Here is a 57,671-nt window from a genome sequence, read left to right as displayed (position 1 = left end):
AGAAGTAGACGGTGTTTCAAGTATGAGAGGTAACTTTGCATCTGGTATGGTTGAAAGATTAGGTAAGAAAAACCATGGTAAAGGTGTTCGCGTAGACCTCTCAGATGATGCAATTAAGGTTGATGTATTTATTCTTGTGAAATTTGGTGTGGCAATTCCAAAAGTTGCACAAAATGTTCAAGACAACATTCGTCAAGCCCTATTAACAATGACAGGTTTACAACTAAGTGAAGTAAATGTACATGTTGTAGGTGTACAGTTTGATTCAAAACCTGAACAAGAATTTCCTGCAGATCATTAATGTAAGTAAAAGAAGCTTAAATTATGCTTATCGTATAATTTAAGCTTCTTTTTTTTGCCCTTTTTAAGAGAGTTGCTTTTAGGAATTGTAATTTAAAAGACAGAAGTTGATTGGAACGGAAGGATGCTCGACTCCTGTGGGGAATGCGGGAAGGCTGAGACCCCGCAGGAGCGTATGCGACGAGGAGGCTCAGCTCACGCCCCTAGGAAAGCGAGCATCCTGGAGTGGAAATCAACTTATACATACTAAAATAGCATCAATGTATAAGGAAACTGCCTTTTTATTTATATATTTTTTATAATGTTCGTTTTTTAATGGTATAACTAAAGCAGAAATAGAGAAAAATTGAAAAAAATGATTAAAATACAAACTTTTTAGTGGAAATCAAAGAATAATATTAGTAAAATGAATAAAAAGAAGATGTTGAGTGTAAGTTCTTGCTTAGAAAATAAAAGATTACATAGCATAAGAAAAAGGGGATTTATGTTAGTTAGCCGTTGGAACATCGTAAAAAAAGTGGTAAAATAACATGTTAATAAATTAGTTACCACTTTATAGATAGAATTTTTGATTGAAATTAGGTTAAAAGGAGTTATATAAGAATGAAACGCAGAAAAGCTAGAGAACTTGCATTACAAACATTATTTCAAATAGATTTAGGTGAGGCAAATCCAACTGATGCATTACAACATGTATTAGAAGAAGCTGAAGAAAAGGAAGACTCTTTCTTGTCATTAATTGTGACTAATTATGTAGAAAACAAGGAAGCAATTGACAAGACACTAGCCTCTAATATCGAAAGCTGGACAATTGATCGATTAGCTAATGTTGACAGAAATATTCTTCGCATTGCATTAGTTGAAATAAATTATTTAGAAGATGCACCAAAGAGTGTAGTAATTAATGAAGCAATTGAAATTGCGAAAATTTACGGAGATGATGACTCCAGTAAGTTTATTAATGCAGTTCTATCTAAATTTTAAATAGATAAAGAAAAGCAATAATATATCAGGGGGAATTAAAATGGTAGCTAATTTAATTAATGGAAAAGAAATTTCAAGTCAGATGAAAGAAACTTTAAAAGGAAATGTCGCTGAATTAATTCAGCAAGGTGTTACACCTGGATTAGCAGTAGTTCTCGTAGGGGATAATTCTGCATCACGTACATACGTAAATTCCAAACATAAAGCATGCAATGAAATTGGAGTTTATTCAGAAGTAATTGAATTACCGGAAAGTGTAACTGAAGAGAAACTTTTAGAAATTGTTAATCAGTTAAATCATGACGACAAAATTCACGGTATTTTAGTTCAATTACCGTTACCTAAGCATATTTCAGAAAAAAAAGTTATTGAAACAATTTCTCCATTAAAAGATGTTGATGGATTCCATCCAATTAACATAGGGCGAATGATGACTGGTCAAGATGCTCTACTACCATGTACACCCTTTGGTATATTAAAAATGATTCAAACAACTGGTATTTCGATTAGTGGCAAACATGTTGTTGTCATAGGAAGAAGTAACATTGTTGGGAAACCAGTAGGTCAATTATTCTTAAATGAAAATGCAACAGTAACATATACACACTCTCGTTCAAAAAATATAACAGAGCTAACAAAACAAGCAGATATTCTAATTGTCGCAATAGGAGTTGCAAAATTCGTTACAGCAGAGTATGTAAAAGATGGTGCAATTGTTATTGATGTTGGAATGAACAGAGATGAAAATGGAAAGCTTTGTGGTGATGTGAATTTTGACGAAGTAAAAGAAGTTGCTGGATACATCACACCAGTACCAGGTGGAGTAGGTCCAATGACAATTACTATGTTACTGCATAATACAGTAAAAGCAGCTAAAGTAATTGAAAACATATCTAGTACAATGTAATTAAGACTAAAGTGTATTATTGACTTATTATTCAAAGGGTTTTCTATTATTTTTAGGATTATTTCTAAAAGATTTTTGTTTTAAAAAGATTTTGTAATAGGTTTGTTGATAAATAAGTTGATTGGAACGGAAGGTGCGAGACTCCTGTGGGAGCAGCGGGACAGGTGAGACCCCGCAGGAGCGATAGCGACGAGGAGGCTCACCGCCCGCCCCTAGGAAAGCGAGCAACCTGGAGTTCCAATCAACTTAACGCATTCTAAAATAGCAACAAAGGTAGTTGGGCCAATTTTAAAATGCAATAGAAAGATACTAATTAAATTGTATAGTAATAATAATTGAAATGAGGAATATTTATGGCAGAGCAGTTACCAATCACAGTATCTGCATTGAATAAATACTTGCGTGCAAAATTTCAAGCTGACCGTAACTTACAAAGTATTCTTCTTCGTGGTGAAATTTCAAATTTTAAACGTCATTCATCAAGTGGCCATTTTTACTTTACTTTAAAAGATGATAATGGGAGAATATCAGCAGTAATGTTTCGACAGCACAATGTTAATATAGCATTTGAGCCACAAGATGGAATGCAAGTTATTGTTCAAGGCGAAGTAACAGTGTACCCACAAAGCGGTAGCTATCAAATTTATGTTAACAATATGCAACCTGATGGTATCGGTAGTCTTTATATTGCATTTGAACAATTAAAGAAAAAATTACACGAAGAAGGACTCTTTGATCAGCGGTATAAAAAGAAGATTCCTTCTTTTCCTTCTGTTATCGGAGTAGTCACTTCTCCGACAGGTGCAGCTATTCGAGATATCATTACAACGATTCAAAGAAGATATCCAATAGGAAAGATAATTGTAATACCTACACTTGTTCAAGGTCAGCAAGCTCCCGATTCAATTGTAAAATCAATTGATATTGCAAATAACATTCCAGAAATTGATGTATTAATTGTTGGTCGTGGTGGTGGTTCGATTGAAGAGTTATGGGCATTTAACGAAGAGATAGTAGCTAGAGCTATTTTTAACTCTCGAATTCCAATTATTTCGGCAGTAGGACACGAAACAGATACAACAATTTCAGATTTTGTAGCTGATTTAAGAGCTGCGACACCAACTGCTGCAGCAGAACAAGTGTCTATTAGCCAACGAGAGCTACAAGAACAAATTAGTACATTAGATAATCGTTTGGCCAAGGCAATGAATACAGTCATAGAACGAAAACAAGTTATATTAAATAATGTACAAGAATCTTATATTTTTCGTAATCCGCAATCATTTCTAAATCCTAAACAAGAACGGTATGATCGTACATATGACGATTTAATAGGATCATTTAAACAAATATTGTCTGATAAAGGGTTACAAATTAGAGAACTTTCATCTACTTTATTTGTCCAGCATCCTAAAAATCGAATACAGTTAGAAAAACAAAAGTACGGGCAACTTTCATCCTCTTTAACAAAAGAATTAATGTCAATAATGATGAAAAAACAATACAACATGGAAAAAGTAATCCATCAACTCGATGCGCTGAGTCCTTTAAAGGTAATGTCAAGAGGATACTCATTAGCTTATAAAAATGGTGAAGAACTTATTAAAAATGTTGGTCAAGTGGAAAAAGGAGATTCATTTGATTTACAAGTTACAGATGGGACAATTCTTTGTGAAGTAATTGGAAAAAAGGAGAGTTAAAAAATGGAAGAACAAACATTATCATTTGAAGAAGCTATAAAACAAATTGAGGAAATTGTTCAAAAGCTAGAGCAAGGTGATGTTCCACTTGAAAAAGCTATTGCTTACTTTCAAGAAGGCGTTATGCTCTCACAGATTTGTAAAGAAAAACTAAATACTGTTGAGAAACAAATGGCAACAATATTGAATGAGCAAGGAGAACAACGGCCGTTCGTCATCGAGGGGGAGTAATTCATGTTAACGTTTAAACAATTTATGGAACAATCAAGTAAGATTGTCAATGATGAAATGGGGGGACTTGTTTCTTCATTACGTGCCCCTGAAAAGTTAAAAGAATCTATGATTTACTCTTTACAGGGTGGAGGAAAAAGAATTAGACCTCTTCTTTTATTTGCTACCCTTCATGCATTTAATAAAGAAATAAATATTGGTGTAAGGCCAGCGTGTGCTGTTGAAATGATACATACTTACTCACTAATTCACGACGATCTACCTTGTATGGATGATGACGATTTACGACGTGGTCAACCAACAAATCACAAAGTGTATGGAGAAGATATGGCTGTTTTAGCTGGGGATGCTCTATTAACTTATGCTTTTCAAATTATCTCAGAAATGAATGAGGTAGTAGTATCAGATGCTATAAAAATTCAATTAATACGTGAACTTTCAATCGCAGCGGGACCAGAGGGAATGGTTGCAGGTCAGGTTGCTGATATGGAAGGAGAAAGAAAAAGTTTATCTGGTGAAGAATTACAATCAATTCATGAACGAAAAACAGGTAAGATGTTAATGTTTCCAGTAATCGCTGGTGCAATTCTTTCGAATGCCACAAGCGAACATCTTTCTCATTTAACACAATTTGCATGGAAATTAGGAATCGCGTTTCAAATTCAAGATGATATATTAGATGTAATAGGAAATGTCGATTTAATTGGAAAACCAGTCGGTAGTGATATAGAAAATGATAAAACAACATATGTAAAATTATATGGAGTGACAGGAGCAAAAGAAAAACTTCAACAATTTATTAGTGAAGCAAAACAGCATATTGTTTCATGTGGCTTGCGTGATGATATGCTCCTTTCTATCTGTGATTTCGTGGGAAATAGAAACTTTTAACATGTAATTGATAAATTATGCAATAAATAAGTATTGTTCATTGATACAAAGAGTACAATTATGTATAATGATACTACTTATACATAATTAGAAAATTATCATTTAAAGTGAAACTTCCGTCAGTGGTATGTCTAGAGCCCTACTGATCGTTAGTTGAACCAATTGGATTAATACGGGCAGTTATCCTTTATCAATCATCATCGCTTTTCCCGATTATGAGATGGTAAGTCTAACTGCCTGTTAATGCGGGGTTATGAAGATGTGTGCCGTTATCACATATGTGTTAGCGGCTATTTTTAAATATAAATTGAAGGTTTTTTGATACATAGGGTTAAATTTCTTGAGAAACAGTTATCCTTTAATTAACACTATTTATGAAGAAATCTCCAATTAGAATGAAATTTCGTTTATGATTATAGAATTATTTTCTTATTAACATCTAGGAAGGTGAGTGATCCAAAATGGATCTTACGTCAATTCAGAATCCGAGTTTTTTAAAAAATAAATCGATAAAGCAATTAGAGCAACTTAGTAAGGAAATTAGAGAATTTTTAATTCAACAGCTTTCGGAAACAGGGGGGCATATTGCGCCTAATTTAGGAGTGGTTGAGTTAACGATCGCTTTACATAAAGTTTTTAATTCCCCTAAAGATAAATTTTTATGGGATGTTGGTCACCAATCATATGTACATAAAATCTTAACGGGTAGAGCAAAAGAATTTCCGACCTTAAGACAATATAAAGGGTTATGTGGTTTCCCAAAGAGAAATGAAAGTGAACATGATGTTTGGGAAACGGGACATAGCTCAACATCCCTTTCAGCTGCAATGGGAATGGCAATTGCTAGAGATCTGAAAAAAACAAAAGAATGTATTATTCCAATTATTGGTGATGGAGCATTGACCGGTGGTATGGCTTTAGAGGCTTTAAATCATATTGGTCACGAAAAAAAGGATATCATCGTTATTTTAAATGATAATGAAATGTCAATCGCTCCAAATGTTGGGGCCCTTCATAATGTGTTAGGCCGCTTACGTACTACAGGACATTACCGGTGGGCAAAAGGTGAAGTAGAGAGCATGATTAAAAAGATTCCTGGAATAGGTGAAAAGCTTTCTTCAACCTCTAAAAAACTAAAAGATGGCTTGAAGTATGTTGTTTCCAGTGGAATGTTTTTTGAAGAATTGGGATTCACTTATTTTGGTCCAGTAGATGGCCATGATTTTGAAAGTTTATTTGAAAATTTAGAGTATGCTAAGAAGACAAAAGGTCCTGTCTTAATACATGTTCTAACGAAAAAGGGGAAAGGTTATAATCCAGCTGAGTCTGATGAAATTGGTACTTGGCATGGAACTGGTCCATATAAAGTAGAATCAGGGAAAATGATTAAGCCAGTAAATTCTCCTCCTGCATGGAGTAAATTAGTAAGTGATACAGTTTTAAGATTAGCAGAAAAAGATGAGCGCATAGTAGCAATTACACCAGCGATGCCAGTTGGTTCAAAATTAGAAAATTTCCAAGAGAAATTACCTGATCGTATTTTTGACGTTGGTATCGCAGAACAACATGCTACAACTATGGCTGCCGGACTTGCTACGCAAGGAATGAAGCCTTTTTTAGCGATCTACTCAACATTTTTACAAAGAGCTTATGATCAAGTTGTTCATGACGTTTGTCGTCAAAATTTAGATGTATTTATTGGAATTGATCGAGCGGGCTTAGTTGGAGCAGATGGAGAAACTCACCAAGGAGTATTTGATATTGCGTTTTTAAGACATATTCCTAATTTAGTGTTGATGATGCCAAAAGATGAAAATGAAGGTCAACACATGGTTAATACAGCATTCAAACATTCTGGTCCAATTGCAATGCGTTTCCCACGAGGAAATGGATATGGAGTCCCAATGGATCCTGAGTTAAAAGAACTACCAATCGGATCATGGGAAGTATTAAAAAACGGATCTGATGCTGTGATATTAACTTTTGGTACAACAATTCCAATGGCTTTAGAAGCAGCTAACATATTAGAGCAAGAAGGAAAATCAATTAGAGTTGTCAATGCAAGATTTATTAAACCGATGGATACAGCAATGCTTCATGATCTATTTAAAGAAGGGATTCCTATTCTTACAATAGAAGAGGCTGTTTTACAAGGCGGATTTGGAAGTGCAGTTTTAGAATTTGCAAGTACAAATGAATATGAAAATGTTAAAGTTAGAAGAATGGGTATTCCCGATGAATATATTGAGCATGGAGAAGTGGATAAGCTTCTTGAAGAAATTGGCTTAACGAAGGAAGAAATTATTTCTAACCTTCGTAAAATGGTCGCACAAACAGCTAAGAGGATGTAATAATATGGCAAAAAAAGAACGAGTTGATGTTCTTCTTGTAGAACGAGGTCTAATAGAAACAAGAGAAAAAGCAAAAAGAGCCATAATGGCAGGTCTTGTATATACAAATGAAGAACGATTAGATAAACCAGGTGAAAAAATAGAGATAGATTCCCATCTTCAAATAAAAGGAGAATTAATGCCTTATGTGAGTAGAGGTGGGTTTAAGCTTGAAAAAGCTTTAAAAGTATTTGACGTTTCTGTTCAAGACAAAATTATGATTGATATCGGATCTTCTACAGGGGGCTTTACAGATTGTGCTTTACAAAATGGAGCCAAACTTTCATATGCATTAGACGTTGGATATAACCAATTAGCATGGAAACTTCGTCAAGATGAACGAGTTGTTGTAATGGAGAGAACAAATTTTCGTTACGTAAAACCAGAAGATTTAATTAAAGGGTTACCACAATTTGCTTCAATTGACGTTTCGTTTATTTCACTCCGTCTAATTTTGCCAGTACTTAAAACGTTACTAGTGCAAGAGAGTGATGTATGTGCGCTTATTAAGCCTCAATTTGAAGCTGGTAGAGATCAAGTTGGAAAAAAAGGAATCGTTCGTGATAAAAAGGTTCACGAAAGTGTTATTGATTATATTGTTGAGTTTTCATTAAAAGAAGGTTATGATGTCAAAAATCTAACTTTTTCTCCTATTACAGGTGGAGATGGGAATATTGAATTTTTGATTCACTTACACTGGAGCGGAGAAAAAGAATTAGGAAGTAATTTGTTTTCTCTTTCTTCAAAAGAAATCGTTGATCAAGCTCATGGTGAATTGAAAAGCCAAAGTTAAGGGAATCCACCATAATGGATTCTCTTTATTTTTTTAGGTTCTTTTCAAAAGGATTGTTGTTATTTAAAAGGTTTTGTTAAAGCAAACTGTTACTAGTGAGGTTAGTCGGAGCGGAACTACGAAATCCTTAAATTGCAATAATGTTTAAGAAAGGCTCTTTTCTAAAAGATTGTTGCTTTGAGATTTTTAATTTTAAGATAGAAGTTTATTACAACGGAAGGTGCGATACTCCTGTGGGAATAGCGGGAAGGCTGAGACCCCGCAGGAGCGATAGCGACGAGGAGGCTCAGCTCACGCCCCACGGAAAGGGAGCAACCTGGAGTTGTAATAAACTAACGAATTCTAAAGAAGCAACAATGTATACGAAAACAGTTTTTTAAAACAGGAATCGTAAGTAAATACATAAAAAGAAGTCAATTTTAAAAATATAATTAAAAGATAACTATATAACATTTCAATTCAGTGAAAACGGTTAAAAATATATATACAATGTCTTAGTTATTGGTTAAGATTAGGGTAGAAAGCGGTAGAAATTTGTCGTATTATACAAGAGGTGTACTATGAATAAAGGTCAACGTCATATAAAAATTAGAGAAATTATTGCTAAAAATGAAATAGAAACACAAGACGAATTGGTTCAAGCACTACGTGATTTAGGTTTTAAAGTAACTCAAGCAACTATTTCTAGGGATATAAAGGAGCTTGCATTAGTTAAGGTACCTTTATCTGATGGGAGATACAAATATAGTTTACCAGCAGATCAACGATTCAATCCTCTTCAAAAACTAAAGAGATTGTTAGTTGAATCATTTATTAAAATAGATAGTGCAAGTCATTTAATCGTAATGAAAACTTTACCTGGTAACGCAAACTCAGTTGGTGTACTAATTGATCATTTAGACTGGCCAGAAATTATGGGGACAATTTGCGGTGATGATACAATTCTTATTATTTGCAAATCACCAGATGAATCGGACTCCTTAAAAGAACGTTTCCTTGATATGCTACAATAAATATAACAATATGGCTATTTTTTAAAGATTGTTGTTTTGGTTTTTATAAAAATGACAGAAGTTGATTGGAATGGAAGGGTGCCCAGGCTCCTGTGGGAGATGCGGGAAGGCTGAGACCCCACAGGAGCGTATGCGACGAGGAGGCTCAGCTCACGCCCCTAGGAAAGCGAGCATCCTGGAGTGGAAATTAACTTACACATACTGAAATAGCAACAATGTATACAAAAACAGCCAACAATATAAAAGTTTTCAAAAAGCTTATTTAATTCAGGTGATTCAGTATTACAACCTGTTTTTAAGTATAGAACAATAAATAGAATTGGTTTAAAAACTAATTAGAGAGGAGCAATTCTTTGTTATCTGAACTAATTATAAAGAATTTCGCAATTATTGAAGAAGTATCAATTTCATTTGAAAAGGGGTTAACTGTTTTAAGTGGGGAAACTGGAGCAGGTAAATCCATTATTATAGATGCCATTGGTCTACTGTTAGGTGGACGTGGTTCGGCTGAATTTGTTCGTTATGAAACGGAAAAAGCAGAAATAGAAGGGTTATTTTATATAGAGGACGAAAATCACCCAATTTATACTAAATGTGAAGAACTTGGTTTTGAGATGGAAGATGAGATGATCATCTTAAAACGTGATATTACAAATGCAGGTAAAAGTGTTTGTCGAATTAATGGGAAATTAGTAACGACTTCAACATTAAAAGAAATTGGTGGTCTTTTAGTTGATATTCATGGTCAACATGAAAGTCAAGATTTGATGAACCAGGAACATCATTTATCGATGTTACAGCATTTTGATAGTCATTCTATAGAGCCACTATTAAAAACGTATCAAGAAAGCTTTACAACATATACAACTCTTAAGAAAAAATTGAAAAATTTAACTGAAAATGAACAACAAATGGCACATAGACTTGATTTGATTCAATTTCAGTTAAGTGAAATCCAAAATGCAAATTTAAAAGAAAATGAAGATGAAAAATTGTTAGAAGAAAAAATGAAAATTTCTAACTTTGAACGAATTTATAAATCATTAGTTGAAGCATATCAAAGCTTATCTCATGACGGGAATGGCCTTGATTCAGTGCGTACAAGTATGTATGCATTAGAAAATGTAGCAACAATTGACGAAGATATTAAAGATTTACATGAGGGTGTAAGTAATAGTTACTACATATTAGAGGATATTTCTTATCGTTTGAGAGATTCAATTGAACAAATGGAGTATGATCCAAAACGTCTAGATGATATTGAATCGAGATTAAGTGAAATATCTATGTTGAAAAAGAAATACGGTAACAGTGTAACTGAAATTTTAAATTATGCTGAAAAAATTGAGCAAGAGCTAGATACGATTCAACATAAGGATCAACATATCGAACAAATAATAAAAGAACTTGATCAAGCATCAATTACTGTTATAAAACATGCACAAATACTTTCTGATAAGAGAAAGGAATTAGCTAATAAATTAATCGATGCTGTTCATCAAGAATTGAAAGAATTATACATGGAAAAAACGACTTTTGATATCGTTTTTACTTTTGAAAATGGAACTGAAAATGACCCGATTTTAAATGGAGAACATGTCAAACTAAATAAAGATGGATTTGATGTTGTAGAATTTTACATTTCAACAAATCCTGGTGAACCTTTAAAACCTTTAGCAAAAGTTGCTTCAGGTGGAGAGTTATCAAGGATGTTTTTAGCTCTTAAGAGCATTTTTACAACACACCAAGGAATCACTTCAATTATTTTTGATGAAGTTGATACTGGGGTAAGTGGAAGGGTTGCACAAGCAATTGCTGAGAAAATTCACAAAGTGTCAGTTAACTCGCAAGTATTATGTATAACGCATCTTCCACAGGTAGCATCTATGGCAGACACACATCTTTATATTCAAAAAGAAATTGTTGGAAATCGAACGAAAACGGTGGTTACGCCTTTAGTGAATGATAAAAAAATAAATGAAATAGCACGAATGATTGCCGGTGTTGAAATAACAGATGTTACCCTTCAACATGCAAAAGAATTAATAAATCAAGCAGAATCAACTAAAATAATTCATCAAACAATATAAAAAAGCTCCAAATCACCTGAAATTATTCAAAGTGATTTGGAGTTTTTTTATGATGAAAAAAGTTTTTTAAACATGATGATCTATTATTTGAAACATACTAAGACGGAGTAAATTCTTGATAAAATCTTTTGCGATAAATTCATTCAAACTCATTTCTTCCAATATCTTTTCATTTTTTGACAGTCATATTTTTTTTTAAGAAAGCTCACATTAAACTTACAGCCCAAGGTGGCTTGATTATAAAATAAAAAGGAGAGTGATTTGTTTGTGATCAATTTTGTTAAAAACAAATTTTTAAATGTAGTTCTCCTTTTTTCAATTTGCTTTATTGGCGTTGTTTATCATACTCAGCAGATGAAAGTATTAAGTTCAAGTGAAATTAGTAAGAAGAAAACGTTGAATCAGCAAAATAGTAATAAATATAAAACTGTATATCAAGAAAATAAAATAAAAAGCAGTAATATTTTAAATTCAGTCAATAATAGGGAAACTTATTTTGAAAATGGCTCTTTAAAAGCTAATAGTAATAATAAAGTCCATAGTAATATTAAAATAATACCTGGTGGACAATCAATTGGAGTAAAATTAAATTCTGTAGGAGTTCTAGTAGTTGGTCATCACTTGATCTTAACGGAAGATGGACAAAAATCGCCAGGTGAAATTGCAGGTATACAAATTGGTGATATGATTATTAAGATGAATGAAACAAATATAGAAAAAATGGCAGACGTATTACCATTTATTCAACAAGCGGGAAAAAATGGTGCACCAATTCACATAACAGTTAAAAGAGAAGGCAAATACTTAAATAAAATATTAAAGCCTTTAAAAGATAAAAATCAAGACTCTTATCGAATTGGTTTATACATCAGAGATTCTGCTTCAGGAATTGGAACAATGACATTTATTGATCCAAAAACATTGAAATATGGTGCACTCGGTCATGTTATATCCGATAGTGATACTAAAAAAGCAATAGAAGTTGAAAATGGAAAAATTTTGTATTCAACTGTCACTTCGATTGATAAAGGAACAGATGGGTCACCAGGTGAAAAAATTGCACATTTTGCTGCTGAACGTGGAACTATTGGAGATATCACAACAAATAGTCCATATGGGATATTTGGAAAAGTAAATGAAAAAATTAATAATGGTATCTATTCAAAACCAATTCCAATTGCACTTTCAGATGAGGTTAAAGAAGGGCCAGCAAAGATTTTGACTGTTATTCACGATAATAAAGTTGAAGCTTTTGATATCCAAATCATAAGCAGTATAAAACAAAAATTCCCATCAACTAAAGGTTTAATATTAAAAGTAACTGATCAAAGACTACTGAAAGAAACAGGTGGAATAGTACAGGGGATGAGTGGATCTCCAATCATTCAAAATGGAAAATTAATTGGAGCTGTTACTCATGTTTTTGTAAATGATTCAACTAGTGGATATGGAGTTCATATTGAATGGATGCTCAATGAAGCAAAATTACCGATATACGATTATTCAGAATCTGAAGAAAAGAATATAGCGAGTTGAAAAATATCCTTTCGTGTGTATACGCGAAAGGTTTTTGCTTGAAAAACTTATGAGAAAAAATGAGCTGATTTTTTATAATTTGCTCTTTAATTAAGATTGTTGCTTTAGGTTATGTAATATAAAAGACAGAAGTTGATTTAAACGGAAGGGTGCTGGGCTTCTGTGGGAGATGCGGGAAGGCTGAGACCCTACAGGAGCGTATGAGACGAGGAGGCTCAGTTCACGCCCCACGGAAAACTAACACCATGGAGAGGAAATCAACTTATACATACTGAAATAACAATAATATATACGAAAACAGCCTTTATAAAAGATTGCTCGTTTTAAAAAAAGATTTTGTTAAAGCATTCTGTAAATAAAAATTAATTAGAGCGATAGAGAGACTATTGTGATAGCATCAGTACAGGGTGAGATCCTAGAAGAACATTTTAATTAGGAGAATTGGTTTTAAAAATAGTTTAATTTTAAAAAAATACTAAATTTTACCTTTTTTATATTTTATATTTACAAAAATCGTGTGAATATGCAGAATTTTATAGTACAATATACTTAATATAGAAACCAAATGAAAGATAATTACATAAGTTAAGTCGAATACTAGAAGAAAATGAAGAAAACTATCTATTTTAATAAAAATATTCAGAATTTATAATTAACATTAGGGAGAAGCTTTTATTGTCGAAATTTTCGGTAAAAGGTTAACTTAGAAATAGTAAATAGTGATGAAGTATGGGGAGGAACGGCTGTGGATAAAATTAAGGTAATGTTAGTGGATGATAATAGGGAATTAGTAGTCATGCTTGAAAATTATATTAATGCACAATTAGACATGGAAGTAGTAGGAATAGCTTACAATGGTTCAGATTGTATACCACTTGTAAAAGAGAAAAAACCAGATGTACTTGTATTAGATATTATTATGCCACATTTAGATGGAATTGCTGTTTTAGATCGTTTGCGTTCAGGTATAGTTGAGAAGATTCCAAATGTCATTATGTTAACAGCGTTTGGTCAAGAAGACGTTACGAAAAAAGCCGTAGACCTAGGTGCATCTTATTTTGTTTTAAAACCATTTGATATGGAGCATTTAATTAATAATATTCGTCAAGTTGTTGGGAAGGGATCGTCACTTTCAAAGCGCTCTACACCTTCATTAGTATCTAATTTTGAAAATAAACCACGTAATTTAGATGCTAGTATAACAAGCATTATTCATGAAATTGGAGTTCCTGCTCATATTAAAGGATATATGTATTTACGAGAGGCAATTTCTATGGTGTATAATGATATTGAATTACTAGGGTCTATTACAAAAGTGTTATACCCTGATATTGCTAAGAAATTCAATACAACCGCAAGTCGTGTAGAAAGGGCAATTCGCCATGCAATCGAAGTTGCTTGGAGCCGTGGGAATGTTGACAGCATCTCAACTCTTTTTGGTTATACAGTAAGCATGTCAAAAGCAAAACCGACAAATTCAGAATTTATCGCAATGGTTGCTGATAAACTGCGTTTAGAGCATAAGGCTTCTTGAAAGGATTTAAATTAATATTATCTGATTTGATATATTAAGTAAGTTTTTTGCACTCATTTTATTTACACATAGTATATAAAATTTAAATTCAACACCTTTCCTTTTGCAAGGGAAAGGTGTTATTTATTTTTTTGCTACCCTGAAAAAACATCTTAAGAGAATCATTATAGGACGAATTTTTTTTCATGGTCCATGGTGGGAATTTTATTAGCATGGATGTCTTTTTTCTAAAAGAATATTAATTTAAAAGACAGAAGTTGATTACAATGGAAGGTGCGAGACTCCTGTGGGAATAGCGGGAAGGCTGAGACCCCGCAGGAGCGTATGCGACGAGGAGGCTCAGCTCACGCCCCACGGAAAGGGAGCATCCTGGAGTTGTAATCAACTAACGCATTCTAAAATCGTTCAACTGAACTAGTGCATGAATCAATTTGGAATTCTGCTAATTCAACATCAACTTCACATTCATCAAAATTAACTACATAAGGAAGATCACTATTTCTGTGTATCTCCTTAATGACAATATTACTACCTTGATGAGCAATTTTACCATTATTAAAGTTAATGTCTCTATTTAAAGTTAAATGTTGGCCTTTTTCATAATGCATAAATGTTCTCCTTTCAAAGTAATATATTTATTTTAACCATTTATCAATTTAAATAGTAAGTATCAGTATATATTTATTTCTTGACAGGTCATCATATGATATTAAAATGTATATTTTTTTAAAAAGTTTTGTGACGAATTTGAAGAAAAGTTTGATTGCAAATTAAGTAGGAGAAGTTTATATAGGTGGTAGAAATGAAAAAAGGGTATGGTTATCTACAACCATACCCTTAAAAAAACTAATTATTGTGATGTTCAGTGTTTTCTACATTACCACTTCTTTTTAGCTTATTCCATCCAACTGCCACACCTTTAATTGAGGCCAATATAGATTTGAAAACTACATATGTCATAAATTGACGATAGATAAACCTTTGCACTATTAATGATAATAATGGTTTAGGATTCTCTTTTTCTAATCTGAAGGCAAAGTATGATGTACCTAAATCAAAGATAAAGAAAGCTAAATAGAATATTAATACTTTTAATGGATCACTACTAAATAATCCAATGAACATTAGTAAATCAGCAAAAGGTGAAATTAAATTTGAGAAATATTGGAACAACCACATATTTGGTAATCCAATAAATCCTAAAGTTTTATTTTTCTTATTGAATAATCCAGAACGGTGTTTCCATAAACATTGAAGTGTACCAAATGACCAACGGAAACGCTGTTTGATTAAGCTTTTTACATCTTCAGGTGATTCAGTATAAGCATAAGCTTTTTCTTCGTAAACGATTCGATAACCATTACGTAATAGAGTTAACGTTAGGTCTGTATCTTCTGCAAGTGTATCTTCACTTAAACATCCTGCTTCTTGTACTCTTTGTTTATGCCAAGCACCCATAGCTCCTGGTACAACCGTAATACAATTTAATTCATCAAAAGCTCTTCGTTCAAGGTTGAAGCCTGTAATATATTCCACGTGTTGCCAATTAGTTAAAATATTTTTTCGATTTCCAACTTTTACATTACCTGAAACGGCAGCAACATTTGGATCTTCAAAGTGTCGTACCATTAAAGAAATTGCATCTTTTGAGATTAGAGTATCAGCATCTAAAGAAACAACAATATCTCCACGTGCTTCTGCATATCCTAGGTTTAAAGCAGTAGCTTTACCACCATTTTCTTTTTGAATTAATCTTACTTGTTGGTTATCAGAGAAGGCATCCATAATGACTTTGGACGTCTGATCTTTTGAACCATCATCAACAATAATGACTTCAAAGTTTGGATATTCACTTTGAAGAATAGATTTTATTGTCTTTACAATAACCTCTTCTTCGTTATAGGCTGCAATTAACACGCTAACGAAAGGCTGAACTGGAATACTTGAAAATGTTCGAGAACTATATCTTCTTTTTTGTTTTAATGCGAAATACATTAAGAAAATTCCTCTAAGAACACCTAATACGATAGCTGTATAAAAAATCCATTGTAAAGTTGTAGTGAAATAGTCTGCCCCATAAAAAACTAATTTGTCATATAAAATGAAGAACTGATCTTTTAAAGGTACAGGTGGCATTATATCACTACGTTTTTTACCTAATAAGTCAGAAACTGTTACAAATTGGTATCCATGTTTTTGTAAATTCTCAATAATAATTGGTAATGCTTTAACTGTATTCGTGCGATCTCCACCAGCATCATGTAATAGGATGATATGTCCATCTCCATTATAAATTGGTGTAAGCACATTATTAACGATTTCTTTAACAGGTGGTCTTGCCCAGTCTTCAGGGTCAACTTTTTCTCCAACCATTGTGTAATTTAATTCTTGAGCACGAATAATTGGTACAAGCTCACTTGCTAAATAAGGCTCAGCATCAGCTTCGTATGGTGCTCTAAATAATGTTGTTGAATGTCCTGTTAACTCTTCAATTAATCTTTGTGTAGCATTAAGCTGTAATTTTGTTTCAAAAGATGAAACGGTCGCTACGTTAGGATGAGTAAACGTATGATTTCCTATCTCATCCCCAGAATTATATTCGCGTTTAATAATACTTGGATTATTTTCAGCATTTTGTCCAATTACAAAGAAATCGGCTTTTACATGATATTTGTCTAATATATCTAAGATTTGCGGAGTATATGTTGGATCCGGTCCATCATCGAACGTTAATACGACTTGTTTTCCTTTAGGCTGTCCATATCGCTGAACTTCATATGTGACAGGTAGTTTTGTGTACTGTTCATTCGTAATATATCCATTTTTATCTACATTAAAATCTCGATAACCTTGTTTGATAGTGTTCGTGACTCGTAATATTTCACCTTGTCCATAATACTGAACTCGTTCATTACTACTTAATTGGTGTAATTCATTTAAAGTATCTTTTGTATCGTTAGAATGTTTGATTTCCTTCCAAATACTAGGATCTTCTGCTCCTAATCTCCATAGGGCAATACCTTTTGCATTTTCATACATAGAAGTTTGAAGTTGATTATAAAATGTTACTCCATCTAAAAACCAAACAATATGAGTTTCTCCCTTATCTTTATAAATGATATAAGGATTGCCACTTTGCCCGTTCCATTGAATTTTTACGTGAGAATCTTTTACTAGTTGGATTACATCAGAAAATGTTAATGGATCTGCTGGATCTTTAGAACCAACTGTCCAATCATATCCATAGTTACCAACAGAAACAATAAGTTTATCCGCTGGGATATCTAAATTACTAAGCGTAGTTTTGAACCAATTGTTTGAAGCGATTGGTCCAGCAGGTCCTCCGCTATAATGTTCGTCATACATCATGACAATGACACGATCATCTGATTTAGATAAAGCTTTGTAATCAAAAGCTTTATCATCACTTGGAACGTCTTGAGTAACTTTTAAATGGTTTTGATGGAAGACGTTAGAAAGTAATGACATAAATTGAGTTAATTTTTCTTTATCGCCTTCTGGTATAGCTTCAAAGTCAATATTAACTCCTGCAAAATTGTTAGTTTTAATCGATTTTTCGAGATTATTAATAAACTTCATTTGTGTATCAATAGGTGAATTTAATAAGTTGTGAATTTCCTTAGTATCAAATGCTCCATTACTGAAGTTATTAATTAATGGAAGTAATTTTACATGATGTTTGTTTGCATATCGTACAATCGATGGATCGATTTCATTACTAAATGTAAAATTAGGTTTTAAATGATACCACTCAGGAATTAAATTCGTAATTGAGCGCACGTTTTTTTCAAATGAACTAGTACTATTTTCATCCCAGTTTACATAAAAAGCGTATGTTTCTTTTTGTACACTTTTATGATTATAAACATGTTGTAAGTGGTATTTTGATGAATTGTCTTTTTTTAACTCATATTTCAATAGTTTTTCACTTATCTTTGCATCAACAGGGAAAATATTATTATGATGCTCAGATCTTAATTTTAAGTTTTTTAAATGTGAAGTTGATAGGATACTCTGAAAGAAAAAATAAAATACAATAATTGATATTACTAATAAAGTACCTATTAACCAATTAAATATTCGTTTTCTTTTACCATGAGCATCATAAAAAATAAATGATGGTTTATCCTGCTTTTTTTTCATTTTTTTCTCCCTTCATTGTTATATCTATACTCAAGGAAAGTATTTTGAATTGATTTGCAAACTTAGTATAAAAGAGTACAAAAGCGTGGGCAATATGATTTGGCTAATAAAAAAGTTAAGTATTTCTTTATGTTTTTTAATATATGGGTAAAAATCATATATGGTAGAAAATGGATTAAGATAAGTTTTTTTAATTAAAATAGATAACTCTAGTAAAAAGGGTGCAAAAAAATTATTAATATCTGTAATTTTCATTCCTATAATAATGAGAGAATTTTAATTAAAATTAATAATTTGAATATTTTTTACAACTTTATAAGATAGAAAAAGGCTTTAACTTAAAATGAAGCCTCTTCATATTTTAAAGATTTCTAGAACAAATAAAACTTCGAATTCATATTTTTACAAAAATATTGATAAATAAAATAATTCGGAATAATATAAAAATAAATTATTGTTCGATGGAGGTCGAACCAAATGGGGTATGAAATTTTAATTGATTTTTGTCCTGCATATGAACTAATTGTTAGTTTGTATGCTTTTTCACAAGTTAAAAAGCATAAGACAATCGATTTAGGTAAAAAGTGGGTGAATTCTGTAAAACAGCTTCTTCCTTCTGAATTTATTGAAGAAATTAAAGAAAGTGAGAGTATTGTTCGTGAAATGGGGTTAGATTTGTTAGTCGCATCTTGCCCAGGAGATCGGTCAGCAATACAGTTTATTGAATGGTTAAAGTCATTGTCTACCGAGAAGATTAAATTGTTAATTAGCGATTATTTCGAAAAAGTCCCTGAAGATTTATCTGAAAGAAAAGAAAAAATGATTTCAATACTTACTAAGTGGAATGAATATTACTTTTCAACTATTGATCAAACAATCATTATCAACTTGGCGATGGATAAGGCAAAAAAGCTTGAATTAAAAAAGTCAATGAGTCCGGAAAATTTATTTGAATTGGCTACAAACGGTATACATCAATTAACTACACCAGATTTGAAAACAGTCCGACTAATTCCTCAATTTCACCTAAGTCCAACAAATAATAGCATACATTACAAAAGTCATATCACTTGTTTTTATCATTGTGACGCTAAACCAGTCCAAGATGGACTACCCAGTCAACTGTTATTACGTCTCACTCAATGTTTGGGAGATGAAAGTAGGTTGATGATTCTTCGTTATGTTTCTGAAGGACCTAAGGAATTTCAAGATTTAGTAAATTTCACTGGTTTGGTCAAGAGTACTGTTCACCATCATTTAGTGGCACTAAGAGCAGCTGGGCTTTTACAAATTGAAGCTTCAGGTAGAAATACGAAGTATCGTTTGCGAAGGGGCGGGATCGAAAAGTTAAATGAGTTATTAAAAAAGTATCTTAATTTCTCATATGTGGAGGATGACGTTGATGAATAAACCTTTTTGGTTCTTGTTTTCTGCACAAACAATCAGTTCATTTGGAGATTATTTTGGGATTCTTGCATTACAATGGATTATTTATAAAGAAACTGGTTCACTATTGGCGATGGGGAGTTTAATGCTTACTTTTGGTATACCCGAAATTATCGTTCGACTTTTAGGAGCTCCTATTATCGATCGGTGTAACAAACCAAGGTTAATGGTATTACTTGATTTTTTTCGATTTCTTGCTTTTTTTGCACCTGCAATTTTAGGGATATTTGGATGGGTAGCTATATGGCCTATTTATGTATCTGCATTCTTTATCGGTACGTGTACTGCGTTATATAACCCTGCAAGTATGTCAATTCTTCCTTCTATTATAAAAGGAGAAAAGCTTGTGCGTAGCAACTCCTTATTAGATACGTCTATGTATGCTTCTGTTATTATAAGTCCTGGTCTAGCAGGAGCTTTTATAAAATATGTTGGAGCGTATCAAAGTCTTCTTGTTGATGCAATTAGCTATCTATTAGCCGCAATTTTAGTTAAGAACCTTTCATCTTATATTGAAATTAAGAAAAAAGAAAAAAACATAGTAGGTATTAAAGGTTATTTGACGGAAATGGTAGAAGGAATAAAGTTTTTTAAATATGCCCCGGCACTACTAATTGTTATGTTGGTTGTAGCTGTAAAAAATATGAGTTCAATGGCATTTTCTACTATGGTCTTGCCTTTTGGTCTGAAAATTTTACATCTTGATACCTTTCAGGTAGGGCTTCTTTCTTCGGCTACAGCAGTTGGATTATTAGTAGGATCACTAATCGTGGCTGCAATTGGTGATATGAATAACCGTCGTATGCCAATGGTGGGGAGCTGTTTCTTTCAAGGGATATTATATATGACGTTAGGGTTTACGAAAATTTATTGGGTAGCAATGATTGTGTTTTTCTTATTAGGTATTTGTGGACCATTTTTTGGTTCGTATAGCTCATCGATATATGGAAGGCTTGTCCCTGAAGAATTAAGAGGTCGTGTGATGTCAGCAAGACTATTGGTTGGCGGCATGCTTCAACCAGTTGGAAGTTATCTAGGAGGAGCTGTATCTAGTCTTTATGGAATACCCTTCCTATTTATAGGTGCTGGAATAGTTCCAGCTGTAACCGCATTTGTAGCCTATTATATTCCTAAACTAAAAGATATTGATGGAGAATTAACCGAACTATTTATTCCTACAAATCCTACAAAATCTCTTCAGGTTAAAAACGAAACCCATAGTCTTTAAATCTTAATGAGTAATACGGAATGGAGTGCCTTTCAAAAAGGGCAAAAATAGGTAACGCGCATAGTATATAAAGCAATTGACTTTTTTAAGAAGGTGAAAAAATGTATAACATTCCTTTAGGTAATCAGTATCCTAGTTATTTTGTTTATCAAACTGGATACTATGATTATGATTTAAGAAATTCTCAAGGCCAATTTGCCCAGGTTACTAAAGCGGTTTTGGATGCAATTATAGGAGAAGCAACTGCGATCGATTTTTACAATCGATTAATAAATGCTGCTCCAAACCAAAAACATAAAGATAATATTCATCATGCGTTAGAAGATGAAAAAATCCATTTACAACTCTTTACTGGGCTTTATATTACCCTTACAGGACAACAACCTGTTTATCAGATTAAAAAAGAGGAATTTAGTAATTATAATGAAGGTTTAAGAATGGCGTATGAAGATGAACTGGAAGCGTACGAAAATTATAGAAATGCTTATTTACTTACACAAGATCAGTATATTAGAGATGTTTTTTTTAGGGCAATGACTGATGAAAATGAACATGCAATAAGATTTGGTTTTCTTTCAATGTCACCAAGTTAAGTTTTTAAAGTTGGAAAATATTTGTGATTAATCGAACTGATAAGTGGTTGAAATAGAAAAATAAATATGCTATAATTTATATTCGCTACCAGTGAATAAAATATGTTGCTAATATTGCTTTAGGCATACGGAAGAAAATCGGGCACATTCCATGAGTGTCAACAATTTCAACCATCAAAAAAAGCAATAGTAATATCTAGAAAAGATTGTTGTGAAACAAGCTGCCTAATGGAACGGCCCTGGAGCCGAATTGCGAAAGAGAGGTAGGGCTTTCGCCAACAGACAACAATTTTAACTTTTAAACTAACTATATAATAATAAAAGGCTATTCGTTTACGTTGAACGAATAGCCTTTTATTTTTTGGCTCTTTTCTAAAAAAATGTTGCTTTTGAGATTTCAAAACAGAAGTTGATACCAATGGAAGGTGTGCGAGACTCCTGTAGGAATAGCGGGAAGACTCAGCTCACGCCCTACGGAAAGCGAGTATCCTGGAGTTGTAATCAACTAACTCATTCTAAAATAGCAACAATTTATACGAAAAAAGCCTATTTTTATACTAAGTATACTAGTGTGAAAACAATCGCAATAATAAAACGGTAAATAGCAAATGGTGTTAATTTGACTTTTTCTAGTAGTTTTAAGAAAAATACAATCGCAAGTAGTGCTACGATAAATGCAGTGATAAAACCGGTAATAAATAACGTTAAGTCTGAAGAGGATAGAACATTCCAGCTTTTAATTAAATCTACTCCGCTAGCTCCAATCATCATAGGAACTGCAAGGATGAAAGTGAATTCTGCCGCTGTTTTTCGATTTAACCCTAATAATAAACCACCAGCAATTGTAGATCCAGATCGTGAAAAACCTGGCCATAGCGCTAATACTTGGAAGCATCCTATTAAAAATGCTTGAGTATAAGATATTTGATCTAAATTTGTTGATTTTGGTTCTTTCGCAAAACGTTCAGCAACAATTAATAATATTCCGCCCGCAACTAATCCGATTACAACGTTTCTTGAAGAAAATAATACATTTTTAATGAAATCGTGAAAGACTACTCCAGCAAGTCCAGCTGGAATTGCACCTATTATGATGTGGATAAGATTTAATTTTGTTTTCTTATACCCGCTTGTTTTTATACCGACTACAGACCATAATCGTTTCCAAAATACTACTACTACAGCTAAAATTGATCCTAATTGAATAACAACTTCAAAAACAGTTGATCTAGGGCCCCCGAAATTAATTAAATCTGCTGTCAAAATTAAATGGCCAGTTGATGAAACAGGTAAAAATTCTGTTAATCCTTCAACCATACCCATAATGAGTCCTATTAACCAATCTGGTAACATATAGAATTTCCCCCCGTTATAAAATAAAAAATAATGACTAAAAGCCTTTATTATTTTACTTTATGCAACTAACTAAAGGAAGGGTTTGATCTAATTTTTACGAAAATTTAAAAAAGAATAGCCGATTAAGCTATTCTTTTTCAGATGAAGTAGTTGTTTTTTGCTCTAGTTCCATTAGTTTCTTCATTAATATATGCTGAGGCATGTGCATAAGCTGTTCAATGGGAATGTTTAATTTTTTGGAAAGTGTAATGGCTGTTTCAGGTGAAATTTGTAATGGTTTCATGTTTTCCCTCCTATTTTATTTATTCCGCATTAACGGGCAGTAAGACACCCACCTCAAGATTGAGAGGAAGGCGAGGAATAACTGCCCGTAAAAGCCCGATTGGGCGGGCTAACCATAAGTGGGGAAAGAAAAAAACCCCACTAATGGAAGTTTCACATTATTAATTAGTATACTATTAATAATGAATTGGTGCACTTAGTAAGGAGGGACCGAATTGGTACAAATATTTGGACATAGAGGAGCTGCTGGAACGTTTCCAGAGAATACAATGGTTTCATTTAAGGCATGTGAAAAGTTTAGAACTGATGGAATTGAATTGGATGTTCAACTAACAAGTGATGGTGAGATTGTTGTAATCCATGATGAAACAATTAATCGAACTTCAAATGGTAAAGGATATGTCAAAGATTTTACACTTTCACAATTAAAACAATTTGATTTTAGTAATAATTTCAAAGAAAAAGTAGGTTTTTGTGAAATTCCAACATTAAAAGAAGTTTTTGATTGGGCACAAAATAATGACTTTTATATTAATATTGAGTTGAAGAATGATAAAATTCCATATCATGGGCTAGAAGAACGTGTAATTAATTTAATAAGACAATATGAAATAGAAGAAAGAATCATCATTTCATCGTTTAATCATAAAAGTATGTTTAAGTTACATTTAATGGCTCCGGATATTGAAACTGGAGTTTTATATTATAGGAAAAAAAACGAACCATGGAAATTGGCAGAGGAATTTAAAACGAAAGCAGTACATCCTAACTATAAATCAATTACAGATGAACAAATTATTGAAACATTAAACCATCATATTGCTGTTCGCCCTTATACGGTTAACGATCCATTCATAATGAAAAGATTAATTGCATTGAATTGTACAGCTATTATTACTGATTATCCAGAAATAGCTGCGGAGTTAGTAGGTAAATAAAAAAGAGGGGCTATCCGGTATGTTCAATTTTGAAAGTAACGGATATGCCCCTTTTATTTATTTTTGAAATTTATTTTGGACTTTTCCTCGTTTTCGGTCACGGTATAATACAAAACTTCCTACTAAATAAAGACCAATTGCCAATGAAATGATTCCAAATATTAATTGTAAACCAAGTGAGCTAAATCCAAATGAATGGATGAAGAATAAAGTGTCTCTAATGAGTTTGATTCCTATAACTGCTAAGATAATTGGTGTAACAATTACAACAAAAGCAAGCATTCTTGTTAATGATTCTTTCATTTAACTTCCCCCAAGCCTGGATTAAAATGTCCCGAATAATCTCCCTATTCTCATATTCTTATACATAAATAGTGTTGTCAAGTATAGGGGAGTGTAGATGGACTACTAAAAGGAAAACGTTTTATAATGAAAGAGTATTGTGAGTTTAAATAAAAATCCTTATTCGATTTAAAATAAATGCAGTAGGTGATTTTATGAAGCAAAGAGTAATGATTATCGGAATGGGGACAGGCGGAACTGCGATTTTATCCTTATTGTTACCATCAGATTTATTTAAAGTAATTTCTGTTGTTGATTCCTCAGAAAATGCAATTGGGGTACCGATTGCGAAAAAATATAAAAAACCAGTATATAAAAATTGGAAAGACCAAAATCAAGATGAAATAGATATCATATTTGATACAACTGGCGATCCGATTTTACATCAAGATCTTCTTAAGAATAAAATGAATCATATCATATTAATTCCTGGTTCAATTGCTAAAATTGTTAAAAGATTAGTTGACGAAAAGGAATCACTCATTAAATTTATTAGTGAGAAAAGAAAGCAACAAGATTTGATTTTAAATTCAGCCCATGATGGAATGATTGTTGTAGATCGTAATGGAATTATACAGTTCTTAAATAAATCTGCAGAACTAATATTAAATATTCAAAAAGAAAATGCTATTGGAAGAGCAATTCTTGATGCTGTTCCAACTAGTCAATTACCTAGAGTTCTGCAAACAAAACAAAAGGAAGTAAATCAAGAACATATCTTAATAAATGGTAGTAAAATTTTTACGACTAGAATTCCAATTATTGATGATGATGGAATAATAAAGGGTGCATTTTCAGTATTTAAAGATGATACTGAGGTATTAAATTTAGCTCAAGAAGTAACAAGTCTTAAAGAAGTATATAGTATGCTTGAGGCTGTTATTCAAAGTTCGGATGAAGCAATATCGGTTGTTGATGAAAATGGTAAAGGATTGATTATTAATCCTGCTTATACACGTATAACTGGACTAACAAGTGAACAAGTAATAGGTAAACCTGCAACGATTGATATAAAAGAAGGAGAAAGTGTTCATTTAAAAGTATTAAAAACGAAACAGGCAGTTCGTGGTGTCAGAATGAAAGTTGGTAAACAAAATCGTGATGTGCTTGTAAATGTTGCGCCAGTATTAGTTGATGGAAAATTAAAGGGAAGTGTTGGGGTTATCCATGATGTGTCAGAGATCCATCAATTAACAAATGAACTGAATCGAGCAAGACAAATTATTCGAACATTAGAAGCAAAATATTCATTTGAAGATATAGCAGGTGAATCTGAAGGGATTAAACTTGCGATTATGCAAGCGCAACTGGCAGCAAATACTCCAGCGACCGTACTTTTAAGGGGTGAGTCTGGTACAGGGAAAGAATTATTTGCACATGCAATTCATAACGAAAGTGATCGGAAATACAATAAATTTATTCGTGTAAACTGTGCAGCAATCTCTGAATCGTTATTAGAAAGTGAATTATTTGGATATGAAGAAGGGGCATTTTCAGGAGCGAAAAGAGGTGGGAAAAGAGGGGTTTTTGAAGAAGCCAATAATGGAAGTATTTTTTTAGATGAAATTGGCGAGCTTTCACCTACAATGCAGGCGAAGTTGCTACGGGTTCTTCAAGAAAAAGAACTAGTCCGTGTCGGTGGAACAAAATCGATAACAATTAATGTCCGAGTTATCGCTGCAACAAATGTTAACTTAGAAGAAGCTATTGTAAAAGGTTCTTTTCGTGAAGATCTATACTATCGTTTGAATAAAATTCCAATATTTATTCCTGCACTTCGTGATCGATTAGGTGATATTTCTTTTATTAGTGAAATTCTCTTAGCGAAAATAAACCAAGATTATGGTAGGAATGTTGGACGATTATCTGAGGGAGCTATTCAATATTTAAAAGAATACCAATGGCCAGGTAATGTACGTGAATTAGAAAATGTCCTAGGTAGAGCTGTAATTTTTATGAAGCAATATGAGACGGTTTTAGAGTATCATCATTTTTCAGCAATGCCAATTGCTAGTAAGTCAATTGTAAAAGAACCAAATGTTTATTTACCGAATGACAATGTCCCGCAGGTTGAGAAGCCAAAAATAGAAGAAATTACAAATTTAGATGGCATGGTGACATTATACGAAGGTGAAATAATTGAGAGAGCTCTGGAGAAAAATAACTATAATAAGACAAAGACAGCTAAAGAGCTTGGAGTGTCTGTTCGGAACTTATATTACAAATTAGAAAAATACAATAATGCAAAAAATAGCATGCAATAATTTGCGTGCTATGATATTTTTTGCAGAGTTTATTTTAAAAATATGGTAAAAAAGTAATAAATTAGTACCAAGTGTTAGAATTAAGTGATATAATAATTGATGTCAAAAATACATTTTTTAAGACGTTTAAATAAGAAATAACGCTTACAAGAAAGAATTTTGACTGTTTAGAGAAAGTTGGCACACTTTTTGCTTATATAATTAGTGGGGGGATGAAAGGATGAGTTTTCTATGAAATTTACAGATTTAATTCCACTAGCTAAAGAACTTCCTAAGAAAACGATATCTGTAGCTGTTGCAGAAGACTTAGAAGTGAAAGAAGCAATAACGTTAGCTTTAGAAGAGAATTTAGCTAATTTTCTACTCTTTGGAAACGAAGAGACTTTATCTGAAATGTATGAAGACTTACAGAATGATTACAATAAAAGTAAGCGCATACAAATCGTTCATGCCTCGTCAAATCAAGAGGCAGCTAAATTAGCGGTTGAAGCTGTAAATAAAGGAAATGCTTCGATTGTTATGAAAGGGAATGTTCCCACTGCTACTCTTTTAAAGGAAGTATTAAATAAAGAGTATGGATTAAGAAATAGGGAAGTACTGTCTCATGTTGCAATGTTTGAAATACCGACTAGAGATAAATTGGTATTTTTAACTGATGCTGCAATGAATATTGCCCCTACGCTTCAACAAAAGGCTCTTATAATTGAAAATAGTGTAGAGATTGCTAGGAAAGTTGGGATCTCTTTACCTAAAGTAGCAGTATTATCAGCCGTTGAAGTGGTTAATCCAGCAATGCAAGCAACAATTGATGCTGCTGCATTAACAATGATGAATGTAAGAGGACAAATAAAAAATTGTCTAATTGATGGTCCGCTTGCTCTTGATAATGCTGTTTCTATGGAAGCAGCGGAACATAAGGGCTTAAATGGAGTAGTTGCTGGAAATGCAGACATTTTAATGGTTCCTTCAATTGAATCAGGAAATGTATTGTATAAATCATTTGTTTTTATGGCAAATGCAAAAGTTGCTGCTGTAATTGCAGGAGCAAAAGCACCAATTGTGCTTACTTCAAGATCTGATAGTGCTCAAACTAAACTATATTCACTAGCTTTAGCAATTTGTTCATCAAATAAATAATATATTAGGGAGATGTAATAACATGGAAATTTTCAAATACTTAGAAACTTATGATTATGAGCAAGTGGTTTTTTGCCAAGATAAACAATCAGGATTAAAAGCGATTATTGCAATTCACGATACAACTCTTGGACCAGCTTTAGGTGGAACAAGAATGTGGACATATGATTCTGAAGAAGCTGCAATTGAAGATGCTCTTCGTCTTGCAAGAGGAATGACATATAAAAACGCAGCAGCTGGATTAAACTTAGGTGGTGCAAAAACAGTTATTATCGGGGATCCACGTAAAGATAAAAGTGAAGAAATGTTCCGTGCATTAGGACGTTATATTCAAGGATTAAATGGCCGTTATATCACTGCTGAAGATGTTGGAACAACTGTTGCTGATATGGACTTAATCCATGAAGAAACTGATTATGTAACTGGTATTTCACCTTCATTCGGTTCTTCTGGTAACCCATCTCCAGTAACTGCTTACGGTGTATATGTTGGTATGAAAGCTGCTGCAAAAGAAGCATTCGGTACTGATAGCTTAGAAGGTAAAGTAATTGCTGTACAAGGTGTAGGGAACGTAGCTTATAGCCTATGTAAACATCTACATGAAGAAGGTGCACAATTAATCGTTACAGATATTAACAAAGAAGCTGTACAACGTGCTGTAGAAGAATTTGGTGCGACTGCTGTTGAACCAAACGAAATTTACGGCGTTGAATGTGACATCTATGCACCATGTGCATTAGGAGCAACTGTAAACGATGAAACAATTCCACAATTAAAAGCAAAAGTTATTGCTGGTTCTGCTAATAACCAATTAAAAGAAGCACGTCATGGTGACTTAATCCATGAATTAGGTATTGTTTACGCACCTGATTACGTAATCAATGCTGGTGGCGTTATCAATGTAGCAGACGAATTATATGGATATAACTATGACCGCGCTTTGAAAAAAGTTGAAGGAATTTATGACAACATTTCAAAAGTAATTGAAATTTCAAAACGTGATGGCGTTCCAACATATGTAGCTGCTGATCGTCTTGCAGAAGAACGTATCAACCGCATGCATAACTCACGTAGTCAATTCTTACAGAATGGACACAATATCTTAAGTAGAAAAAAATAATTCATAAAAATAGATTTTAGATAGGCTGACTATTTGGGAAAGTTTTAACTTATTTATTATAGATATGTCTGTGAATTCACGAGTGTGTTTTTAGCATATTTACCAAATGAATGGGTTATTCCAAAATGGTCAGCCTAAATAATAAATTTTTTCATGAAAGTTGGAGGGACAATGTTGGCAGAACATCGCATTTTAGTTATTAATCCTGGCAGTACATCGACAAAAGTAGGGGTTTTTGATGATGAAAAGCCAATAATTGAACAAACGATTCGTCATGAAGATGAGCAATTAGATTCGTTTTCATCAATAATCGATCAATATAATTTTCGGAAAAATATTATTTTAGAAGTCCTTCACAAAGAAGGGATTAACCTTTCAAAATTAAGTGCTGTATGTGGTCGCGGTGGTTTACTACGTCCAATTGAAGGTGGCACATATGCTGTAAATGATGTAATGTTAGAAGATTTAAAGTCAGGATATAACGGACAGCATGCATCCAATCTTGGTGGGATTATTGCAAATGAAATAGCAAAAGGACTTAATATTCCAGCGTTTATAGTAGATCCAGTTGTTGTTGATGAAATGGAACCGATTGCTAAGATTAGCGGTTTACCACAAGTAGAACGAAAAAGTATTTTTCATGCATTAAACCAAAAGTCAGTAGCTCGTAAAGTGGCAAAACAACTTGGGAAAAAGTATTCAGACTTAAACCTGATTGTTACACATATGGGTGGCGGTATAACGGTTGGTGCTCATAAAAAAGGAAAAGTTATTGATGTAAATAATGGTCTTGATGGAGAAGGTCCATTTAGCCCAGAAAGAACAGGTACTGTCCCTGTTGGTGACTTAGTAAAGATGTGTTTTTCAGGAGACTATTATATTAATGAAGTTCAAAAAATGCTTGTTGGTCATGGTGGGCTTGCTGGATACCTAGGAACTGCCGATGCAATTAAAGTAGAGAAAATGATTGAAAATGGCGATGAACAAGCAAAATTAATATATGAAGCAATGGCTTATCAGGTAGCAAAAGAAATCGGTAGTGCAGGAGCTGTCCTTGAAGGGGACATTGATGCAATCGTTTTAACAGGTGGAATTGCTTACAGTGATATAATTGTAAATGAAATAACAAATCGTGTAAAATGGATGGCAAGAGTAATTGTTTTACCTGGTGAAAATGAGCTTCAAGCACTAAGTGAAGGCGCATTACGAGTACTTCGCGAAGAAGAAGATGCGAAAGATTATCCGGGAAGCTTCTCAATTAAATCAAGTGTGAAAATGTGAGGGAAAATCCATGGCAACAGAATATGATTTAGTCGTACTTGGCGGAGGCACAGGTGGTTATGTTGCAGCAATTCGTGCATCACAACTGGGCCTAAAAGTAGCAGTTGTAGAAAAAAATAAACTAGGTGGTACTTGCTTACATGCAGGTTGTATTCCAAGTAAAGCTTTATTACGTAGTGCTGAAGTGTTTGCTACTGCTAAGAAAAGTGAAGAATTTGGAATCGAAACATCTGGTGTAAAGTTAAACTTTGGAAAAGTACAAGAGCGTAAAGCAAATATTGTAGAACAGCTGCATAAAGGTGTTCAGCATTTAATGAAACAAGGCAAAATTGATGTGTATAATGGGATCGGTCGCATTTTAGGACCATCTATTTTTTCACCAATGCCTGGTACAATTTCAGTTGAAATGAACGATGGTTCTGAAAACGAAATGCTAATTCCTAAAAATGTATTGGTCGCAACAGGTTCAAGACCAAAATCTTTACCTGGATTGAACATTGATGGAGAGTTTGTACTTTCTTCAGATGAAGCATTAAAAATGGAAAGCTTACCAAAATCAATGATCATCGTTGGTGGAGGAGTTATTGGAATTGAATGGGCTTCCATGTTAGCAGACTTTGGTGTTGAAGTTACAGTGATTGAATATAGTCCACGTGTACTTCCACTTGAAGATCAAGATATTTCAAAAGAAATGGAAAGATTATTAAAGAAAAAAGGCATCAAAATTGTTACAGGTGCAAAAGTAATGGCTGAAACACTTGAAATTAATGAAGGTGTAACAATTAAGGCATTACACAAAGAAACTGAAAAAGCATTTACAGCTGAAAAAATGCTTGTTTCTGTTGGTCGTCAAGCAAACGTAGAAGGTATTGGCCTTGAAAATACTGATATTGTTGTAGAAAAAGGCTTTATTCAAACAAATGAATACTACCAAACGAAAGAATCACATATTTATGCAATCGGTGATGTAATTGGTGGTTTACAGCTTGCTCATGTTGCTTCAAGAGAAGGAACAATTGCGGTTGAACATATTGTTGGTAAAACTCCTTATACACTAGATCCTTCAATGGTGAGCAAATGTGTATACAGCAATCCAGAAGTTGCTTCAGTAGGTTTTACTGAAGGTGAAGCTAAGGAAAAAGGTTTAAATGTAAAAGTTGGTAAATTCTCTTTCCGTGCTATTGGTAAAGCGCTTGTTTACGGAGAACATGATGGATTTGTAAAACTTGTAGTTGATAAAGATACAAATGATCTACTAGGTGTACACATGATTGGTCCACACGTAACAGATATGATTTCAGAAGCAGGATTAGCAAGAGTATTAGATGCTACACCTTGGGAAATTTCTCATACAATCCATCCACATCCTTCTTTATCAGAAGCAATTGGTGAAGCAGCTTTAGCTGTAGAAGGATTGGCAATTCATTCTTAATATAATCATTTAATTTATATAATTTTTAGAAATGCTGAAGTTGTTTAGCTCCGACTGCTGTTGGAGCTAAACAAGGCACTTCCGTTTTTAAAACTGTCTAGCTACAGCGTCCATCTCCTCGGCCATTTCACTATTACCATTTGAAGCGAAAATCACGCTTCAAATGGTAATAGCTCCAATGTCTGTCGGAGATAAGCGGGACGCTTCCGCATTTCAAACTGTCTAGCTTCATGAACTAGCTCTTCGGTCGTTTCACAAATAACAATTGAAGCGAAAATCACGCTTCCATTGTTATTTGCTCCAACGCCTCTCAGAGCTAAACAAGTTCATTACGCTTTTAAAACTGTCTAGCTACAGCGACTACCTCCTAGGTCATTTCACCTTTACCAGTTGAAGCTAAAACCATGCTTCCACTGGTAAAGGCTCCAATGCCTGTCGGAGGTGAGCGAGCCGCTTACGCATTTCTAACTATCTAGCTGCAGTGCCTAGCTCCTCGGCCGTTTCACAAAAACAGATTGAAGTGAAAAGCACACTTCATTCTGTTTTTGCTCCAACGTCTGCCGGAGCTAAACAAGGCACTTCCGCTTTTAATATGTCTAGCTACAGCGACTACCTCCTCGGCCGTTTCACAAATAGCAATTGAAGCGAAAAGCACGCTTCCATTGTTATTTGCTCCAACGTCTGTCGGAGGTGAGCAAGTCGCTTACGCATTTCTAAATTGGAGGGGAAATCATGGAAAATGTTACAGCTTCAAATCGCCACACTCAGCTTGGTTTAACAAATGAAGATGTGCTAAATATGTATGAAACAATGCTTTTATCACGTCGTGTTGATGAGCGTATGTGGTTATTAAACCGTGCGGGCAAAATTCCGTTTGTTATTTCATGTCAAGGGCAGGAGGCTGCTCAAGTTGGTGCAGCTTATGCATTAGATAATACAAAAGACTATGTTCTACCATATTATCGTGATATGGGTGTTGTTTTACAATTCGGTATGACTCCTAAGGAATTAATGTTATCAGGTTTTGCAAAAGCTGAAGATCCAAACTCTGGTGGTCGTCAAATGCCTGGTCACTTTGGTCAAAAGAAAAACCGCATCGTAACAGGATCTTCTCCAGTTACAACTCAAGTTCCACATGCAGTTGGTATTGCATTAGCTGCAAAAATGGAAGGAAAAGATTTCGTTTCATGGGTGTCATTTGGTGAAGGTTCATCAAACCAAGGTGATTTCCATGAGGGTGCAAACTTTGCTGGAGTTCATAAATTACCTGTAATCTTTATGTGTGAAAATAATAAATATGCGATCTCAATTCCAATTGAGAAACAATTAGCTTGTGAAAAAGTATCTGATCGTGCAATTGGATATGGTATGCCAGGCTTTACAGTAGATGGAAATGATCCATTAGAAGTTTATAAAGTTGTTAAAGAAGCTGCTGACAGAGCTCGCCGCGGGGAAGGTCCTACTTTAGTTGAAACAGTATCATATCGTTTAACACCTCACTCAAGTGATGATGATGATAGAGTTTATCGTTCACGTGAAGAAGTTGAAGAAGCGAAGCAAAAAGATTGTGTCCATACATTTGCAGCATACTTAAGAGAAGTTGGCGTTTTAACTGAGGAAGTAGAAGAAGCTTTAGAAGCTAAACTTCGTGGAATTGTTGATGAAGCAACAGATTATGCAGAGAACGCACCATATTCAGATCCAGAGCATGCAATGAAGTTCGTATACGAGGAATAAGAGGGAGGCAAGACAACATGGCAGTAATTTCTTATATTGATGCAGTTACAATGGCGTTAAAAGAGGAAATGGAACGCGATCCTAAAGTATTTGTATTAGGAGAAGACGTTGGATTAAAAGGTGGAGTTTTCAAAGCGACGACTGGCCTTTATGATCAATTTGGGGAACAACGTGTGTTAGATACACCTCTTGCAGAATCTGCAATTGCTGGTGTTGGAATCGGAGCAGCTATGTATGGTTTACGTCCAGTTGCTGAAATGCAATTTGCTGACTTTATCATGCCAGCAGTGAACCAAATCGTTTCTGAAGCAGCAAAAATTCGTTATCGTTCAAATAACGACTGGAGCTGTCCAATTACGATTCGTGCACCTTATGGTGGTGGAGTTCATGGTGCATTGTACCATTCTCAATCTGTTGAAGCATTATTTGCTAATGTACCAGGTTTAAAGATTGTTATGCCTTCAACACCTTATGATGTAAAAGGTTTATTAAAAGCAGCTATTCGTGATAATGATCCAGTTCTTTTCTTTGAACATAAACGTGCATACCGTTTAATCAAAGGTGAAGTACCAGAAACTGATTACGTACTTCCAATTGGAAAAGCTGACGTAAAACGTGAAGGTGAAGACATTACTGTTATTACTTACGGATTATGTGTTCATTTTGCTCTTCAAGCAGCAGAAAAACTTGCAAAAGATGGTATCTCAGTTCACGTTTTAGACTTACGTACAGTTTATCCATTAGATAAAGAAGCAATTATGGAAGCGGCATCTAAAACAGGTAAAGTTCTTCTATTAACAGAAGATAATAAAGAAGGAAGCATAATGAGTGAAGTTGCTGCAATTATTGCAGAAAATTGTTTATTTGACTTAGATGCTCCGATTGCTCGTTTAGCTGGTCCTGATGTTCCAGCAATGCCTTATTCACCTACAATGGAAAAATTCTTTATGGTAAATCCTGATAAAGTAGAAAAAGCGATGAGAGAACTCGCAGCTTTTTAACGGCACTGTTCGGAAAAGGAGGACGCAAACATGATTGAAAATATTAAAATGCCTCAACTTGGTGAAAGTGTAACTGAGGGTACAATTAGCACGTGGTTAGTTAAAGTTGGAGATAAAGTAAATAAATATGATCCATTAGCAGAAGTAATGACTGATAAAGTAAACGCAGAAGTACCATCTTCATTTACTGGCGTTATTAAAGAATTAATTGCTAATGAGGGTGATACATTAGCTGTTGGTGAAATTATTTGTACGATTGAAGTAGAGGGTGCAGGAGAAACTGTTACCGTGTCTGCAGAAGCAACAAAAGATGCGATTCAAGAAAGTGTAGAATCAATCAATGAAACTTTCCAATCAGAACCAGTAGCAGTGGCTCAAACAGCTCGTAAAGCTGATGATGGTAATAAAGTTCGCTATTCACCTGCAGTTTTACGTATAGCACAAGAAAATAACATCGACCTTACTTTAATTCAAGGAACAGGTGCGAATGGACGTGTGTCACGTAAAGACGTTTTAAATGCTATTGCAAATGGTGTGCCAGTAGCACCTACAGCTCCAGTAGCACCAGCGGCTCCTGTAGCAGTACAAACTGAAGTAGCTCCAACTGCTCCAATAGCAAAAGCAGCAGCACCTGCACCTGCGCCAGTTTCAGTTCCAACAGCGGTTGGTGATATTGAAATTCCAGTTAATGGTGTACGTAAAGCGATTGCTGCAAACATGCTTCGTAGTAAGCATGAAGCACCACATGCTTGGATGATGGTTGAAGTTGACGTAACAAATCTTGTTAACTATCGTAACAGCATTAAAGATACATTTAAACAAAAAGAAGGTTACTCATTAACATTCTTCGCTTTCTTTGTAAAAGCTGTTGCTCAAGCGTTAAAAGAGTTCCCTCAAATTAACTCAATGTGGGCTGGCGATAAAATTATTCAAAAGAAAGATATTAATCTTTCAATCGCAGTAGCAACTGACGATGCATTATTTGTTCCAGTTATTAAAAATGCAGATGAGAAAACAATTAAAGGCATTGCTCGTGAAATTACAGAACTTGCGAAAAAAGTCCGTACTGGAAAGCTAAAATCGGATGAAATGCAAGGTGGAACTTTCACAGTAAACAATACTGGTTCATTTGGTAGTGTTGCAAGTGCAGGGATTATTAATTACCCTCAAGCAGCAATTCTACAAGTTGAGAATATTGTAAAACGTCCAGCTGTTGTGAATGGAATGATTGGTGTTCGTGACATGGTTAATCTATGCTTATCACTTGATCATCGAGTTCTAGATGGATTAATTTGTGGTAAATTCTTAGCTCGTGTTAAAGAAATTTTAGAAAATACTTCTAAAGAAAATACAAGTATTTATTAATATATGATGAAACCTTACTCTAATCCATAGAGTAAGGTTTTTTCTTTTTTAAGTTCTTTTCTAAAAGATTTGTTGTTCTTTTATAGGATTTATTAAAACAAATGATAATGAAATTGATTGGAGCGGAAGGTGCGAGACTCCTGTGGGAGCAGCGGGACAGGTGAGACCCCGCAGGAGCGTTAGCGACGAGGAGGCTCACCGCCCGCCCCTCGGAAAGCGAGCATCCTGGAGCGGAAATCAAAACGCATTCTTAAAAGCAACAAAGTTTACGAAATGCCTTTTTTATAAAAAGTGTTCAGGATAAATAACACTTGAATATCCGTTAGAAATGTTAGATAATTAAGAAATTAATTTAAATTTCGTAAGAATTGGGGGTGTAACCGATGTTTAAAAAGCTTTCTTATGTACACCCAGTAAGTTGGAATATTATTATCGGGACATTATTTGTACGCTTTGCATCTACGGTTAGTATGCCGTTTTTAGCAATATATTTAACATCGGTAAAGCATATTTCACCAGCAATGGTTGGAATTATGCTTAGTGTTTCTGCATTTTTAGGTGTTATATTTAGTTTTATTGGTGGTTCACTTTCAGACCGTATAGGAAGAAAAAGAATTTTAGTTTGGAGTATTTTTAGTTGGGCAATTATACTAATTGGTTTTGGATTAGGAGACTCATTTATTTGGTTCTTTTTTTTGAATTCTTTATTAAATATTTGTTCTTCATTTTTCGAACCATCTTCTCGAGCGTTATTGTCTGACATTACGGATGAAAAATCCAGATTGTTAGTTTTTAATCTTCGTTATGCAGCAATTAATGCAGGTGTTGCAATTGGGCCATTAGTTGGTTTGTATTTAGGGAGTTCAAAAAGTACATTACCATTTGTATTTTCGGGTATTGTCTACTTCCTTTATGGTTTATCACTTGTCTTTATGCTTTCAAAATATAAAGTTGGTGAAGTAAAGGCTTCAAAAAAAGAACAAGTTTCAATGATGCAGTCATTCGGAATTATACGGAAAGATATTGTTTTTGGACTTACAATTCTTGCTATTATTTTATATGGATTAGGCTATTCACAAAGCTTTGCAACACTATCCCAATATTTTGCAAACGCACCACAGTTTACTAATGGGATAAAATTGTACGCTTATTTAACAACAATAAATGCTGTTACAGTTGTTGTATTGCAATTTCCAATTGTTAATTATATGCAAAGGTTCTCTCCAACTCTGTCAATGATGATCGGGAATTTAATTGTTAGTATTTCTGTAGCAGGATTTGGCTTATTTACTAATTATCCTTTCTTAGTATTAACAATGGTTCTATTAACTGTTGGGGAAATATTTGCATTCACATTTAATGATGTATTTGTAGATCAATTAGCACCAAGTGAATTAAAAGGAACCTATTTCGGAGCGATGGGATTTTCAAAACTTGGATTTGTCATTGGACCATCATTAGGTGGGAGTTTATTATCATATTTTGGTTATGCAAATGGGGGCAAAGCATTTGTTATTATTAGTGTAATTGCCTTTATGAGTTTTCCATTAATGTTTTATGTAAATAAACTATTTAGAAAAAGGCAATTTCTTTCACAACAAGTCGAAGAAAAGGTAAGTATAAATTCATAGAGCATTAGTATAGAAACAAACCTACTTTTGTTAAGCAAAAGTGGGTTTTAATATTTTGTTTATAAGTACTATAGTAGTGTTTAATATAGGTAATAAAAATAATTATTGATTTGAATGAGATTATTAATGAAAGAATGCCAGTTTATGTGTATTTTGTTGCACATATTTTTACATAATGTTACATACAAACATTTTATTAAGAATATTCTGAAAATATATATGAAATATAATAGAAAAGGTCGATATTATATAAAAAGAAAGCATTATAAGGATCTATTTTCTATTATTTCTTTTTTTGAAAGAGATAAAAACAAAATTAATATTATTTACATTAGAAAAATATAATGACTTAATTACATATAATTGATTTCATAAAAAAGTTCAGACATCGATTTTAATCGAAGTCTGAACTTTTTTAGTATTATTGTGTTTTTTCACTCGAAAGATTTAAATAGCCATTCTATTTAAATCTACTAAAACTGTCAGTGTTCGCTATGTACGGTCTTAATAACGAATGATATATTTTGTGAGAATGAGTACATTTAAATTTAATGAAAATTTAATTGACTCAGACAATACATAGATTGGAAGGGAGGATTTATAAACACTATTAATTTTTAGAAAAAAAGATAAAGGGGAGAGGCGTTTGAAAAAACTGCGAAAAACAAAAAAAATTGCAGCTGTAGGATTGGCATCGTTATTAGCTTTTTCTAGTTCGATTACTTATGCAGGTGTTGTGAGAGCTGATTCAGTTGAAACAGACGAACTAAAGGTACTTAATGACGTAAATTCGGATTCAATTCCAACAAAACCATTATACAATGAGCATGAAAAAGTTCGTGTTTTTGTTGAATTAGAAGGGGAACCAGCAATATCTTATTCTATTAAACAAGGTGTTAGATACAAGGATTTATCAGCAGCAAAACAACAAGACTTACAAGCTACTATTAATAATGAACAAAATGTATTTTTATCAGATGTTAAAAAAGAAAAAATTAATCTTGATATTAAAAATCAGTTTACAACTGTTGTAAACGGTGTAAGTGGTGAAATCGAGTATGGTCAAATTGACGAACTTGAAAATTTACCAGATGTAGAAAAAGTAGAAATTGTAAATCAATACGAGAGACCAACTGAAAAACCTGAAATGATTGCAAGTAAAGAAATGGTCCAAGCGATTCAAACTTGGAATGCTGGCTTTGATGGTCGAGGAATGGTAGTTGGAATCATCGATACTGGTATAGACTACAATCATAAGGACATGACTTTAAGTACTGATCCTAAAAATAAATTGACTTCAGCCAAAGTTACCCAAATTAAATTAGACAATAAACTAGACGGAAAATATTACACATTAAAAGTACCATACGGATATAATTATTTTGATAAAAGTGATACGATTCTTGACTTAGGCCCAGATGCATCTATGCACGGAATGCACGTGGCTGGTACAGTAGGAGCAAATGGTGATGAATCGAAGGGCGGTATAAAAGGTGTAGCTCCAAACGCACAATTACTTGCTTTAAAAGTATTTAGTAATGACCCAGGTTATCCAAGCACATTTGGAGACATTTATATTAAAGCAATTGACGACGGGATTAAACTAGGTGCAGATGTTCTTAACATGAGTTTAGGTTCTGCAGCAGGGTTTGTAAATCCTGATAATATGGAGCAACAAGCTATTCAAAGAGCAACTGATAGTGGAGTATTAATGTCAATTTCCGCTGGTAACAACGATCAAATTGGTAGCGGAACTACTAACCCTCTAGCTTCTAACCCAGATATTGGACTAGTTGGATCCCCAGGTCTTTCAACAAGCTCTATTGCAGTTGCTAGTATTGAAAATAATAAAATTACCTTGGATCAAATGAAAGTAAAAATTGGTAGTGAAAACCTTCCTATTGCATATAAAAGACAATCATCACCTAATCCACTAGAGGTATTTGGCACAACGAAAGAACTTGATATGGTTTATGCAGGTGACGGAAGTCCCGCTAAATATACTGGTTTAGATGTAAAAGGAAAAGTGGCTTTTGTTGTAAGAACAGCTACTAATCCTAACTATGCAGAAATTCAAAAGAATGCTGAAGCTGCTGGCGCAGCAGGAGTTATTGTTAGAGGAACTGTTGCACATGGGGATTATGTAAGTATGGCATTATCAAGCCCAACTATTCCACTAGTTTCTTTGGGAATTAGTGATGGGAACTTGCTTGAGTCAAAAATTAAGGCTGCAGGTGGTACAGCTAAAGTTACTTTTACTGGTGAAATGACAACAGTAGCAAATACAACTGCTGGTAAAATGTCAACATTTACATCTTGGGGTGTAACACCAAGCTTAGAATTAAAACCAGAACTTACTGCTCCAGGTGGACAAATTTATTCCACTTTGAATGATGATAAATATGGAATTATGAGTGGTACTTCAATGGCGGCACCTCACGTGTCGGGTGGATCTGCTTTAGTATTACAGAAGGTTCAACAACTATTCCCAGATCTTCAAGGTGCTAACAAAGTGAAGAGAGCTAAAACACTTCTTTTGAACACCGCAAAACCAGTTCTAGATCCAGATGATAATAACCTTCCTTACTCACCTCGCCGTCAAGGTGCAGGAATCATGCAATTACATTCAGCGATCGATTCACCAGTTTATGTTGTTAGAAAAGGCACGCAAGATGCAAAAGTTGAATTGAAAGAAATTACTTCTGACAAATTTGAAATGACCGTAACAGCTACAAACTTTAGTGACAAAGATGTTACTTATAATGTAAACGCTTCTGTTTTAACTGATTCAGTAACAAAAGGAAGGAATGATCTAAAAACACAAGCTATTTCAAATGCTGTCGTAAAAACTGATTTTCCAAACGGCGTTACATTGTTCCCAGGTGAATCTAAGGATATTAAAGTAATAGTTGATCTTACAAATGCAAAAGCAGCATTAGAAGCAGCAATGAAAAATGGCTATTTTGTTGAAGGGTATATTACGCTTAAAAATACTAACCAAGATGGAGCATTCCCTGATATTTCAGTGCCATATGTAGGCTTCAAAGGCGATTGGAATGCAGCTCCAGTTTTAGATGCAACAAAATATGACGCTGCATCTTCATACTATAACTTCTCTGCGTTTGTTGATCAAGATGGAAATTTCATGGGCAGAAATCCATTTACACTTGTTTACCAAAAAGAGAAACTTGCAATCTCTCCAAACGGTTCAGGTAGCAAAAAGACAATTACACCGGTTCTTCAATTTTTAAGAAACAGTAAAACAGTTGAATACAGCATCACTGACGAAAATGGTAAGGTACTTCGTTTACTTCGTACTGATAAAGACCAAGGTAAAAACTATTTTGCTGCTAAGACAAATTATACTTACAAACCATACTATACAGAATGGAATGGTTTAATAAATAATAAGGTAGCTCCGGAAGGTAAGTATTATTATCAAGTTAAAACACAGGTTGATTATCCAGGTAAAGCACCACAAGTTGTTAAGTTCCCTGTTTTTGTTGATAATACTGCTCCAGTAATAACTGATTCAGCTTACAGTAAGAAAAATAATATTCTCTTCTTTAATGCGAAAGATAATAATGGTGGAAGTGGCCTAGATCGAATTGACATTAAAGTTGATGGATCACTACTTGGCTCAGTAAATCCTGATGGTAAAACTTCTTTCGCGGTTAATCTTGGTACAAAGGTAGCAAATAATTCAGTTGAAATCATTGCGACTGACAATGCAGGTAATACAAATGGTGTAGCTGTTTCCTCTCCTGGTGATAACACAATTCCATTTATCTTTGCAGATTCACCTAAAGCATTGAATGGTTATGATTCTCGAGAAATTCCTCTAACTGGATATGTAACAGATGGTTCAAGTGTAAAAAATTTAACCGTGAAAAGTGATAAGCTAGTTGGCGGATCAAAAGATATAAGCTTGGTGTATAATTCAACAACTAAGCAATATACTTTTGCTACACAACTTACATTCACTGAAGATGGTGTTCATGACATTTACTTCGAAGGTGCAGACGTGGTTGGAAATGCAATTAAGTTCCGACGTCAAATCTTTATTGATACACAGCCTGCTACAATAGATATCACTGGTCTTCCAGAAAATAATACCGTTGCTACTGGTAGTCCAGATCCAACAGTAACAGTCAAGGTTTCAGACAACTTTGATGATATACGTCTACAAATGAATGGTAGTGAATTGTATCATAATGACTTCGACGAACCACTTATTCAAAAACCTTTAACACATGAAGAAAAAGTAACACTAAATCTAACTGAAGGAAGAAATGACTTCGAGTTTGTAGTAACTGATCTTACTGGTCACGTAACGAAGAAAACAATTTCAATCTATAAAGGAACAACACCTCCTAAAGGATTCATCACTTCATTTGATGTTACACCAGAAAATAATGTAAGCTCTGATTCTCCTGCAGTCATTACAGCAGAAGCGTCTGATAATATTGAATGGAATGCAAAAGTAATCGATCCAAATGGAAAAGTGATCAATCTTGATTCTGAAGAAGGTCAAACCTTTAATGGTAAATTTACACCTGATGCTACAGCAGTAAGTGGTGAATATACTATTGTTCTTTCTCCAATAGATGGTACTAAGGAAGATAGTTTTGAAGCAAAAATAATGGTAGTGAATCATCCGATTAGTTTGGAAGCTACTAAAACGTTTGATGCAAATGGAGTTGAAGCTAATAAGTTTAATAATTCTGCAAGTGTAAGCATAAAAGGGGATTTCAAAAACGTTGGCCAAACGATAATTAACCCTACTGTCATCGTTCAAGTTAAAGATGCTGATGGTGCAGTGGCATATATTGGCAAAGCAGATATGAATGAAATTAACAAAGGTGCACTGAACAGATTCAGTTTAGATATCCCACTCGAAAGTTTTGATAGTGGAAAATACTCTGTTGAAGTATTAGTTTGGGACGGCTTGTTAAATGCTCTTCCACTTGCTGATTCAAGTAATGTTGGTTTCTTTACTGTCAATTAACTGAATATTAATTTTATTTAAGAAGATTAGTGGTGATAGGAAGAAAGGGAGTTTTTTAAACTCCCTCTTCTATCTACCAACCAAATTGCAAGGAGTGAATGCTTTGAAGAAAAATCTAATAGTCACTTTAGCAACACTACTTTTACTAATTGGAAATGTATTACCAGCATTGGCTGCAGGTAATGTTACGATCGATTTCAATACAGATAAGGAGAACTATACCGCTCAGAGTAAAATCCTTGTAACAGGGACGGTTTTAAAAGGAACAGAAGCTGGAAGAGGGACAAGCCCAACTTTAATGCTAAAAAATGAGTCAGGTGATCCAATTGAGGTATACCAATGGAAAGATTCAGAAATATCTTCTGATGGTACAATTTCAAAAACAATTACATTAGGAAAAAAATTAGTAGATGGAGCCTATGTGATTATAATTTCTGCTCTAAATACACAAGTTTCAAAGACTATACATATAACTGGATATGGTTCTAATCCAACACCAACACCTCAAAAAGAACTAAGCATTAACACTGATAAATTTGATTACAAGCCTGGTGAGAAGATTGAATTAACAGGTACAGTAAAATCTGGAGACTTGCCACAAAGTGGTGTGGATATAACGATTACTTTTAAAAAAAATGGGGAAAAAATTGGTGCAGACGGAAAAGTAACAAGTGTTAGTGATGGGACATTCCATTATTCATATCAGATTCCTTCTGATACTACAACTGGAAAATATTTAATAAGTGCATCATTGGCAGATGGTAGTCAGAAAGAAATTTATGTAAATGTTGAATCGACACCAGCTCCTCAAAAAGAATTAAGTTTTAATACTAATAAATCTGATTACAATTCCGGTGAAACGGTTGATATATTAGGTACAGTAAAATCTGGAAATATGCCACAAAGTGGCGTAGATGTTACAATTGTTGTTAAAAAAGATGGGACAAAAATTGGTGCAGATGGAAAAGCAACAAGTGTAAGTGATGGGACATTCCATTATTTATATCAGATTCCTTCTGATGCCACAAGTGGAAAATATTTAATAACAGCATCCTTGGCGGATGGTAGTAAAAAAGAAATTAATATAAATGTTGCTACACCAGCACCTCATTACGTTCTAAATATGAACACTGATAAAGGAGATTATAAGACCGGAGACAATGTTAAAATATCAGGAAATATTACAGCAGGAAGTACTCTACAAAGTGACGTAGAACTTATAATTAATGTTGAAAAAGAAGGAAAAACAATTTTTACAGATGAAAGTGTAAAAAGTGGAAAAGATGGAAAATTCTATTATTCTTATAAGATTCCAGCAACTAGTGAAGCTGGAAAATATACAATAAAAGTGTCATTATGGTACGACAGCAGTACGAGTGTATCGAAACCAATTAACGTAAGTATTAATTCAACACCACCAACGCCAGTACCAGATCCAATACCACCAACACCAACACCAGATCCAACACCAGTACCAATTCCTAAACCAGTAGAAGCGCCGGTTCCTCCTGATGTAAATAAAGTAACATCAGAGAGCACTGTTATCACAGGAAATGCTGAATTGGGAACTACGATTGCGATTACAGATAAGAAACAATTAACAATAACTGGAAAAACTGATGCAAATGGTCATTTCTCGATTTCTTTAAGTAATAAATTTAAGGCAGGAACTATTTTATACGCAACAGCGATAAAAGAAGAGAGATTAAGTAAGGAGACCATAATCGAAGTTGTTGAGGCTGGAGACAGAACAACTCCAGATGCCCCAAAAGTAAAGGATTTATTGGATATTGATAAATTTATAAAGGGAAAAGCTGAAGCTGGCTCAAAGCTTACAATTAAAGTAGGTAGTCAAATCATAGCGACAGGTACAGCAGACCAAAATGGAGAGTTTTCTATTCCTATAAAAGAGCAAAAAGCAGGAACAGTATTAATTGTAACTGCAACAGATAGTACTGGAAACGTAAGTAAGGAAACTTTAGTTGAGGTAAAGGATACTACCCCACCGGAAATGCCATCAGTAAGCCGAGTGACTTATAATGAAATTTCAGGAAAAGCTGAAGCTGGTTCAAAGATTACAATTAAAGTTGGAAGTCAAATCATTACGACAGGTACAACAGATCAAAATGGAGAGTTTACTCTTTCAATAAAAGAGCAAAAAGCAGGAACAGTATTGATTGTAACAGCGACAGATAATGCAGGAAATGTTAGTAAGGAAACTTTTGTTGAAGTAAAGGATACTACGCCACCAGAAATGCCATCAGTAAGCCAAGTGACTTATACTGAAATTTCAGGAAAAGCTGAAGCTGATTCAAAGATTACAATTAAAGTTGGGAGTCAAATTATAGCGACAGGTACGGTAGATCAAAATGGAGAGTTTACAATTTCAATAAAAGAGCAAAAAGCTGGAACAGTATTGATTGTAACAGCAACAGATAGTGCAGGAAATGTTAGTAAGCAAACGAGGGTTGAGGTAAAGGATACTACCCCTCCTGGTATTCCGTCTGTAAAAAGTGTGACTTCTACTAAAATTACAGGAAAAACTGAACCTGGTGCAAAGGTGACAATTAAAGTAGGAAACAAAATCATTGCAACAGGTACAACAGACAATAAAGGTATGTTTTCTATTCTAATGAAGGTTCAAAAAGCAGGAACAATATTAAATGTAACTGCTACAGACCGTGCTGGTAATGTTAGTAAGAACACTGTGGTTGTTATAAAGGATACTACTCCACCAAGTATACCGACAATCAGTAGTGTAACTTCTACTAAAATTACAGGAAAAGCTGAAGCAGGTACAACAGTATATGTAAAAGCAGGGAGAACTATAATTGGAGTAGCTACTGTAAATAGCAAAGGAATCTATTCAGTATCTTTTAAAAAGCAAAAAGCTGGTACAATCCTTTCTGTTTATGCAAAAGATAAGGCTGGAAATATTGGTAAATCGAAAATGGTAACAGTACCGAAAAAGTAATATTTATTATCACTAAAGGTTAAGTAAAAAAATAGGTTTACGGTATAAATTGGTTTCAATTTTCACTGGTGATTGCTGATATTTAGGTGAACAATTAAATAAAACTAAATTTAATAATGGAAGTGACTGTTCACCTTTTTATTGAGCGGTTACTTCTTTTTATTTTTGTTATATAGTTTTTCTAAGCTCACTAATTAATTTTTTATATGAAAGTGTTCGAAAATATTTAGAGTTTCTTTTCTGAAAGTTTGTACTATTCACTCTATACTATTATAATAGAAGTGTGGAGGGGGAATAAGGATGGGAAAAGTAAAAAGTAATTTTGATTTTGACAAGATCATAAAAGAAGACTGGATAAATGTGTTACCAAATGATCTTAATCAATATGTCAAAACAACATTAGAAGGAATAAATATAGAACCTTTATACGATCAAAGTAGTCAACCGTTGTTAAATACCATTTCAATTTCTAAGACAATCGATATTCAAGAGTATGAGATTTCGAATGATCCAATTAGTAATATAGTAAAAAAACTTTTTAATTGTGCGGAAGATAATGCTGGGGGAGTTCATTTTTTTGAAGAATTAAATCAACTCCAATCCGTTAATCATAGTACATTTTCTTCAGCAGCTTTTCATGAAATTGGAGCTAATCACATCCAAGAAATTTCCTACTTATTGGCAACGATTTCTGAACTACTTCATCAAGTTAAAAATAATAATGGTGATATAAGACAATTACTTCATACTGTTCAATTTGAACTGTGTGTAGATACTGATTTTTATATGAGTATTGCAAAAATAAAAGCATTTCAACTTTTAATTCCAATTGTACTTAAAGAATTTATTGAAAATATAGATTATCAAAAAATTATATACATTACAAAAACTTCTAAACGTACCTTAACAAATGAAGAAGAAACTTTAAATCTTATTAGAAAAACAATCGAAACAATCACTGCTTTTTTAAGTGGAGTTGATTTTGTAAGGATTGTTCCTTATGAAGAGAATGAGGAAGCAATTAGATGGACAAATAATATTTATAATCTTTTAAAATTTGAAAGTGGCTTATCAAACTATCGAACACTTTTGAATGGAAGTTACTATTTAGAAGAATTAACAAAACAGGTTGCAGAAAAGGCTTGGAATCAGTTTCTTGAAATAGAAGAAAAAGGTGGATTCGTTAATTTTGTTGATAGTGGTGAATTTTTCAAGGATATAAATCGAACTAACAAGAATCGTTTAAAACAATTTATGCTAGGTGATAAGAAAATTGTTGGAAATAATGCTTTTCGTCGAGTAGAACCATCAACTAAGTATTCACAAGATGATAAAACTTACATATTTCGAGATAGTGAATGGATTGAGAAATGTCATTTGTTACTGTCTACTAGTTGGGATTGCATCATTCTTGACGGTGCAAATGAAGAAGATCAAAAAATTAATGAGGATATCTTTAAAACTCTATCTTCGATTGGATTAAAAAATCAAACAAATGCTGATGTGATTTTTCTTGCAGGAAGTCAAGAATCTATGAAGCAATTTATTAATCAAAATAAAGATAAAACAGTCATTCAAATCGGTATTAATGATGGATCTGAAATACCCTATTCACTTTTACATATAACAGATTTACCTGATGTCATAGAAAAAATCCATTGTGAAAAGGGGTGGAATTAATGAGAGTTTTGTTTGATCAAAATCCATTACAAAATATAACAAATATTGATTCAGATGAACGAGCAATTCCATTAACCTATCCAGGATTTGTTCCTTATGTACGTGGACCTTATCCGTTAATGTATGCAACTCAGCCATGGACAATTCGTCAATATGCAGGTTTTTCAACGGCAAAAGAGAGTAATGAATTCTATAAACAAAATTTAGCCAAGGGACAAAAAGGTCTATCAGTTGCTTTTGATTTACCTACACATCGTGGGTATGATTCTGATCATGATCGAGTAGTTGGAGATGTTGGAAAAGCTGGTGTTGCAATCGATACAGTAGAAGATATGAAAGTACTATTCGATGAAATACCGCTTGAGAAAATTTCGGTATCAATGACAATGAATGGTGCAGTTATACCAATTCTAGCATTTTTTATTGTTGCAGCGGAAGAACAAGGAGTCTCGCAAAATACTTTAACTGGTACAATTCAAAATGATATTTTAAAAGAATACATGGTTCGTAATACATATATCTATAAACCTGAAATGTCAATGAGAATAATAGGAGATATTTTTGCGTATTGTGCTGAGAATCTACCCAAGTTTAATCCGATTAGTATCTCAGGATATCATATGCAAGAAGCAGGCGCTTCTCCAGAATTAGAGCTTGCATATACGATATTAAATGGTATCGAGTACGTTAAGACTGGTATAAACGCAGGGTTAAAAGTAGATCATTTTGCACCAAGATTATCTTTTTTCTGGGGAATTGGGATGGATCTTGTCATAGAAGCTGCCAAATTAAGAGCTGGACGATTGCTATGGGCACAAATGATGAAACAATTTGAGCCAACTAATAAGAAAAGTTTGATGCTTAGAGCGCATTGCCAAACATCTGGTTGGAGTCTAACGAAGCAAGATCCAATGAATAACGTTGCTCGTACAACAATTGAAGCGCTAGCGGCAGTTTTAGGGCAGACTCAGTCTCTTCATACGAATGCATTGGATGAAGCAATCGCTCTTCCTACGCCTGAGACTGCAGCAGTTGCAAGAAATACACAATTAATTTTGCAACATGAATGTGGATTAACAAATGTGGTTGATCCACTAGGCGGTTCCTATTTACTTGAAGAAAAGACGAATGAGCTTGTGCAAAAAGCACTAGAGTATATAGATGAAATTGAACAGCTTGGAGGTATGTTAAAAGCAATTGAAAAGGGAATTCCTAAAATGCGAATTGAGGAATCGGCAATTGCTAAACAAGCTAAGATTGATAGTGGAGAAGATGTAATTGTTGGAGTCAATAAGTTCCAAATTGTAGAAGAGGAAATGGATAATCTACTTTCAATCGATGCAAATGAAGTAAGAGAAGAACAAGTGAATCAATTGATTCAGATTAAACAAAATCGAGATGATTCAATTGTAGCAGGAAAATTAGAAGAAATTACGTTTTCTGCTCAAACTGGAAAAGGGAACTTGTTAGAATTAGCAATAGAAGCAGCTAGAGCTCGTGCGACTCTTGGAGAGATTACCTCTGCAATCGAAAAAGTTGCACCTAGACATTCAGCTCAAGTTAATACAGTTAGTGGGGTATATTCAACTGTGCATAATAATGAAAATGAAATCAATCGAATTCAACAGCTTGTAACTGATTTTTCGAATCAAGAAGGTAGACGTCCACGAATTTACATTGCAAAAATTGGACAAGATGGTCATGATCGAGGTGCAAAAGTTGTAGCCTCAGCATATGCTGACTTTGGTTTTGATGTTGATGTAAGCCCGTTATTCCAAACGCCAGCTGAAGTTGCGAGGGCAGCGGTTCAGTTTGATGTTCATTGTGTTGCAATGAGCTCGTTAGCTGGTGGACATAAAGAATTACTACCTATTTTAAGAGAAGAATTAAAGAAGTTAGATCGTGAAGACATGGTTATTATTATCGGTGGTGTTGTACCTGAACGAGATTATGAATTTTTATTATCAAATGGAGCAAGTGCAATATTTGGGCCTGGTACAATTTTGACCGAGGCTGCTGAGGAAATTATTACGATCTTATCAAATCAAAACGAGTCAAATGAATAGAAAAAATCAGTTACCTCCAAACGAGATTGCTTATAAAATTCGTTCAGGTCACTTACCGTCATTATCACGTATGATTACTAGGGTTGAAAGTAATAGACTAGAAGATCAGAATTATGCAAATGATGTTTTAAATGAATTACTGCCATACACGGGGAATAGCCTACGAATAGGAATTTCAGGTATCCCTGGTTCAGGTAAAAGTACATTTATGGAAGCGTTTGGGACAAAACTTTGTGAACAAGGAATGAAAATTGCCGTTTTAGCAATCGATCCTAGTAGTCCTTATTCAGGAGGGAGTATTTTAGGAGATTCAACGAGAATGGAAAAATTGACTCAGCATCCAAATGCATTTGTTAGACCATCTCCTTCTAATGGAAGACATGGTGGCCTTCATTCGAAAACGTTCGAAACAATGCTATTATGTGAAGCAGCAGGATATGACATTGTTTTTATTGAAACAGTTGGTGTAGGACAGAGTGAAGGGGAAGTACGTGAATTAGTAGATTTCTTTATGCTACTAACAATTGCAAGAAGTGGTGATGATCTACAAGGAATAAAGCGAGGAATATTAGAGCTTGTAGATTATATTATTGTTAACAAATGTGATGGTGAGTTAATAAGAGAATCAAAACAAACGGCTATTTCTTTGAAACATTCTTTACAATTAATTAAGCCACCTACGAAAGAATGGTCTCAAAGAGTTATTACATGTTCTTCGATAAATGGGAATGGATTAGATCAAATTCAAAATGATATCAATCAATTTTTTGATCACATTAAACAGAATGACTTCCTTTCTCAAAGGAGAGTAGATCAAAAGAAAAATTGGTTCCATCGCTCAATAAAGCAAACCATCTTACATTCGATTTATTCGGATGAAACAGTGCGTAATATATTACTTGACCAAGAAATAAAATTTTTAAATAATGAAATCGGACTAAGTGAAGCGTCTAAAAAAGTGTTGAATAGCATATATCGGTAGAGTGAAACTTAATTCAGATGAATCGTTCTTCATCTGAATTTTTTTTATCCCGCATTAACGGGCAATAAGATCCCCAACTCAAGATTCAAAGAGAAACGAGTAAGGTAGTTGGGAGATAACTGCCCGAAAAAGCCCGATTGGGGTTTAATCATCAGTGGGGGATGAAGAAACCTCCACTGATGGAAGTTTCATTTTAAAACAAAACCTTAAGAGGAATATCAAATAGTTGAAGGGATATACTCTAATTGGTAAGATGTTAGTAATGAAGAAAGGAGCTTGAACAAATGAGTATGAATTTTAATTTTTTCATGAATGATGTTGTTCATACAGCCCGCCAAGAAATTATGGCAGCTGGATATACAGAGTTGAAAACACCTGAGGAAGTTGATGAAGCACTATCTAAAAAAGGAACTACCCTTATAATGGTAAATTCAGTATGTGGATGTGCAGGGGGGATTGCTCGCCCAGCAGCAGCACATGCTGTTCATTACGATGCTAGACCAAATCAATTAGTTACTGTATTTGCAGGTCAAGATAAAGAAGCAACTGCAAAAGCTCGTGAATATTTTACTGGTTATGCACCATCTTCTCCTTCTTTTGCTTTACTAAAAGACGGTAAAATAGTGAAAATGATTGAACGTCACGAGATTGAAGGTCATGATCCAATGCAAGTTATTCAAAAGTTACAAGGTTATTTTGACCAATATTGTGAAGAAGTATAAAATGAAAAGAGGCTACCTAAGATTTTTAGGTGCCTCTATTTTAATTACTTAAGTAAGTAGTGTAAGAATAGTATTAAGACTGAAAATGAGATAATTGAAAGTAGCGTACTAATGATAATTAATTGAAGGGCATCCTTATAACCAGTTGGATCAAAGGTAACTCGATAAGCAAAGGAAGAAAGTAAACGCTTTCTATTTTTTTTATATTCTTCAAATGAAATAATATTTGATTGTTCCATCAATTGCCCCCCCTACTATTATTAGTACTTAAAAGTTACTAAATATAATTATAAAATATTCTGAAAATTTTGTGAAGATATAAAAAATGTATTTTTATAGAATTTATATGGAAAATTTATGAATAACAGGAGTTTAGTATGATTAAATATACCTTAGCCTTTATAAAACGCAATAATGAGTTGTTAATGCTAAATCGAATAAAAGCACCAACAATGGGAATATGGAATGGAGTTGGTGGGAAAATTGAAAAGGATGAGTTACCGATACAATCGATCCAAAGAGAGATTGAAGAGGAAACAGGGATTAAAGTAAAACTAGAGGATATAAAAGAAAAAGGGCTTGTTACCTGGAAAGATGAGAAAGGTACAATTGGAGGAATGTACTTATTTTTAGCAACTATTGATGCGAACCTTTCTTATAATACCCCTTTGCAAACTGAAGAAGGAATTTTAGATTGGAAGAAAATTGAGTGGGTTTTATCGAAAGAAAACCGTGGAGTTGGAGAACTGATTCCAATATTTTTACATAAAGTTATTCACGAAAATGAAAGCTTTCACTATTCAACGACATATGAAGGAAATTTTTTAAAAGAGGTTCAAATCGAAAAAATAGTAAATAATGAAATGGTAATGATCCCTTAATAATAGTAAGGGGTCTTTTTATTGGCTCTTTTTTAAATATTGTTGTTTTTAGATTTTGTAACTTAAAAGACAGAAGTTGATTGGAATGGAAGGATGAAGGGCTCCTATGGGAGATGCGGGAAAGCTGAGACCCCACAGGAGCGTATGCGACGAGGAGGCTCAGCTCACGCCTCAAGGAAAGCGAGCATCCTGGAGTGGAATTCAACTTACACATACTGAAATAGAAAACAATCGACACCAATTTGTTTTTATGCTTTATTATGAATAAATATTAAAAATGTGTTATTGAGATATTTTTTTTAATTTCACAAAAAAGACTATTATTATTGGTTTTTTATATAATTTTTAGATATTTTTTTAAAAATATTAAAAATAGATATTGCATAAATATGAAAATGTGTTAATATTCATTACATGGAATAATTATTCAAACGAAACACAATATCGTATTACAAGAAAATCTATTAAAAATAAATAAATTAACAAAAAATAGGGGGAACAAAATATGAAAAAGTATGTAGGACTTATTACAGCAGGAGTATTATCAATTGGAATGCTAGCAGGATGTAATAATGCAAATGGAGCAAATGCAAAATCTAGTAAAACATTAGTTATGGGAACAAGTGCAGACTATAAACCTTATGAATATGTTGACACAACAAAAAGCGATAAAATTATTGGATTTGATATAGATTTAGCAAATGAATTAGCAAAACGAACTGGATATAAAATTGAAGTGAAAGATCTTGATTTTAATTCATTAATTACGGCCATGAAAGGTGGAAAAGTCGATATGGTCATGGCGGGTATGAATGCAACGCCAGAACGTAAGCAAAATGCAGATTTTACACAACCTTATTTCTCAGATAAAAATGAAGTGATTGTTAAAAAAGGTTCAAATATTAAGAGTTTAGCAGATTTAAAAGGTAAAACAATCGGAGTACAAGCTGGTACGGTTCAAGAATCGATCGCAAAAGCAGTTGCTAAAAAAGGTGGATATACAGTTCAAAATAGAAATCGTGTACCAGAATTGATTGAAGAATTAAAGGCTGGCAGATTTGATGCAGTTATTATTGAGCAAAGTGTTGCTGCAGGATATTTAAATAATTTAAAAGATTTAAATGGAGTATTAATCAATGATTTCATCGATAATACAACTGGTTCTGCAATTGCGTTTCCGAAAAATAGTCAATTAACACCAAAATTTAATGAAGCAATTACTGAAGTTAAAAAAGATGGAACGTTAAATAAATTAGTTAAAAAATGGTTTGGAATTTCAAAATAATTCTACATGTATTTTAGTAGATTGGTAACCTAAAAACAGTTTGCTGAATTCAAAGGTTGCTATAGATTAAATAAAAGGAGTACAACAAAATGAATTTGAATTTTTCGCAAATTGTAAGTTCAATCCCTTTTATATTAGGAGGGTTAGGTCTAACATTAGAAATTGTTATTGTATCAATATTATTAGGTCTTGTTTTAGCAATAGTATTAGCGTTTATGAAAATTAGTCGTTCGAAATTGTTAATTTTCATTGCAGATTTCTATACTTCGATTTTCCGAGGAACACCAATGGTATTACAATTAATGATCATTTATTTTGGTTTACCTCAAATTATTGGATTTGATATTCATCAGTTTCCAGCAGCAGTATTGGCATTTGGTTTAAATTCAGGTGCATATGTATCAGAAATTATTCGTGCAGGTATTCAGGCTGTTGATAAAGGACAAAAAGAAGCTGCAACTGCACTAGGAATTCCATATCGCAAAATGATGGCAAAAATTATCCTGCCACAGGCCATTAAAAATATTTTGCCTGCATTAATGAATGAATTCATCTCGTTAACGAAAGAATCTGCAGTAGTTACAGTAATCGGTGCATCAGATTTAATGCGTAGAGCTTATTTAGTTGGTGGAGATTTATATTCTTATATGGAGCCACTTATATTTGTAGCAGGGGTGTATTACGTACTAGTAATGATCTTGACACTTCTTGGTAAAATGCTAGAAGGGAGATTAAGAACAAATGATTAAAATAAATAATTTAGTTAAAAACTTTGGTAAAATAGAAGTTTTAAAAAATATTTCTACAACGATTGAAGAAGGGTCAGTTGTTGCCATAATTGGTCCTTCTGGCTCAGGAAAATCAACATTTTTAAGATGCATGAATTTATTAGAATCTCCGACTTCTGGTGAAATTTTTATTAATCATGACGAAATTACAGATCCTAAAATCGATATGATGAAAATAAGAGAAAACGTTGGGATGGTTTTTCAACATTTTCACTTATTCCCTCATATGAGTGTTTTAGAAAATATTACGTATGCTCCAATAAATGTTAAGGGAATCAGTAAAAATGAAGCAATGAAAATAGCCGATGATTTACTTGATAAAATTGGGCTAAAGGATAAAGCCAATGTATATCCTCCTCAATTATCTGGAGGTCAGAAACAACGTGTAGCTATTGCTCGTGCATTAGCAATGCAACCAAACATTATGTTATTTGATGAACCGACTTCTGCTCTTGATCCTGAAATGGTTAAAGAAGTACTGGATGTAATGAAATCACTCGCACATACTGGAATGACAATGATCATTGTGACACATGAAATGGGCTTTGCGAAAGAAGTAGCAGACCGTATTCTATTCTTGGATGAAGGAAAGTTAATAGAGGATGCTAATCCAGTAGAATTTTTCTCTTCACCAAAGACAGAACGTGCAAGTAGCTTTTTGGAGAAAGTTTTATAATTAATGGAAAAGGGTAAGTATGCAGAAAAAGTTTCTGTTTACTTACTCTTTTTTGTTGTAAAATCAACAATTCTAACTATTTGTTGAATAATATGAAAATAAAAGAAGCATAGAAAGAGGTTTTTCGAAACAAAAGAGAGAAACGATATTTTACACATAAAATGTATTATGAACTTAAAATAATTTTTGTCTCAAAAATAAAATAAATCTTAGTGTTTAATGGAGGGATTAAGTTGTTTGAATTTATTATGTTTATTATGTTTATTCTTATTACGCTACCTTTTTATGGAATATTAATATGGTCGTATTTTTACCCTGAAGAAAGTTTCTTGTGGGGGAAAAGGTGGATGTATAGTGAAGAACCTGAACCGTCTGAGGATGCAATTATATTTATTAAAATAAAATCGATTATTGGTATTATATTAGTGACCTTTATACTAATCATTGGAGGATTTAATATTTTTAATTAATAAGATTATTAGTCAATAATTAAGTGATATCTAATGCTCAGTGAATAAACTCACTGAGCGTTTTTTTGTACTGGTGGATGAATATAAAAAGAACTTTTAGAAAAGAATTATGGAATATTTTGTAAAGGCTCTTTTTTTTAAGATTGTTTTTTTAGTTTTTGTAATTTAAAAGACAGAAAATGATTGGAACGGAAGGGTGACGGGCTCCTGTGGGAGATGCGGGAAGGCTGAGACCCCACAGGAGCGATAGCGACGAGGAAGCTCAGCTCACGCCCCTAGGAAAGCGAGCATCCTGGAGTGGAAATTACAAATACTGAAAAGCAACAATGTATACGAAAACAGCCTTTGTAAAGGTTCTTTTACTATCCATTTTCAATATAATATTTTATCTAGTTTTTCAAATAATAATAAAAGGTAGGAACAGATTTTTGATGAATTTTGTTCAATTATGAAATTTTTTTGAATTAATGGCATCATTCGATCATAAATGTTCAAATTTCTAGTAATGATTATTGCGAAATAATCTATTTACTTTTATATTTGTGAGGAAATCCTTTCAATTATGATGTAGTCAACTAGGTGATGAAATGTTTAAAATAGGTTCTCGCGTTATTAAAACAGCACTTGGAAGTGCAACAGCTATTTTTATAGCCCAATCATTAGGTCTAAATTTTTATTCTTCAGCAGGTATTTTAACAATTTTATGTATTCAACCGACTAAGAAAAGATCGCTAGAAACTTCAATAAGGAGATATTCTGCTTGCGTAGTCGTTCTTGTCTTTTGTTATTTCTTTTTCTCCGTATTTGGATTCAATCCTTTTGGAATAGCGCTATTATTACTGTTTTTTATTCCAACTTTAGTCATGTTAAACATTCAAGAAGGAGTGATTTCTAGCTCGGTAATAATGGTACATATTTATTCGTTACAAAAAATCTCACTACATATTGTACTAAATGAACTTTATGTCATTTCAATTGGAATTGGGGTTGCTCTTCTCTTTAATTTATACATGCCGAGTTTAGAGCATAAGGTTAATCTTTATAAAAAAGAAATTGAAAATGGATTTATTTTAATTTTAGATGCGATCTCTGTCTTTTTAAATTCGCCAGAAGAAAAATTTGATTTAAAAGAGGTAAATCAAATCGAAAAAAAGATAGGTATTGCAAAGAGGATATCAAAGCTTGAAATAGATAATCATTTTTTTCGTTCCTCAAATGATGAAGATTATGAATATGTTGCTATGAGAGAAAGACAATTAGAGATATTGAAAAGAATTATTAATTCATTAAAAATTGTCAAAAAAGAGAATGAACAATCTAAAATATTAAGTGATTTCTTCCACGATATTTGTTTCTCATTAAACCCAAATAGCACAGGTATTATCTCGTTACATCAATTAGATGAACTATATGAAATGTTCCGTTCAATGCCTTTACCGAAAAACTCAGATGACTTTGAAACGAGAGCTGCCGTTCTTAATATAATTCATGAAATGGAAAATTTTTTAGTAGTAAAAAAGAGGTATGTGGAGAAATATGTTAATAAAAGTAGGTGATGATTTGTATGATAAAGTTTATGCTAGCAATTATGATCATCATAAATCCATTATGGCCACTAGGTGATAATCCAAGAGCTGGTGATCCATTTATTATCATAAACAAAAGTATCAATAAATTAGCTTTTATTAATGAAGGGAAAATCCAAAAAGTATATTCCGTTGCAACTGGCAAAACACCTAAATTAACTCCAGAGGGTTTGTTCAATGTAGTCTTTAAGGTGAAAAACCCTTATTTTAGAAAGAAAAAAATTCCAGGCGGAGATCCTAGAAATCCATTAGGCTCAAGGTGGATTGGTTTTGATGCAGAAAATACAGATGGCACGATCTATGGAATCCATGGAAATAATGATCCAACCTCTATTGGAAAATACATCTCTAATGGTTGTGTTCGAATGAGAAATGAAGAAGTAAACGAGCTTTATGAAAAAGTACCAATTGGAACAAAGGTATTTATTGTAAATACAAGTAAGTCTTTTGAACAATTAGCAAAAGAAAAAGGTGCAATCAGATAGAGCGTAAAAAAAGGATAGCAGCAACGTAATCGTTGTTACTATCCTTTTTATTATGATCTTATATGATTCTCTACAAAAGAAAAGTTTGTTATTTTATAGAAATGCTGCAATACCAGCTAATAGTGATGTAGCAAGAATTGATACAAGCATCACAATAACAAAGAATTTTTGCATTTTTTTATTCATGATAAGGAATCTCCTTCATTAATGTGTATTTTTTTACAGAATTTTTATTTTTGTCAGAAAATATCGTTTTATTTTGCTAACAATTCTAGTACAATTTTAACATACGAATAGTACAAATGAATAGTTTTTATAGGGGGACTAGCTATGATTTCAAATATTGATCACATTGCCATTTGTGTAAAAAATATTAACGAAA

Annotated in this window: 46 protein-coding genes (2 of these 46 only partly in view); 39 read left to right on the top strand and 7 right to left on the bottom strand. The window is 33.4% G+C overall.

The annotated features are described in order from the left end of the window. The 12 genes from J5Y03_RS04325 to spo0A form a co-directional block, all read left to right on the top strand. Positions 1-301 carry the 3' portion of an Asp23/Gls24 family envelope stress response protein gene (locus J5Y03_RS04325; RefSeq protein WP_209402891.1) on the top strand. It extends 98 nt beyond the left edge of the window, so 301 of the gene's 399 nt are visible here — the last part of the coding sequence; its start codon lies off the left edge, out of view; its stop codon occupies positions 299-301. A gap of 602 nt (positions 302-903) precedes the next feature. Continuing rightward, positions 904-1,284 carry a transcription antitermination factor NusB gene (gene nusB, locus J5Y03_RS04320; RefSeq protein ID WP_209402889.1) on the top strand — a complete coding sequence of 127 codons (381 nt, stop codon included), beginning with the start codon at positions 904-906 and terminating at the stop codon, positions 1,282-1,284. A 40-nt stretch (positions 1,285-1,324) separates the two neighbouring features. After that, the gene (gene folD / locus J5Y03_RS04315) at positions 1,325-2,191 is read left to right on the top strand and encodes a bifunctional methylenetetrahydrofolate dehydrogenase/methenyltetrahydrofolate cyclohydrolase FolD (RefSeq protein WP_209402887.1); all 867 of its coding nucleotides are present in this window, start codon (positions 1,325-1,327) and stop codon (positions 2,189-2,191) included. A gap of 353 nt (positions 2,192-2,544) precedes the next feature. Then, entirely contained in the window at positions 2,545-3,891 is a 1,347-nt protein-coding gene (xseA, locus tag J5Y03_RS04310) for an exodeoxyribonuclease VII large subunit (protein ID WP_209402885.1), read from the top strand. Between the two features lie 3 nt (positions 3,892-3,894). Continuing rightward, complete coding sequence (locus tag J5Y03_RS04305; protein ID WP_209402883.1) at positions 3,895-4,122, top strand: exodeoxyribonuclease VII small subunit; 228 nt, start codon at positions 3,895-3,897, stop codon at positions 4,120-4,122. A 3-nt stretch (positions 4,123-4,125) separates the two neighbouring features. Then, the gene (locus tag J5Y03_RS04300; protein WP_209402881.1) at positions 4,126-5,013 is read left to right on the top strand and encodes a polyprenyl synthetase family protein; all 888 of its coding nucleotides are present in this window, start codon (positions 4,126-4,128) and stop codon (positions 5,011-5,013) included. 461 nt (positions 5,014-5,474) lie between these two features. Further along, complete coding sequence (dxs, locus tag J5Y03_RS04295) at positions 5,475-7,364, top strand: 1-deoxy-D-xylulose-5-phosphate synthase (RefSeq protein WP_209402879.1); 1,890 nt, start codon at positions 5,475-5,477, stop codon at positions 7,362-7,364. Positions 7,365-7,368: 4 nt separating this feature from the next. Continuing rightward, positions 7,369-8,196, top strand: a complete 828-nt coding sequence (locus tag J5Y03_RS04290; protein ID WP_209402877.1) for a TlyA family RNA methyltransferase — start codon at positions 7,369-7,371, stop codon at positions 8,194-8,196. Between the two features lie 560 nt (positions 8,197-8,756). Then, entirely contained in the window at positions 8,757-9,209 is a 453-nt protein-coding gene (gene ahrC, locus J5Y03_RS04285) for a transcriptional regulator AhrC/ArgR (RefSeq protein ID WP_209402875.1), read from the top strand. A 353-nt stretch (positions 9,210-9,562) separates the two neighbouring features. Further along, entirely contained in the window at positions 9,563-11,299 is a 1,737-nt protein-coding gene (gene recN, locus J5Y03_RS04280; RefSeq protein ID WP_209402873.1) for a DNA repair protein RecN, read from the top strand. 267 nt (positions 11,300-11,566) lie between these two features. After that, positions 11,567-12,835, top strand: a complete 1,269-nt coding sequence (gene spoIVB / locus J5Y03_RS04275; RefSeq protein ID WP_322099546.1) for a SpoIVB peptidase — start codon at positions 11,567-11,569, stop codon at positions 12,833-12,835. 745 nt (positions 12,836-13,580) lie between these two features. Then, complete coding sequence (gene spo0A, locus J5Y03_RS04270) at positions 13,581-14,369, top strand: sporulation transcription factor Spo0A (RefSeq protein WP_209402869.1); 789 nt, start codon at positions 13,581-13,583, stop codon at positions 14,367-14,369. Between the two features lie 395 nt (positions 14,370-14,764). Here spo0A and J5Y03_RS04265 read toward each other — a convergent pair whose 3' ends face one another. Both J5Y03_RS04265 and J5Y03_RS04260 read right to left on the bottom strand, forming a co-directional pair. After that, positions 14,765-14,977, bottom strand: coding sequence for a hypothetical protein (locus J5Y03_RS04265; protein WP_209402867.1), 213 nt, complete (start codon positions 14,975-14,977; stop codon positions 14,765-14,767). A 238-nt stretch (positions 14,978-15,215) separates the two neighbouring features. Next, positions 15,216-18,533: a glycosyltransferase gene (locus J5Y03_RS04260; protein ID WP_209402865.1), complete on the bottom strand. Its 3,318-nt coding sequence runs from the start codon at positions 18,531-18,533 to the stop codon at positions 15,216-15,218. Between the two features lie 477 nt (positions 18,534-19,010). On the opposite strand from J5Y03_RS04260, the gene J5Y03_RS04255 reads away from it, so the two are divergent. The 3 genes from J5Y03_RS04255 (at position 19,011) to J5Y03_RS04245 (ending at position 21,800) form a co-directional block, all read left to right on the top strand. Further along, positions 19,011-19,943 carry an ArsR/SmtB family transcription factor gene (locus J5Y03_RS04255; RefSeq protein ID WP_209402863.1) on the top strand — a complete coding sequence of 311 codons (933 nt, stop codon included), beginning with the start codon at positions 19,011-19,013 and terminating at the stop codon, positions 19,941-19,943. Continuing rightward, positions 19,936-21,207 (top strand): MFS transporter, encoded by a 1,272-nt coding sequence (locus J5Y03_RS04250; RefSeq protein ID WP_209402861.1) that lies wholly within the window; start codon positions 19,936-19,938, stop codon positions 21,205-21,207. The genes J5Y03_RS04255 and J5Y03_RS04250 overlap by 8 nt, the downstream gene beginning before the upstream one ends. Positions 21,208-21,308: 101 nt before the next feature. Beyond that, on the top strand, positions 21,309-21,800 hold the full coding sequence (locus J5Y03_RS04245; protein ID WP_209402859.1) for a ferritin family protein: 492 nt from the start codon (positions 21,309-21,311) through the stop codon (positions 21,798-21,800). 552 nt (positions 21,801-22,352) lie between these two features. Here J5Y03_RS04245 and bacA read toward each other — a convergent pair. Beyond that, complete coding sequence (bacA, locus tag J5Y03_RS04240) at positions 22,353-23,153, bottom strand: undecaprenyl-diphosphate phosphatase (RefSeq protein WP_209402857.1); 801 nt, start codon at positions 23,151-23,153, stop codon at positions 22,353-22,355. 130 nt (positions 23,154-23,283) lie between these two features. Beyond that, positions 23,284-23,439: a YycC family protein gene (locus J5Y03_RS04235; RefSeq protein ID WP_209402855.1), complete on the bottom strand. Its 156-nt coding sequence runs from the start codon at positions 23,437-23,439 to the stop codon at positions 23,284-23,286. A gap of 214 nt (positions 23,440-23,653) precedes the next feature. Between J5Y03_RS04235 and J5Y03_RS04230 the strand changes: the two genes are divergently transcribed. After that, complete coding sequence (locus J5Y03_RS04230) at positions 23,654-24,376, top strand: glycerophosphodiester phosphodiesterase (RefSeq protein ID WP_209402853.1); 723 nt, start codon at positions 23,654-23,656, stop codon at positions 24,374-24,376. 57 nt (positions 24,377-24,433) lie between these two features. On the opposite strand, the gene J5Y03_RS04225 is transcribed toward J5Y03_RS04230, so the two are convergent. Next, a complete protein-coding gene (locus J5Y03_RS04225; protein WP_209402851.1) occupies positions 24,434-24,679 on the bottom strand; it encodes a DUF2627 domain-containing protein in 246 nt (81 codons plus the stop codon). Between the two features lie 194 nt (positions 24,680-24,873). Between J5Y03_RS04225 and J5Y03_RS04220 the strand changes: the two genes are divergently transcribed. From J5Y03_RS04220 to J5Y03_RS04150, 15 genes are all read left to right on the top strand, one after another. Further along, positions 24,874-26,982 carry a sigma-54 interaction domain-containing protein gene (locus J5Y03_RS04220; protein WP_209402849.1) on the top strand — a complete coding sequence of 703 codons (2,109 nt, stop codon included), beginning with the start codon at positions 24,874-24,876 and terminating at the stop codon, positions 26,980-26,982. Between the two features lie 231 nt (positions 26,983-27,213). Continuing rightward, positions 27,214-28,119, top strand: a complete 906-nt coding sequence (gene yqiS, locus J5Y03_RS04215) for a phosphate butyryltransferase (RefSeq protein WP_209402847.1) — start codon at positions 27,214-27,216, stop codon at positions 28,117-28,119. 22 nt (positions 28,120-28,141) lie between these two features. After that, a complete protein-coding gene (gene bcd / locus J5Y03_RS04210) occupies positions 28,142-29,239 on the top strand; it encodes a branched-chain amino acid dehydrogenase (RefSeq protein WP_209402844.1) in 1,098 nt (365 codons plus the stop codon). Between the two features lie 174 nt (positions 29,240-29,413). Then, positions 29,414-30,520: a butyrate kinase gene (gene buk / locus J5Y03_RS04205; RefSeq protein ID WP_209402842.1), complete on the top strand. Its 1,107-nt coding sequence runs from the start codon at positions 29,414-29,416 to the stop codon at positions 30,518-30,520. A gap of 10 nt (positions 30,521-30,530) precedes the next feature. Then, complete coding sequence (gene lpdA / locus J5Y03_RS04200) at positions 30,531-31,952, top strand: dihydrolipoyl dehydrogenase (protein ID WP_209402840.1); 1,422 nt, start codon at positions 30,531-30,533, stop codon at positions 31,950-31,952. 732 nt (positions 31,953-32,684) lie between these two features. Beyond that, a complete protein-coding gene (locus tag J5Y03_RS04195; protein ID WP_209402838.1) occupies positions 32,685-33,689 on the top strand; it encodes a thiamine pyrophosphate-dependent dehydrogenase E1 component subunit alpha in 1,005 nt (334 codons plus the stop codon). A gap of 17 nt (positions 33,690-33,706) precedes the next feature. Beyond that, positions 33,707-34,690 carry an alpha-ketoacid dehydrogenase subunit beta gene (locus J5Y03_RS04190; RefSeq protein ID WP_209402835.1) on the top strand — a complete coding sequence of 328 codons (984 nt, stop codon included), beginning with the start codon at positions 33,707-33,709 and terminating at the stop codon, positions 34,688-34,690. 30 nt (positions 34,691-34,720) lie between these two features. Then, a complete protein-coding gene (locus J5Y03_RS04185) occupies positions 34,721-36,055 on the top strand; it encodes a dihydrolipoamide acetyltransferase family protein (protein ID WP_209402833.1) in 1,335 nt (444 codons plus the stop codon). Positions 36,056-36,438: 383 nt separating this feature from the next. Further along, on the top strand, positions 36,439-37,686 hold the full coding sequence (locus J5Y03_RS04180) for an MDR family MFS transporter (protein ID WP_209402831.1): 1,248 nt from the start codon (positions 36,439-36,441) through the stop codon (positions 37,684-37,686). A 646-nt stretch (positions 37,687-38,332) separates the two neighbouring features. Continuing rightward, positions 38,333-42,694 (top strand): S8 family serine peptidase, encoded by a 4,362-nt coding sequence (locus J5Y03_RS19965; RefSeq protein ID WP_209402829.1) that lies wholly within the window; start codon positions 38,333-38,335, stop codon positions 42,692-42,694. Positions 42,695-42,797: 103 nt separating this feature from the next. Then, positions 42,798-45,668, top strand: a complete 2,871-nt coding sequence (locus J5Y03_RS04170) for an Ig-like domain-containing protein (RefSeq protein WP_209402827.1) — start codon at positions 42,798-42,800, stop codon at positions 45,666-45,668. A gap of 300 nt (positions 45,669-45,968) precedes the next feature. Beyond that, on the top strand, positions 45,969-47,348 hold the full coding sequence (locus J5Y03_RS04165; protein WP_209402825.1) for a methylmalonyl-CoA mutase family protein: 1,380 nt from the start codon (positions 45,969-45,971) through the stop codon (positions 47,346-47,348). Further along, positions 47,348-49,414 (top strand): methylmalonyl-CoA mutase, encoded by a 2,067-nt coding sequence (gene scpA, locus J5Y03_RS04160; protein WP_209402823.1) that lies wholly within the window; start codon positions 47,348-47,350, stop codon positions 49,412-49,414. The genes J5Y03_RS04165 and scpA overlap by 1 nt, the downstream gene beginning before the upstream one ends. Continuing rightward, positions 49,407-50,396, top strand: coding sequence for a methylmalonyl Co-A mutase-associated GTPase MeaB (gene meaB / locus J5Y03_RS04155; RefSeq protein WP_209402821.1), 990 nt, complete (start codon positions 49,407-49,409; stop codon positions 50,394-50,396). Before scpA ends, meaB begins: the two co-directional genes overlap by 8 nt. 284 nt (positions 50,397-50,680) lie before the next feature. After that, the gene (locus tag J5Y03_RS04150) at positions 50,681-51,118 is read left to right on the top strand and encodes a BrxA/BrxB family bacilliredoxin (protein ID WP_209402819.1); all 438 of its coding nucleotides are present in this window, start codon (positions 50,681-50,683) and stop codon (positions 51,116-51,118) included. Between the two features lie 44 nt (positions 51,119-51,162). Here the strand turns inward: J5Y03_RS04150 and J5Y03_RS04145 are convergent, their stop codons facing one another. After that, complete coding sequence (locus J5Y03_RS04145; RefSeq protein ID WP_209402817.1) at positions 51,163-51,357, bottom strand: hypothetical protein; 195 nt, start codon at positions 51,355-51,357, stop codon at positions 51,163-51,165. Between the two features lie 138 nt (positions 51,358-51,495). On the opposite strand from J5Y03_RS04145, the gene J5Y03_RS04140 reads away from it, so the two are divergent. The 7 genes from J5Y03_RS04140 to J5Y03_RS04110 all read left to right on the top strand — a co-directional run bounded on the left by J5Y03_RS04140 (position 51,496) and on the right by J5Y03_RS04110 (position 57,289). Next, the gene (locus J5Y03_RS04140) at positions 51,496-51,999 is read left to right on the top strand and encodes an NUDIX hydrolase (protein ID WP_209402815.1); all 504 of its coding nucleotides are present in this window, start codon (positions 51,496-51,498) and stop codon (positions 51,997-51,999) included. A gap of 505 nt (positions 52,000-52,504) precedes the next feature. After that, positions 52,505-53,284: a transporter substrate-binding domain-containing protein gene (locus J5Y03_RS04135; protein ID WP_209402813.1), complete on the top strand. Its 780-nt coding sequence runs from the start codon at positions 52,505-52,507 to the stop codon at positions 53,282-53,284. A gap of 89 nt (positions 53,285-53,373) precedes the next feature. Further along, positions 53,374-54,033: an amino acid ABC transporter permease gene (locus J5Y03_RS04130; RefSeq protein ID WP_209402811.1), complete on the top strand. Its 660-nt coding sequence runs from the start codon at positions 53,374-53,376 to the stop codon at positions 54,031-54,033. Next, positions 54,026-54,748 carry an amino acid ABC transporter ATP-binding protein gene (locus J5Y03_RS04125; protein WP_209402809.1) on the top strand — a complete coding sequence of 241 codons (723 nt, stop codon included), beginning with the start codon at positions 54,026-54,028 and terminating at the stop codon, positions 54,746-54,748. The genes J5Y03_RS04130 and J5Y03_RS04125 overlap by 8 nt, the downstream gene beginning before the upstream one ends. A 233-nt stretch (positions 54,749-54,981) precedes the next feature. After that, entirely contained in the window at positions 54,982-55,218 is a 237-nt protein-coding gene (locus J5Y03_RS04120) for a hypothetical protein (protein WP_245208731.1), read from the top strand. Positions 55,219-55,805: 587 nt separating this feature from the next. Further along, on the top strand, positions 55,806-56,774 hold the full coding sequence (locus tag J5Y03_RS04115; RefSeq protein WP_209402807.1) for an aromatic acid exporter family protein: 969 nt from the start codon (positions 55,806-55,808) through the stop codon (positions 56,772-56,774). 8 nt (positions 56,775-56,782) lie between these two features. Continuing rightward, positions 56,783-57,289, top strand: coding sequence for a L,D-transpeptidase (locus tag J5Y03_RS04110; RefSeq protein WP_407648395.1), 507 nt, complete (start codon positions 56,783-56,785; stop codon positions 57,287-57,289). A 93-nt stretch (positions 57,290-57,382) separates the two neighbouring features. Here J5Y03_RS04110 and prli42 read toward each other — a convergent pair whose 3' ends face one another. After that, positions 57,383-57,475, bottom strand: coding sequence for a stressosome-associated protein Prli42 (gene prli42, locus J5Y03_RS04105; RefSeq protein WP_245208730.1), 93 nt, complete (start codon positions 57,473-57,475; stop codon positions 57,383-57,385). A 144-nt stretch (positions 57,476-57,619) separates the two neighbouring features. Here prli42 and mce point away from each other — a divergent pair, with 144 nt between their 5' ends. After that, on the top strand, positions 57,620-57,671 hold the beginning of the coding sequence (gene mce, locus J5Y03_RS04100; protein WP_209402803.1) for a methylmalonyl-CoA epimerase. Its footprint extends 359 nt past the window's final position; the window shows 52 of its 411 coding nt (coding positions 1-52); its start codon is at positions 57,620-57,622; the stop codon falls past the right edge of the window.

It is taken from the genome of Gottfriedia endophytica, from assembly GCF_017814275.1.
In the GTDB taxonomy this organism is placed as follows: Bacteria; Bacillota; Bacilli; order Bacillales; family Bacillaceae_G; genus Gottfriedia; species Gottfriedia endophytica.
The sequence above is the reverse complement of the archived record's forward strand: the minus strand, read 5'-3'. Positions and strand labels throughout refer to the sequence as shown.

Excerpts from the sequence above, each read along its gene's own strand:
- scpA (WP_209402823.1), top strand. The coding sequence starts at position 47,348 with ATGAGAGTTTTGTTTGATCAAAATCCATTACAAAATATAACAAATATT.
- dxs (WP_209402879.1), top strand. The coding sequence starts at position 5,475 with ATGGATCTTACGTCAATTCAGAATCCGAGTTTTTTAAAAAATAAATCG.
- J5Y03_RS04195 (WP_209402838.1), top strand. The coding sequence starts at position 32,685 with ATGGAAAATGTTACAGCTTCAAATCGCCACACTCAGCTTGGTTTAACA.
- ahrC (WP_209402875.1), top strand. The coding sequence starts at position 8,757 with ATGAATAAAGGTCAACGTCATATAAAAATTAGAGAAATTATTGCTAAA.
- J5Y03_RS04165 (WP_209402825.1), top strand. The coding sequence starts at position 45,969 with ATGGGAAAAGTAAAAAGTAATTTTGATTTTGACAAGATCATAAAAGAA.
- bacA (WP_209402857.1), bottom strand. The coding sequence starts at position 23,153 with ATGTTACCAGATTGGTTAATAGGACTCATTATGGGTATGGTTGAAGGA.
- J5Y03_RS04115 (WP_209402807.1), top strand. The coding sequence starts at position 55,806 with ATGTTTAAAATAGGTTCTCGCGTTATTAAAACAGCACTTGGAAGTGCA.
- folD (WP_209402887.1), top strand. The coding sequence starts at position 1,325 with ATGGTAGCTAATTTAATTAATGGAAAAGAAATTTCAAGTCAGATGAAA.
- nusB (WP_209402889.1), top strand. The coding sequence starts at position 904 with ATGAAACGCAGAAAAGCTAGAGAACTTGCATTACAAACATTATTTCAA.
- J5Y03_RS04110 (WP_407648395.1), top strand. The coding sequence starts at position 56,783 with ATGATAAAGTTTATGCTAGCAATTATGATCATCATAAATCCATTATGG.
- J5Y03_RS04190 (WP_209402835.1), top strand. The coding sequence starts at position 33,707 with ATGGCAGTAATTTCTTATATTGATGCAGTTACAATGGCGTTAAAAGAG.
- J5Y03_RS04235 (WP_209402855.1), bottom strand. The coding sequence starts at position 23,439 with ATGAAACCATTACAAATTTCACCTGAAACAGCCATTACACTTTCCAAA.
- J5Y03_RS04250 (WP_209402861.1), top strand. The coding sequence starts at position 19,936 with ATGAATAAACCTTTTTGGTTCTTGTTTTCTGCACAAACAATCAGTTCA.
- J5Y03_RS04265 (WP_209402867.1), bottom strand. The coding sequence starts at position 14,977 with ATGCATTATGAAAAAGGCCAACATTTAACTTTAAATAGAGACATTAAC.
- J5Y03_RS04300 (WP_209402881.1), top strand. The coding sequence starts at position 4,126 with ATGTTAACGTTTAAACAATTTATGGAACAATCAAGTAAGATTGTCAAT.
- xseA (WP_209402885.1), top strand. The coding sequence starts at position 2,545 with ATGGCAGAGCAGTTACCAATCACAGTATCTGCATTGAATAAATACTTG.
- yqiS (WP_209402847.1), top strand. The coding sequence starts at position 27,214 with ATGAAATTTACAGATTTAATTCCACTAGCTAAAGAACTTCCTAAGAAA.
- J5Y03_RS04225 (WP_209402851.1), bottom strand. The coding sequence starts at position 24,679 with ATGAAAGAATCATTAACAAGAATGCTTGCTTTTGTTGTAATTGTTACA.
- meaB (WP_209402821.1), top strand. The coding sequence starts at position 49,407 with ATGAATAGAAAAAATCAGTTACCTCCAAACGAGATTGCTTATAAAATT.
- J5Y03_RS04135 (WP_209402813.1), top strand. The coding sequence starts at position 52,505 with ATGAAAAAGTATGTAGGACTTATTACAGCAGGAGTATTATCAATTGGA.
- J5Y03_RS04185 (WP_209402833.1), top strand. The coding sequence starts at position 34,721 with ATGATTGAAAATATTAAAATGCCTCAACTTGGTGAAAGTGTAACTGAG.
- J5Y03_RS04245 (WP_209402859.1), top strand. The coding sequence starts at position 21,309 with ATGTATAACATTCCTTTAGGTAATCAGTATCCTAGTTATTTTGTTTAT.
- J5Y03_RS04260 (WP_209402865.1), bottom strand. The coding sequence starts at position 18,533 with ATGAAAAAAAAGCAGGATAAACCATCATTTATTTTTTATGATGCTCAT.
- bcd (WP_209402844.1), top strand. The coding sequence starts at position 28,142 with ATGGAAATTTTCAAATACTTAGAAACTTATGATTATGAGCAAGTGGTT.
- J5Y03_RS04220 (WP_209402849.1), top strand. The coding sequence starts at position 24,874 with ATGAAGCAAAGAGTAATGATTATCGGAATGGGGACAGGCGGAACTGCG.
- J5Y03_RS04180 (WP_209402831.1), top strand. The coding sequence starts at position 36,439 with ATGTTTAAAAAGCTTTCTTATGTACACCCAGTAAGTTGGAATATTATT.
- J5Y03_RS04125 (WP_209402809.1), top strand. The coding sequence starts at position 54,026 with ATGATTAAAATAAATAATTTAGTTAAAAACTTTGGTAAAATAGAAGTT.
- J5Y03_RS04145 (WP_209402817.1), bottom strand. The coding sequence starts at position 51,357 with ATGGAACAATCAAATATTATTTCATTTGAAGAATATAAAAAAAATAGA.
- J5Y03_RS04140 (WP_209402815.1), top strand. The coding sequence starts at position 51,496 with ATGATTAAATATACCTTAGCCTTTATAAAACGCAATAATGAGTTGTTA.
- J5Y03_RS04290 (WP_209402877.1), top strand. The coding sequence starts at position 7,369 with ATGGCAAAAAAAGAACGAGTTGATGTTCTTCTTGTAGAACGAGGTCTA.
- J5Y03_RS04130 (WP_209402811.1), top strand. The coding sequence starts at position 53,374 with ATGAATTTGAATTTTTCGCAAATTGTAAGTTCAATCCCTTTTATATTA.
- J5Y03_RS04305 (WP_209402883.1), top strand. The coding sequence starts at position 3,895 with ATGGAAGAACAAACATTATCATTTGAAGAAGCTATAAAACAAATTGAG.
- lpdA (WP_209402840.1), top strand. The coding sequence starts at position 30,531 with ATGGCAACAGAATATGATTTAGTCGTACTTGGCGGAGGCACAGGTGGT.
- J5Y03_RS04150 (WP_209402819.1), top strand. The coding sequence starts at position 50,681 with ATGAGTATGAATTTTAATTTTTTCATGAATGATGTTGTTCATACAGCC.
- J5Y03_RS04255 (WP_209402863.1), top strand. The coding sequence starts at position 19,011 with ATGGGGTATGAAATTTTAATTGATTTTTGTCCTGCATATGAACTAATT.
- prli42 (WP_245208730.1), bottom strand. The coding sequence starts at position 57,475 with ATGAATAAAAAAATGCAAAAATTCTTTGTTATTGTGATGCTTGTATCA.